Genomic DNA, 57,671 nt, shown 5'->3' with positions numbered 1-57,671 from the left:
TCCATATTCTGATCCTGCAGTGCTGAAGCAATTTCTGCAATGAGGCTATCCATACTGGTGAAAATAGTATTCACACTTTTATTCATTGCATCCTGGATAGTGTTTGGGAAAAGAAAAAAAGCAGCGATCGCCGATACTAGTACTCCCAACCCAATTTCGGCCGGACGCCAGATGGCCACCTGAAACGCTTCTCCCGGAGAAAAGGCCAGTTCGGAAATAACTATAAAAGCACTGATCGCCAGCAACAGAAAAGCATAGGCATAGCGGCTCAGGTTATAATAATAAACGGCAATGGCGATGAGAAAAAATCCAGCCAGCAAATAGAGAAAAAAACTGTTCGCAATAAAACCTGACATGAAATATCCAAGCCATGCCCCAATTATAGTCCCAGCGATCCGCATAATCGCTTTATCAATAATATTTCCAGTGTACACATTGGCCAGAATTACAACAGTCATGCCTGCCCAGTAAGGCTTATCCAGATGCAGGGCAAAAGCAATTAAAATAGCAATCAGAGTCGATATTGCAGTCCTTATTGCCGCACGGTTTTCCAGGGTTTTCGGAAGGAAGGGAGAGATCACTTCTTCTCCGGATAGGTGATCGTTGTCGCACTGGCGCCAATACGTAAAGGATATTCTTTGCTCACGTCATCGATAACGATACGTACTGGAAAACGTTGGGCAATTTTAATCCAGTCTTCGGTCGCTTCCAGATATGCGAGTGTGGATGGAGCCACTTGTCCTGACTGTACGCGATTAATTCCCCAGCCGATACTCTCCACATGACCGTGAAAGGTCTTTCCAGGATACATATCAAGATAAATTTTTGCCTTGTCACCTGGTTTAATCAGGCGGATTGCTGTTTCGCGGTAACGGGTTACAATCCACCAGTAACTGGTGTCAACCAGCGCAAATAAGCCCTCACCGGTATGAATGTATTGCCCTCGGCGCAGATTGAAATTGGTAATATAACCATCAGCAGGCGCAACGATCGTGGTGTGATCATAAAGGTATTGCGCTTTGTGCACTTCAGCCAGTGCGGCTTTGATTTCACTATTATCAAAATTTTGCTGGGCAATTCTGAGTTTCTGCATGGCAGCCAGCACAATAGCCTGCTGCTCGCTTATCTTGGCCTCCGTATTAATCAGCTGTATTTCAGCCAAATCGCCCTGCTTTTGCAGTTTTTGATAACGACTTAAATGATCCTGACTGAGAGCAAGCATGGATTTGCTTTGCCGTAATTCTTCTTCTGCAACCTGAATGCCCAGTTTTTCATTCGCGTATCTGATTTTGGCCATATTATATTGGGCTTTGGCTTTATTTAATGCATACAGATAGGGCCTGGGGTCGATAGTAATCAGCTTGTCTCCTTTTTTTACCTGCTGATTTTCTACAACATAAATTTCGCTGATTGGGCCTGAAACCAAAGCAGCCATATTGATAACATTAGCTGAGACATAAGCATCGTTTGAGCGTGTATCATAGTAGGCAAAATAACGATAACCCGCGACAGCCAGTACGATTAGGCTGATGGTGATCACATGAGGCCAGTATTGAAATGCCGACAATCGCTCGCGGAAGGTCAAAGCTATTTTCCCTAATAACAAAACATATAATATACTGAAATTCCGAGACTTTGTTAACAAGCTCAGGGCTTGCGAACCACAATATCGGGTGCATCTTCTGCTTTTTGAGGAACCGATTTAGTCAGCGGAGAATCCGAATACACCTGCGGGAATAAATTATAAATACTTTCCATTGAGGCTCGATCAAGACTCGCGGTGTTATTGGGATTCAGACAGGAATAGCAAAGCCAGTTCTTTTCAATTTTAAAGTAAGTACTGGGATCATGAAACATCCCCCAATCGGCTTTGTGATCCCTGGAAATCAGGGTGGGTAAGTCACTGGCCAGATAGCAGGCATCGAGGGCTGGATCGCAGATCACCTCATTATTAATTTTTACGATAAAATGCTTGAGTAATGAAAGTAATTCCAGAGGCATAGTCTTGTTAATATCGGCTACGCGGCTACTGATTAATCGGTTTAGAATATACTGAAAAGCGCAAAGCGCCTGATGCTTGCTGTTGCAAGCGCCTGTTTGCTTCATTGCAATATAAGAGGCCTTAATTTTATCCAGAGTCGATCCGCTGCCATTTAGAATAGTCTCTATCTGCTCCTCGCTTAATTTCGCTTCATCACTCTCTTGAGCATGGGTTGGCAGTGATTTAACGTATTGAAGCGCTTCCATTGCTAATGTTTTAGGAAAAGAACTGGGGACAGGATTTATTTCTGGAGATTTTATGAACTCAGAGATCGGCGATAAAGGAGGCATGGCATCTCAATACAGTCCTTGATAATTTTAATATAGCTCAGATTCGGGAATAAAATTCTGAAGAAAAAAAATTTTTATATCGCTGCTTAATAACTGGATTAATGAGCTGGATAGACTAAAATGACAAATTCGCTGCCATTAAATTGAAAATCACCGATCACTTCCATTCCCAGTTTTTTATGTGCATTCACTGAGCGAGGATTACTTTTAGAAACCAGAACAGTCAGCATGTCTATCTCGGGATGCGCTTGTTTTAAATACTGGCTCATGTGTTCAAATAATCCGGACATGACATTTTTGCCTCGATGCGTTTTGGCAATACAAACAGGTCCGTACACACAAGTCTGGTAATCTGCAAGAGATTTTCCCTGATATTTCAAGCGGTTGAATTGATCGATCATTGCCTGCACCAAAGGAACATTTTTATTGTAGTTCAGAGTGCTTGCACACTGATAAGCACAAACCGCTGTATCCTCAACCCCCACAATAATGCCTAAATCAGCATCCATTTCCTTAAACTGTTCAGCTGTAAATCCTGCTGACAGGAATCCATCCTGCAAATCAGAAGCCAGATTAACAGCCAGATTCTCATTTTGCAGTTCGACCATTTTTTCGAAATCAGCAGTTTCAGGATTGCGATATTCCATAAGCATTATCCGCTGGACTAGTTTTTTTTAGCTTAGCAGAAAAATATTCAGGCGTTGTCAAATACAGGTTAAAATTCTATTGTTTATGCAAATTGGCTTGCAGAAGATCTCTAATTTCGACTAATAGTTTTTCTTCGTTACTGATTTTCTCAGGCTCCGCATCTTTTTTTACCTGCAGTAAATTAATGAATTTAACCGCTACAAAAATTGCAAAAGCAATGATTGTGAAGTCTAAAATGGTTTGCAGAAAAGCCCCCCACTTCACAACGGCTGCGCCGATTTTCAAGGATTTTGCGGTGATATTAACACCCCCAAGAAGCAAGCCGATTAAAGGCATAACAATCCCATCGACCAAGGAGGAAACAATCTTGCCAAACGCAGCACCAATGATCACTGCCACTGCCAGATCGACCACATTACCGCGCATGGCAAACTGTTTAAATTCACTTAAAAAGCTCATCATCAAATCCTTATGATTATTTCCAGCCGCAATAAATCTTTTAAGGCAAATTGCATCGCGAAGCTTAATCTGATGCAATTTGCTACCATTTATATTTTATGTATTTGGATCACTTACTCTGGATTTTCCCCAATCCTCCAGCAAAACGGCTATCTCTGCGAGACGGCTATCCAAATCGTCAGGAGCAGGGCCTCCGCCCTGTGCCATATCTTCGCGGCCGCCGCCTTTACCACAGAGCATTTTCACCAGAACGGCTGCAGAAGGCGCCTGACCGACTAATGATTTTGTAATCCCGGCAATGACATTTATTTTCGCATTATCAACGGTGTACAATACAATAATCGCTCGTTCATTTGATGATTTCAGTTGATCGAGTGTTGTCCGCATTGATTGATTATCTGCTCCATTCAATTGCTTGATCAGCACCGCAGTGTCCGCGATAGTCTGCATTTCTTTCTGCAAATCGCCTCCTGACTTGGCTGCCAGTTTAGTCTGCATTCGACTCAGCTCTTTTTCCTGCAGTTTAAAATCGTTCAGGAATTGACTTAATTTTTCAGCCGCAGTGCCGGCACTTGTCTTTAATTTCGCAGCCATTTCATCCAGCAGAGCAAGCTGTTGGTTTATCCAATCCAGTGCGTAAGCGCCAGTTACCATTTCAATCCGCCGGACACCACTGGCAATCCCATATTCAGCCACTATTTTAAATACACCAATATCACCTGTACGCTCTGCGTGCGTGCCACCGCAAAGCTCCATAGAGAAATCCCCTACAGATAATACTCTTACTTCATCGCTGTATTTTTCACCAAACAGGGCGACAGCCCCGCTTTTTTTAGCCTCTTCCAGATTCATTATCCGAGTCAGTACTTCTTCATTCGCACGGATACGATCATTTACCAGTTCTTCCAGTGAACGCAGTTGCTGAGAACTTAATGCCTCAAAATGAGAGAAGTCAAAGCGCGCGCGCTCTGCATCAACCAGGGAGCCTTTCTGTTGTACATGAGGCCCGATTAATTGTTTTAATGCGGCATGCAACAAGTGAGTCGCTGTATGATTAAGCCGAATGGCTGCGCGGCGTCTGGCATCAATCTGGGCGGCAGCTGTTTGTCCCAGTTTAATTTCACCTTCCAGCACTTCGCCATAGTGGACTATGGCCTGGCCAGTGCGCTGGGTATCCTCAACCTGAAAAACGCCATGACTGGTAACTAACTGCCCTTTATCACCCACCTGTCCGCCGCTTTCAGCATAGAACGGGGTATGCTCAAGAATAATGGCTCCCTTCTCGCCCTGTGCCAGCTGATTGACTCGTTTATTATCCATTAATAAAACGGTAATGGCACTCGACATGCTATCCGTCTCATAACCATGAAAATGGCTTGTTTCCTCAACCTGGCAGGCTGAAGAATAATCAGCGGAAAATTGACTGGCTGATTGCGATAATTCACGCTGTTGCTGCATGCACTGGTTAAACCCATCAAGATCAACCGTTAAATTTTGCTCGCGAGCGATATCCTGAGTTAAATCGAGGGGAAACCCATAGGTATCATAGAGTTTAAACACGATTTCGCCTGGAATTATTGCAGAATCCAAAGTCTGAATTTGTTCCTGTAAAAGCCTTAAACCTTGTTCCAGAGTACGAATAAACTGATTTTCTTCCTGTGTCAGAATCCGCTCAATCTGCAGCCTTGCCTCCAACAGTTCCGGATAGGCATCGCCCATTACGTGACCTAAGGGCTCAACCAGACGGCTGAAGAAAGGCGATGGCAAACCTAATTTATTGCCATGCCGAATAGCTCGCCGGATAATGCGCCTTAGCACATAGCCTCGTCCTTCATTACTGGGAGAGACGCCATCGGCTATTAAAAAAGCACAGGCGCGGATATGATCTGCAATCACTCGCAAAGACGGATGCTTCGGATCAATTCCGGGAGACATTTCCAATATAGAGCGAATCAGGAGTTGAAAACTGTCGATATCATAATTGTTATGAACGCCTTGCACCACAGCGGCAATTCGCTCCAGTCCCATTCCCGTATCTACTGAAGGCTGAGGTAAGGGATGCAACTTGCCTTCCTTATCCCGATTGTACTGCATGAATACCAGGTTCCAGATCTCAATATAGCGATCGCCATCCGCATCAGGACTTCCTGGAGGCCCCCCGGCTATCTCCGGACCATGATCATAAAAAATTTCGGTGCAGGGACCACAGGGTCCTGTATCCCCCATTGACCAGAAGTTATCTTTGTCGCCGCAGCGAGAAAAGCGCTCGGCAGAAACCTTCATTTCCTTTAGCCAGATATCAGCCGCTTCATCATCCTGCTCGTAGACAGTGACCCATAATTTTTCGGGCGGTAAGCGCAGAACGTCTGTTAGAAATCCCCAGGCAAAGCGAATCGCCTCACGCTTGAAATAATCGCCGAAACTAAAATTACCCAGCATTTCAAAAAAAGTATGATGTCTGGCAGTATATCCTACATTTTCCAAATCATTATGCTTCCCGCCGGCGCGCACACAACGTTGGGCGCTTACTGCACGGCTGTAGGCTCGCGGCTCAATTCCTAAAAAGGTTTCTTTAAACTGAACCATCCCGGCATTGGTAAATAATAAGGTAGGGTCATTTCCAGGAATCAGCGGGCTTGATTCCACAAATTGATGGCCATTGTCGATAAAATAATCAAAAAATGCTTGTCTAATTTCTGAACTTTTCATAATTCACAACTTCTTGTTAAGATTATCAGAATAGATTGAGTCTCCCAGCGAAACGAAGTAACTCAATCTCATAGTCTCCGATCTATTGTTTAAATAGTTTATTAATTATCTCAAAAGAAAAACCACGATTTTGCAAAAAACGCTGTTGTTTCTGCCGAGCAACAAAATCCTGCTCCTCTATTTGCCTGAATTTCTTTTGTATCACTTCCCTGGCGAGAGTTTCCCAGGACAGATTCTGCTCATTGATTATTTCCAGTATAAGATCTTTTGCCAGACCTTTGAGCTGCAGTTCCTGTATAATTCGCTGCGGACCATATCCTTGCCCGATGCGCTGACGACAAAATGAAGCAATGAACCTTTCATCACTTTGATAATTAAGCTGCTGGCATTTGTCCACAGCATTTTCAATATCAAGCCTTTCAAATCCCTTGTGAGCCAATTTTTGAGCCAATTCATTTGCCCCGTGCTCTCGCCTGGCCAGCAAGCGAAGAGCACTGTCAAAGGCTTTACTCATCCATCATCTCTATATCTTCTTCCATCACCGCCGCCGGCATTTTTTTCTCCAGCAACTCGGCTCGAATTAACCGCTCCAGCTCTATGGCTACTTCAGGATGTTCTTTAAGATAAACGCGGACATTATCTTTCCCTTGTCCAATTTTTTCCTGCTTGTAACTATACCAGGCGCCTGCTTTTTCAATCAGTCCCAGCTGGGTTCCCAGATTAATAATTTCACTCTCGCGGGAAATCCCTTCATTGTAAAGAATATCAAAATCAGTGGTTCTAAATGGTGGCGCGACCTTGTTTTTAACCACTTTAACACGGGTTTCGCTACCCATTACTTCTTCGCCTTTTTTAATGGAGCCAGTACGGCGAATATCCAAACGAACTGAAGCATAAAACTTGAGTGCATTACCGCCTGTGGTCGTTTCAGGATTACCAAACATCACCCCAATTTTCATACGGATCTGATTAATGAAGATCACCAGTGTATTGGATCGCTTGATATTGGCCGTTAATTTACGTAATGCCTGCGACATGAGTCGAGCCTGCAAACCTACATGAGTATCACCCATTTCCCCTTCAATTTCCGCTTTGGGAGTCAAAGCAGCGACAGAATCCACCACAATAACATCCACTGCAGCAGAACGAACCAGCATATCCGTAATTTCAAGTGCCTGCTCACCAGTATCCGGTTGCGAAACCAGCAGGTCATCTACATTGACGCCGAGCTTAGCCGCATAACCAGGATCCAGCGCATGTTCCGCGTCCACAAATGCTGCAGTTCCCCCCGCTTTCTGGCATTCGGCGATAACCTGCAGAGTTAATGTGGTTTTACCAGAGGATTCAGGTCCGTAGATTTCTACAATTCGCCCCTTGGGCAAACCGCCAATACCTAAGGCAATGTCCAATCCCAGAGAGCCGGTTGAGATCGCCTCGATATCGCGCTCGGCAGGGTTATCTCCCATGCGCATGACTGAACCTTTCCCAAATTGTCTTTCTATTTGTGCCAGAGCAGCACTTAGTGCTTTTTGCTTGTTGTTATCCATCGTATTATCCAAAGTATGCAAAGCGCAAATTATCACATAGATATGGATAGGCAGCAAAATTTTTATGAGCTTGAGCGTAATTATCAGGCTGATAAAGACACTTTATTGAGTAGAAAGCAATGTCAGAATTCCTGCCAGGGCTTTTCTGCAGGCGCGCGTCCGTATCTGACGCCGGGAACAGTTGCTGAAATGACAATGTTCGGTACGCACAATATTCCGGGTTCGGGATGCATATCCAAACCAGACTGTACCAACAGGTTTTTCAATACTTCCTCCCTCGGGTCCGGCAATACCGGTAATTGAAAGCGAAATGCTTGCCTTGCTATGCTGCAAAGCGCCCAGCGCCATGGCTTCGGCAACCTGTTGACTAACAGCCCCATATTGCTCAATAAGCAGGGCATCAACACCCAGCATCTCTTGCTTGGAAAGATTACTGTAGCAAACAAAACCGCGCTCAAACCACTGCGAACTGCCTGGAATTTCCGTGAGCTCGCTAGCGACCAGGCCTCCAGTGCAGGACTCTGCAGTGGCAATACAATGGCCTTTTGCTAAAAATAATTCTTTTAATTGATAGAGTAGTGCTTCCATAGGTCACAAATAAAAAAAGCCCCTTTTCAGGGGCTTTGAAATTATTAATTGTCGTTAGTTTTAGTTGTTTCAGTAGTCGTTGTAGTGGTTGCAGAACCTTGATCTGCTTTACCATCATTGTTTTGATCAGTGCCTTGTTGCTCAACAGTAGTAGTAGACTCTACCTTTTTCTCAGCGTTGTCACCGCAAGCAGATAACACTAACGCAGTACAAGCTGCTAAAACTAACAGAACCATTCTTCTCATTTTATTCTCCCTGGTTTAAATTCAAAGTCAATCCCACCTCTAGGCTCTGTGAACCAATTTTAGTTGTGGCTGCAAATGCTGCTAACTGGTGCCAATATGTCTTTGAATTCGTTAAATAGGACTCGCTATTCGCCTCATTCAAAAACATATTAGCACTCAATTATCCGCATTTTCGCTCACAATAAAATTTGTCCACAGAACCTAGTTTAACAAAAATTTATCTTAAGTGAAGGAGTTAACTCAATTCCCTGTTAACTTTAGACCAAAAACCTGAAATCATCAATCTATTGATTAATTGGAATTATTAACTGGATATTTTCTATCCATCCCCTGGAGATCGATTTCAAGAAAATTGGTGATGCGAATGGTTGTCGGACTTGCCGCAGGAGTAAATTTAACTTCAATATTACGCTCACTTCCACTCACCAGCTCGGATGTACGAGTCACTGTCATTACTTCCGTCAACTCAAGAGGATTTTTTTCTGCATCCGTCTTTTCGGAGGTTAGAAAATAAATCATGGCCTGTAAGCTTCGCTGAGCATTTAAGCTTTCAAACATTCTTAAATAAAGATAAATTCCCTGCAAAAATCCATCCGCATGATGTCCAATATGCCCGTGGGAAAAAATCGCCGGATTTGTCAGGTTAATTGGAAAATTCATGGTAATTTTTTTTATTGTTTTTCCGGCGACAACAGAAGTTGTAGTGGCCTCGGAAAACATGCGCTGATAAAAATAAAACAGCTTGCCATTCGCGGCATGAATGGATTTCCATATCCCCAAATCTTCAGGCAAAGCGTCTTTAATCAGGCTGTTATCACTCAGTAAAATAATTAAATGCCGCAGATTTTCAAATTTAACAGGCTTGCAATATTTAATTGACGCCATACCATCATTAACAGTAAGAATGTTTCGTCCATTAATCTGATGCGTTTGCAAAGCGCTTTTATTAATTAAACTGGCCTCAGGAATTTTTAACTCGAAAAATTCACTGGCCGTTGAATCTGAAAACTCAAGCGGAATGAATTGCACATTCTTACTAATCACCGGATCACGAATAGGGATTTTATTACTCTCAACGTAGATGCCTTTTACACTGTCCTTCAGACCAAAATTGGAACGCGTTCTTGGCAACTCGTCTCTTGCCTGTCCGGTAACGGGGTCTTTCACTTGCTTCCAGATATCAAACGGCGCATTCACAAACTCAATTCCAATGGCTCGGCTATTGGTGATTTCCCCATGCGGTACATTGGCGGCAATATCCGCCATCTGATAAATCGTTCCTTTATTGTCCTTGACATTGGCCACGCAAAAATGAGCGGGCACATTGAAGACCGCAGTACTGTCCATTTCCATGCCGGCTGTTTCATGAAGAAGAATCTGCGAGGGCCTGCCCACACTTCGAGAAGAAATGGATTGCAAAGTCGCTGCCTTCCAGTTTTTGAAAAGAATATCATTATTGGAAATTGCATATTCTTCTGTAAAAGCGACCAGCCGATTTTCGTTTCCGGGAATATGGGATGCGTATTTTCTCTGAGTTACACCATTGGTACGACTGTCCCAAACCAGAGCGGACTCACTTTGAATTGAGATAACAGAGTCGGCATCGGTTTTCATGCGCCGGTCATTATCAATGGGAAAATTACTGATATTGGGAAGATTTCGGTGCCACTCAATATAACTGCGGGCAATCGTTCCATGACACTCAAACACTTCTGCTTTTCCGGTTGCCTCATAATTTTTCTTGTTAAAAAAGAACACCACATAATGAATATCCACAGGCGTATATTCATAAATATCCACTTTAAAGTACCCGGTATTGGAAATCAGATTAATCACCTCATCCTTCCGGTAAGGCTTTCCAGAAGCAAAAAACTGATCTTCAGCTTTTTTGAATGCGTCCTGTACATCAGAGCCATAATTATCCATTTGCCGGGTTGCCGGCCTGGTAACTCCATTCATTGCTTTATCCTCAAACCGGCGGCTCCTGTCTTCCAGTTAAAGGATTATAGGTTACCTTTACTGGAACGACCTGATCGGTGGGTAAAATTTCCACCCATTGATCGAAAACCTGGAAATTTTTATCCGGATTATTAGGATCAGGATCAGCTGGATCATAGCGAAAACTACCCTGGAGGGGATAAAACCCATACTCATACACCTTGTCAATTGGGGTAGCGGATACCTTGTCATCATCATGAATTTCAGCGCCTTTAGGATAATGATCAGTCTTATTGGATTCAGCATGCTTTTGCGAAACCTGAGTACATAGAAAACGAATGGCGTCATTGATGCTTACCTGGGCGTGACCAGCGACCTCATCAGTGGGATCGAGGGCTAAGAGCTTCGTTTTTATCTCATCCAGTTCCGACTGTGGAGCCATATAGGAGGCATCCAGCCCCTCCGAGCCCTCAACATTTACATTTTTTAACCAATTAATTGCTGCCCTCTCCTTTCCAGGCCGAATCGGGATAACAGCCTTAACCCAGGGCGCATTCAGAAAAGCATTGCGCATATTGTCGCCATCGAGCTGCAAAAGCCAGCCCAATGAACTGCCCATAGGTGCCGGCTGGCTTTTATCGGTGATTAAGTAATTATCCTCCCGAGGTACATTATCTGACCAGTTCACCGCATCGGCATTAATGCTCTGAAAATCTCCTACGCCTAAAAACTGGCTGGATTTCTTCCGTGGTTTCCACCATTCCGGTGCTACAAAATACAGCATTTTATTGACATCAAAAATAGAGTTAATTAACTCCGACAACACATGCAAGGTGCGCGGCTCAGTATCCACTTTATAATGCATATTCGTCATCAGCGAACGAATCAATCGGCGATACACAATAATGCGTTCCTCTTCTCTTAATTCCTCATATTTTCGCTTTTGGATATTGCTGGCCATCTCAATACGTTCTTTGGCGGCATTCAAAAACGCCTGGCGGGTCGCCTCAGCATTTTGTTGTTCGATTTGGGTAACTGCTGCCTTCTTAGCATCGTTTCCTGCCTTAATTTCAGCAAGCTTTGCGGCAGCCACGGTATAGTGCAGGGTACCTCCTACAACAAAATCAATGCGCTCATCCCACTCTAATCCCCCCGGAGCGGTAATCACACCAATTTCGATTTGTGAAAAATCAGGCGTAAATTTCCCATGAAAGGCATAAATTTGATTTTCCGAATCCTCACCGCTATGGGAAATGTATTTGATATTAATATAACCATCCGGATAGTTTGCTTTTAACAACTCAAAGCCATCTGGAGGTGGAGGCACCTGAAAAGTGGTTAAGGGAACAAACCCCAATCCCGGCACATTCCACTTCCGGTTGTCGCCAAAATCCCAGACCGCTGGTACCGTAAAATTAACCGAGCTATCCGGTGGCGGCATGGTTTCTGAAATCACTGGTTTTGGAATTAAATCAGCAGGCTTGGCAATATGAACCAGATTAGCTAATCCCAAGGCTTCTCCTGGCTCATCCACGAAAGTTTCCCAGCACAGAAAACTGCCTATATCCTGCACCTGAACCCCCACCTGGCGCATTTTACGGCGCAGTTCATAGTTAATTAAATCAGGAGTATTATTGGCTAATACATAGCGTTTACTGGATGTGCTGGATTCTTCAGTAATAGTTTTGAACGTTGACTTAAAGTTTTCGCGGATCTCTGACGATAGTTTCTGCGTTTGTTCACGCATTTTTTTATGAGTATTTTCTCGTGCAGTCTGCTGTGTTCTGTCCATATTTAAACTGGCAGTAGCCGATGCATTTCCTGTGCCCCAGGATTGATTCACTGTAGTGGTGAATCCTAGTTTCAAGTCACTCTTATTATCTTCTTTTACGGCGGTGCTGATTTCATCTTGTTCAGTTGTTGATTTTTCTGTTTTGGTAATGGATTCATAACCAGTTTCATAGTATTTTTCGGTGATGGTTTTTCGCGTACTGATTTCAATCAGTTCAACAGTTGATCCTGGTGCAAGCCAGACGTGACCTGTTGGACTTCCGAGAAAGGTATCAAATTCAAAAAAATACTGTCTGAATAAGTGGACAATCCCCAGTGGCGAAAGGCTAACATTATCGACATCTTTTTTTGGATCGAATGTCAAATAAGGGTCCTTATAATCATCCGTAAAATTTTTAACCAAATTCCAGAAAGCAGTCTTACTGTTATAATGAATGTCTGTGTAAAAGATCTGGTTAAGCGGCTTAATGGCCCGGTTACTTGCCAGCTCGGTAATCACCCGGGCAATTGCCGATTCATTTTGCATGGTATTGAGTAAATTATTGTATAAATCCTGTTTGAGCAAGTTAACCCGTTCGAACATTGATTCAGTATTCTCACCGCGAAGCGATCTGCTTTCGCTATATTGCTGGCATTGCTGCCTGAATACTTCTTTATAAGCAGGATAAACTGTATCATGCAGGATTTTTTTCAAATCATAATTATTAATAAAATCCTGCCACTCATCTTCGGTTTTCGCCGGTTTTTTTTGAAGTATTTTTTTAATTTCCTGCAGAATTCCAGATGATTGCACAGCGAGTTGACCGGACGTTGAAAAATCGCCTAAATCAATAGCTATGTCACTGAGTTCACAACTTCTCAAGCTGTAATCTCTAATCATTGTCTGGTTAGAAAAATGCTTAATTAACTGCTGAACAAGAAAAGAATTTTGCTTTTGAATATCCTGTTCAATTCGTTTTAACTGTCGTTTGGATTTCCACCCCAGCAACGGCTGATACACGCCAAACATTTCACTGGAATAAGGCAGAATATTTTTAAATTGATCATAGTCCTTAATGGTTTTCATGCTATTTTTTCCTCCGTGAATAGCATTCTTAATAGTATATCAGTTTATTTAATTTTTGGATAATTTGACTAATTTTTGCAATGATTTACCGGTGCTGTTCACAGCAGCGGTGATGCATATTTCTGGCCTCCTGCTTAAGCTTGGTGAAAAGATAACGGGCTTAACTTTTGTTTATGCACTTAAATTACTGACTTGGCTCTGCCAGTTTGCTAAAATCGGGAGTTTTATTTCTGTTGAATTTTGCTCATGTCTGTAACACACACTCCAATGATGCAGCAGTATTTACGCATTAAAGCTGATTATCCTGACATGCTGTTGTTCTACCGCATGGGTGATTTTTACGAATTATTTTTTGATGACGCCAGACGAGCGGCCCAGTTGCTCGATCTTACTCTGACCCATCGCGGGCAATCGGCGGATAAGCCAATTCCAATGGCCGGCGTACCCTATCATGCTGTAGAAAATTATCTGGCACGTCTGGTGAAGAAAGGCGAATCGGTTGCCATTTGCGAACAGACTGGCGATCCGGCAACAAGCAAAGGTCCAGTTGAACGTCAGGTAACGCGGATCATTACGCCAGGCACTCTAACCGATGAAGCACTGCTGGATGCCAAATCCGACAATCTGCTCCTGGCTATTTATGAAAAGGCAAAACGCTATGGGCTTGCCTGGGTTGACCTAAGCGGCGGACGCTTTCATTTGCTGGAAGCAGAGGATGAAGAGCAGCTGTATGCTGCGGTTAGCCGCCTGCAAGCCGCTGAACATTTGCTACAGGAATCTACTTCGCTTTCATTGCCCGCTCATTGCTGCGTTAAACCACGACCGCACTGGGACTTTGATTTAAATAAAGCTAAAGAGCTCTTTGCTGAACAGTTTGAAGTCGCCAGTCTTCATGCTTTTGGCGAAAAAAATTACCAATTGGCTTTGGTTGCAGCCGGTTGCCTCTTGAGTTATCTCAAAACAACTCAACGTCAGGCACTGCCTCATTTAAAACAAATCACTCTGGAAAATAATGAAGATTATTTACATGTGGATGCTGCGACCCAAAAACATCTGGAGCTTTTTGAAAATTATCAGGGAGGCCGGGAGAACAGTTTATTGGCCGTGCTGGATCACACAGTTAATCCGATGGGAAGCCGTCTTCTGAAAAGATGGCTGGGTCGACCTTTAAGAAATCTCTCTACAATTACCCAAAGACAGGACAGTATCCGTGAATTAAGCGAAAAACAGCAGATTACCTCGCTTCAGTCACTACTTAAGCAAATTTGCGATGTAGAGCGTATTGTATCTCGAATAGCCCTGGGCTCGGCCAGACCTCGCGATTTAGTCCACCTGAGACAAAGCCTGAGCCTTCTACCTGAATTTGTCCGCAATTTACAAAATAATACCTCTACCCTGCTTCAGCAGATTACCCAGGGATTGGCGCCGCAAGCTGAACTGTTGAACCTGTTAATGCAGGCCATTATTGATAATCCCCCCATGCTGATTCGAGACGGCGGGGTGATTGCCCCTGGATTTGATGATGAGCTTGATGAATTAAGGGCTTTGAGCGAGAACGCAAATGGAAAGTTAAACGAGTTTGAGTTGGCGGAAAAACAGCGAACCGGCTTATCCACATTGAAATTCGGCTATAATCGAGTCCAGGGATATTATATTGAATTGTCCAGAAATCAATCGGATAAAGCCCCGGATTACTATCAAAGAAAGCAAACTCTAAAAGGAGTAGAGCGCTATATCACCCCTGAGTTGAAAACCTTTGAAGAAAAAGTACTCTCCGCGCAGGTTAAAGCCTTGGCCAGGGAAAAATGGCTGTATGAGAATCTTCTGGCACTCCTGCTCGATCACATTAAACCCTTAAGCCAGTTCGCAGATGCGATTAGTCAGTTGGATGTTCTGGTTAATCTCGCAGATAGAGCCAGCCTCTATAACTGGACTTGCCCTGGGTTTATCGATCAACAAGGCATTCACATTGTTGCCGGACGTCATCCAGTGATTGAACTCATCCGCCAGGAGCAATTTATCGCCAATGATCTGACCCTTGAGCCGCAAAAGAATATGCTGCTGATTACCGGCCCGAACATGGGAGGCAAATCCACTTATATGAGGCAAACTGCCTTAATTGTACTACTCGCCCATATTGGGAGCTATGTACCGGCAGCTCGAGTTCATTTAAGCCTGATTGATAAAATTTTTACTCGAATTGGTGCCAGTGATGACTTGGCTTCAGGACGCTCAACTTTCATGGTCGAGATGACGGAGACTGCCCATATTCTGAGACAGGCAACAGCGAACAGCCTGGTTCTGATTGATGAAATTGGCCGCGGCACCAGTACTTATGACGGAATGGCGCTTGCTTATGCCGTTTGTGTTCATTTGGCCCATACTATTAAGGCTTTTACCCTTTTCTCGACTCACTATTTTGAATTAACCAGCCTGCCTGATCAATACCCCTGTATTATTAATAAGCATTTGCAGGTAAAACTAATCGAAGGAAAAATTGTGTTCCTCTATCACATTGAGGATGGTTGTACCGATCGAAGTTATGGATTGGAGGTTGCTCAGTTGGCGGGACTACCTGTTGAAGTGCTGGAACTCGCTAAAATGCATTTGCATGAAATTCAGCAGGCAACACCTCCATCGGTGTTCACAGAAATCAGTAAACCAGCGCCAATGCCTGAATATGTGCATTCCATTTTAAACAGGCTATCGCGAATTGAACCGGATAATCTGACCGCGAAACAGGCTTTGGAGCTGATTTATCAATTAAAAGATGATCATACTCTCTCCTCAGAGGAAAGGGTTAATCCATGAAACAGTTCCATTATGAATAAAAGGCTTCTACTACTTTTCCTGTCGCTGCCGCTTTTGATGGCAGCAGAAAATGCCGGGCACTTTGTGATTTCAGGTGTTAAAGGTAAAGTATTGGCCAATATTCAATCACGACTGCAGGAAATTTCGGAAAATAAGTCACTTGAATTTCTAACTGATGAGGAATTAACTACTCAAATTGCTCAGGCGGTTTCTCCTTACGGCTATTTCAGTCCTCAGATTTCGATTACGCGCAGAAAAAATAATTTGCAAATCAAAGTAAACCCTGGGCCGCGCTTGTTAATTTCCAGGGTTTCCATTAGTGTCATCGGTGAAGGAAATAATAATTACCTGATAAATCGCAGTCTGAAAAAACTGGGGCTTGAAACGGGCAAACCATTTATCAGTGAAAACTATGAAAAAGCCAAACAAGCTCTGATGAACGCCGCCGAGAATCAGGGTTATTTGCATGCCTCCTTTGATAAAGCAGAAGTGCTGGTAGACAATGAACAGAATACTGCGGATATTCAATTGATTTTTAATACCGGGCCGCAATACTATTTTGGCCAGGTCCAATTCAGTCCAAGCTATATTTCTCCAGAAGTATTGCGTCGATATATTCCTTTCAGCCAAGGACAATCTTATTCAACAGAGCAAATACTCGCTTTAAATAACGCACTGTCCGGAAGCGGCTACTTTAGCAATGTGATCGTCAAACCCGTTTTAAATGAAAATGGACAAGTGATTCCTGTCAATGTTCATCTTCAGCCAGCTCCGCGAGTCAATTATTCAGTGGGGCTTGGCTTTGGTACCGATACGGGTGTTCGCGGACGCCTGGGCTATCATGTCACTCCAGTCAATTCATCCGGCCATAAATTCAATGCGATTGCAATGGGTTCAGTCAATGAGAACCGCCTGCAGGCGCAGTACATTATTCCCGGTCAGAAACCGCTCATTGATGAATACGACATTTTTGGCAGTGTCGCCAATCTCAATTACAGTGCAGGCTATAGTAATTCCGCTCAGGTATCTTTAGCCCAAAGGCATACACTTAGCCATTTCCAGAGAGTTTTGTCTCTTAATGGTCTTTATGAGCGCTACAGCTATGATGACACCCCCAAGTTTGAAAAATTGATTCTCTATCCTAAGGCAAGCCTGAGCTGGATGAATAAAAAAGATCAGCTGTTTTCGCCAACAGGTTATAATGTGACAGTTAATGTTCTGGGAGCCAGTCAACTGGCTTTGTCAGAAATTAGTTTTGCACAGACCTCTCTGGATGCCAAAGCCGCTGTAACCATTGAAAAAATGCGTACGCGCTTTTATTTTCATACTATTCAGGGAGTCACTTTGATTGATGATATCAACGAATTACCCTTGTCTCTCTCCATGCTGCTCGGGGGGGCGGATAATTTAAAAGCCTATACCTATAATTCCATCGGTCCCGGTAAAATTATGTCTTACGGTGGCCTGGAAATTCAGAAAGAAACGTTTGAACATTGGTATTTAACCGGATTTTTTGATACGGGGGATGTGTATAAACCCAGCTCTAAAGACTGGCAAAACGATGTGGGGATTGGTTTGATGTGGGTTTCCCCGGTTGGCCCGATTAAGATTGGAGTGGCTCAGGCTATTGACGGACATTTTAATCGCAAGGATAAAAAGCCTCGTCTGGTAATCAATATGGGGCCGGATTTATGATGTTCAGACTAATTTTCAGAAAACTGTTTTATAGCACTCTCTGGATCCTGGTGATATTGAGCAGCCTTCTGCTTTTCCTGCTTACCACAACTCCTGGATTATATCTTCTTGTAAAAACGGCAAGCCATTTTGCTCCTGGAACCTTGGAGTTTGAAGGTTTAAAAGGCGAAGCCGCAGGACGTATTCATATTGACAAGCTTCATTATACCGATAAGAGCCAGGAGATTAATCTGACAGGATTTCAATTGCACTGGCGGCTTAAGGATGTGCTGCATCGGCGTATTAATATTCGCTCTATGCAAGTTGAAGGGCTGGATTATAAGCAAGTACCTTGCAGCCAGCCAGTGAACTGCCAAAATCCGCCGTCTGAACACGCGGACTTTAGCTTACCCTCGCTCCCTGTGGAGCTGCTCATCAATAAACTCACAGTTCAACGCTTAATGGTTTCACTAAACAATGAAATCCATCAAGTAGATGGATTGAAACTGCGTGTGCAGCTTAAAAAAGACTTGTGGCTACTCGATGAGCTGCATTTAGGTTTTCAACAGCAGCAGCTTGGATTGCAAGCCTGGATGCAAACCAAGCCTCCCTATCAGGCAGCGGCTCGTTTGAGTCTGAATTCTATTTCACCAGAAGCTGTCAAGGGTGAGCTTCTGTTTGCAGGTGATCAATCTCTGTATAGCTGGAGAGGAAATCTTAATCAGCCAGGTTCATTGAGCGGACAGGGAACCATAGAGCATTTTTCAGAGGTCAATGCCCTGTTTCAATGGGCTGAGTTAAAATGGCCTCTTGAAAAACCTGAACTGGAAATTTCTAAAGGCCAGTTACATATAACAGGCAAGCTTTCCAATCTGCTCCTGCAAATGCAGGCGCAGTTTACGCAGCCGCTTAAGGGACAATTGACGCTTAATGCCATTGCAAATCAGGACAACATTAGCGGTACAACGGACTTTAATTCTCGAGAGGGCAAACTGCATTTGCAAACCCTCTATTCTCTGAATGGAAAACCAGGATTACAGGGATCACTGAATGCCAGTTTTTCCGAGCATTTTTTACCCGATTCCCCTCTTAAAGAATTACAGACTAATCTGAAATTTTCTGGCGAAAATTTAGAGAATTTATTATTAAACGGCCAAATCAATGCCCTCTACTATCAGCAGGCGTTAAAAGCTGTCATTAAATCACAGGAACAAACCCAATCAGCACAAATTAATCTGGGAAATAATCAGATTCTCATAAAACATCTTCCCAATAAACCCTGGCAACTGAATGCGTCGTTAAGTGAACCGGTGCTATTACATCCCTCACTGGCTGGCTTAAAAACCCGGATCACTGCAAAGGGAAACTTTGAGACAGAACATAAAGGCAAACTGCTAGTCGAGATTGCCCAGGGCAGTTACCAAATCCCCGAGAAGGAGTTGCTTGTCTTTAAAGGCGGGAAATTTGAAGCTAATCTGGCGAAAAGCGGGCTAAGAACAAGCGGAAACTTTAATATTGATTCGGACAAATCGATTCGCCTTGCTATCGATTTGCCAGAATTTAATTTCCTCCAAACGGATATCAACCAGCAAGCGATCAAAGGTTCCGTTCGTCTGGTTATTAACTCTCTGGATTTCCTTGCCAATATGAGCCCTGAAATTTCCAGAACCAGCGGCCAGCTTTTGGCTAATCTGGATATCAAAGGAAGCATTGGCAAACCGGACTTAAGTGGACTCATTGATCTGAAAAATGGAAGCCTGGTTGCTAAACGAAATGGTTTAACCCTAAGCCCTGTTGATATCAAACTAAAGAGCCAGGATAACCACTGGCTGGTAACCGGTAACCTCTATGCCGGTGAAAAGCCGCTTAAGATCGCAGGTAACGGCGATTTTTTCCCCGAGGTTAAAGGTCAGTTGTCTTTAGATGGCGAGAATCTGCTGGTGATGAACACAGCGGAATATGTCATTTATTTATCCCCCCATTTAAAATTTGTATTTACCCCCTCCTCACTGGCCTTAAATGGGCGGCTCGTCATTCCCAAAGCCTCACTGAAGCCGCAGTCTTTTAATAATACCGTCACCTTAAGCAGCGATGTGGTTTTCAAAGACAAAAAACCGGCTGATAATCCCCTGCATATTGATGCGAATGTCAATGTCGAAATGGGGGACGAAGTCGAGTTAGCCGTCAAAGGCTTAAATGGATTTTTACGGGGTTCAATCAACCTCAGGCAATTGCCGGATGGACCTTTAAATGCCGGTGGAGAGTTAACCATTACTAATGGTAAATATCAGGCTTATGGACAGGATTTAACTATTGAACAGGGCGAACTTCTATTTACCGGTGGCTTAATAGATAGCCCGGGCTTAAATATCAGAGCGGTTAGAAAATTTTCCAACACTACCGCAACGTTTGCGGGTTCTGATCAATTATTTGATTTTAATCCCAGCAATATACAAACCCTCGATTTTGGCAATAAACTTACGGTGGGCATTGAAGTGAGCGGGCGGCTGCTCTCGCCGCAGGTCAAATTATTTTCAAATCCTGCAACACTTTCGCAAGCGGACATTTTGTCGATGCTATTGCTTGGCCGCCCTGCCAATCAGGCTAATAAATCGGGCGGGCAATTGCTTTTGGCTGCAATCACCTCTATGAATCTGGATTCAGGAAGCAATGGCCTGCAACTGGTGAATCAGTTAAAACAGAAACTGGGTGTCGATTTTAATTTAGCCAATAACAGTACTTATAATAAACAAACCAATCAGGTCAATGACACAACCTCGCTCGTGGTAGGTAAAGCGATTTCCAAGCGGCTGTATCTTAGTTATAACGTTGGTCTTTCCCAGGCAGACAGCAATGTGCTGACCCTGAAATATCTGCTGAACAAATTTTTCAGTATACAGGTTGATGCAAGCACTACAGGAAGCGGTATCGATCTTTTATACACTCATCAAAAGGAGTAATGACTATGGCTTATAATCTGCCGTTGCGATTGAGACGTATGCGACAAACCCCGGCAAGCCGCGCACTTTTAAGGGAAACTCGACTGAACATTGAACAGTTTATTTATCCCTTATTTATCAGTGAAACACTAAATGCGGTGCGTGAAATTCCCAGCATGCCCGGTCAATACCAACTGCCGCTTAATGCGCTGGCCAAAGAAATTGAAGAGATCACATCTTTGGGTATTCCGGCGGTATTGCTATTTGGTTTGCCTGCTCATAAGGATGAGCGAGGCAGTTCATCATGGCAGCCTGAGGGAATTATTCAAAAAGCCATACAGATTATCCGCCAGACTAATCCCGAAATGCTCATTATTACTGACCTGTGTTTCTGCGAATACACTGATCATGGCCATTGCGGTGTGCTGAGAGATAGCATTGTCGATAATGACCGGACGCTTGAGCTTCTGGCGCAACAGGCCGTTAGTCATGCGCAGGCGGGAGCTGACTGGATAGCACCGAGCGGGATGATGGATGGTATGGTGATGGCAATCAGAAACGCACTCGACGCCGCCGGGTTTCAGGATAAAGCGATATTGAGCTATGCGGTAAAATATTGCTCCAGCTTTTATGGCCCATTTCGGGAAGCCGCTCAAGGTGCTCCGCAATTCGGCGATCGTAAATCCTATCAAATGGATCCAGCCAACAGCAAAGAGTCGCTGCGAGAAGCTGAGCTTGATTTGGCAGAAGGTGCAGACATGCTGATGGTTAAACCGGCAATGAATTATCTGGATATTATCTATAAGATAAAACAGGCCATTCCCGCGGTACCCCTGTGTGCCTATCAGGTAAGCGGAGAATATTCCATGCTTAAATTCGCAGCAAGCCAGGGATTGATCAATGAAGAACAGGCAATGCTGGAAAGCCTGATTGCGATTAAAAGAGCTGGCGCCGATATGATCATTTCTTATTTTGCCAAAGATTTAGCGAAAAGGATGAGATGAGTGAGACTGTCGTCTTTGCGAGCGAAGTGAAGTAATTCCTGGAAAGCCAGGGCTGAAAATGCTTCGCAACGCTCGCAAAGCCGTTTTTTGTGTACCTGGTTTCATTTATGCAACAACGCCCTTTCAATTAGCCTGAAATTTTTTTTGACGCCCCCTCGCCCGCGGAAGAAGTTTGAGCAAAATCCAGTTGGTAAGCGCGGGCGCTTAATCTGGAGTAGAGGAATACTTAATGCTAATTGGAAGACAAGACCTGCGCGGAAATGACAGAGGCTTTTTTCTGTCCCCTACCTGCTCAGCTTATGTAACTTCCTGCAACAAAAAAGCCACCTGTGAGGTGGCTTTTTTAGAGTGTAACTCAATTATTTTGTAGGTACAGGAGCTACTTGGTCCATTGTCCAGGTTGCTTGCAGCCCAACCAGATCCGCTCTTACTTTCGCAGTGGCATTCACATTGGTAGTAAAGCTTGAAGTGGTCTGATTCTTGTTAAGTGTTGGATCGCCAGCAGCAAACAAGTGAGTCCAGCCTGCATCAAACCCAATGTCAGAACGCCATTGGTAGTGACCGCCCACTGAAAGCGCCCAGCGATCAGCATCAGGCAGACGAACAGTACGATTTGCATCAGTAGTTGGAGTTTGGTCGTATCCACCGCCTACACGCAGCATCCATTGGTCAGTGAACTTGTAGTTCGCGCCAATAGCAGCACGCCATGCATTATCATAGTACTCATTGGATATTGAATTCGCTTTTACCTGACCGATGCCCTGAGAAAACGCAGCAACGTTTCTTAGTTCAATCGTTCTGATTGAATGCCATCCGGTATAAACAACCGAGCCTAATAACGCCAGTTTGTCATTCACATCATGGTATCCACTCAGGGTTACAATTTCAGGGAAGTCCAGGTTGTTACTTGACAAGTTATGGCTTGTAAATGTGCAAGTGTTGCAAGCGAAGATAACACTGCGTGGGTTTGTCAAATTAAGTCCTGGAGTAGCCAGTGGTCCGCTTAAACGGCTGTAGCCATGAAATGTGTGATTCATTTTGGACTGATAGTTCAAACCAATTCGCGAATGATTGTCATTAAACATATACATCGCACCAGCATGGAATCCAACACCGGTCGAATTGCCTTTATTATAGGAAGGAGAATCCAGTGCGAACGAATTTCGAGTAATTGCGAAGGCTACTGTAGGAACCCCCAGAACGCTGTTAAACTTAACTCGGGCATATTGCAGGTCGATACCGGCCCCCAGAGAGAAGTTATCAGTAATCATACCCCCAATTTCAGGAGAAATAGTGGTGGTAATCAATTCACTGAATGTTCCCTGGTAGCGCATTGGCTCATTTCGAGCCCATTCGGTAGACAGACCAAAAGGAGATACAATGCTCAAACCAAAAGTAGCACGATCAGTAAGCGGCAGCGCATAATGGAAAGAAGGTACGAATGCATCATTCGCGCCCTGTACATCATTAAATGTCTGAATGTTGAGATTTGAGGGGAATGGAAGACCTGAAAACGATCTGAAAGTAGACGTACCAGATAATTTACTGCTTGGGAAAACGCCAACTCCACCAGTTACAATTTGTTGATTATGTAACAAGGCCAATCCGGCAGGGTTATACCAGCCTGTTGATGCATCCGCAGCTTCAGCAGCAGCTCCTGCAGCATAGTTACCAATTACATATCCCGCACTTTCAGTATACAGAGAAAACGCCCCTGCATTAGCAGCACTTACAGCCATCATTGACACAACAGCAGCACTGACCATCGTTCTTATGGGTTTTTGCATGCTCTTCACTCCACGCTCCTTAACTATTAATGCGTCCCAAAAATTTAAACAACATTGTCAAACAATATTATCAATCGTTCAGCCAAAGCAAAGATAATAAATGAATTACAATAGTTTTCAATTAAATCAATTAAAATAATCATAAAAAAACCATTGATAAGTAAATAAAAAATCAAAGTGGAATATATAAAATCACATTGGTTTTTTATTTCCGCCTCAGCTTCTTCTCCACTTGTCTTTTCTCACAACTCCGTGGTAATGTGGTCTTTTTTTGTGCGAGTATATTATGCAGCAAATAGTAACCAAATTTGGAGGCACCAGCGTCTCCTCTTTACAAACCTGGGAAAATATTAGCCTTATCACTCAGAAGCACATAAAAAATGGCTTGCAGCCTGTCATAGTCTGCTCGGCAATGACCCAGATTTCCAATAAGCTTGAGCAAGCGATTGAAGCCGCTCTAGTTGATCAGCACAAAAGTATTTATGATGATATCGAGCAGAGCCATTACCAGTTGATAGAAGAACTGGGCTTATCCCCTTCGCTGATTCAGACAGAACTGGAACAGCTTGAAAAATGGCTGACAGGGATTGCTCTTTTGCGAGAGGCCCCCGCAAAAACACGCGCGCAGGTCCTGTCTCTCGGGGAAATTATGATGACCCGGCTTGGCCACGCCTTTCTTGAAGCCAGGGGTATTCATTGTCTCTGGTATGATGTTCGAAAAGCATTGGTCTCAACCCCGATTCCAGGAGGCGACTCCGTTAATTATCTGTCCGCACGTTGTCACAGTGACCCGCAACCCGAACTTGCCAGCGAACTGCTGAATTCCGGTCATCAGGCAATTATTACCCAGGGCTTTTTTGCAGCAAATCCTCAAGGTGACACTGTATTACTGGGACGGGGCGGCTCTGACACTTCAGCGGCTTTACTGGCGGCCAAACTACAGGCGAGTCTCTGTGAAATCTGGACGGATGTACCAGGAATTTATACTGCCAATCCGCATCAAATGCCGCATGCCAGGCTTTTAAAACAGCTCAACTACGACGAAGCCCAGGAAATCGCATCGATGGGTGCCAAGGTATTGCATCCCAATTGTTTGCCGCCTGTGCGCAATGCCGGTATTCCGATGGTCGTCAAATTCACACGCATGCCTGAGCATTCAGGAACCATGATTTCCAAGGATAGCGATGAACTGGCGCCGCCTATTAAATCCATTCAGGTAAAACACAGCATTATCCTTATATCAATTGACACCTTGAATATGTGGCAGCAGGTAGGATTTCTCGCAGATGTTTTCACCGCCTTTAAGCACCACGGCTTTTCAGTTGATCTGCTTTCATCCTCTGAGTTTAACGTGACCCTCTCATTAGACAGCAGCGTCAAGCTAAGAGATCGTGAAGTATTAAACGCACTGATAATTGACCTCAACCGTTTCGGCCGTGCCAAGATAATTGAACCTTGCAGTGCCGTTAGTCTGGTGGGCCATCACATTCGCACCGTATTGCCGCAATTGGGCCCGACACTTGAAGTATTTGAAGCCAAGCAAATCTATCTGATGTCGCTCGCATCAAACGATCTTAATATGACCTTTGTTGTGGATGAATCGCATGCAGAAAAACTTTGCCAGAAACTTCATCAATTATTGATCGAAAATAATCCGCAAAGTTTCTATTATTCAAAAAGCTGGCATGAGGAATTCGGCAAGCCCGAAATTCAAAAAGCCCCCTGGTGGGAAAGCAAGCGTGAGCAACTACTTGATCTGGCGCAGCAATACTCGCCCTGCTATGCGTATGATCGCGAAACTCAGCAGCAAAAGGCCGATGAGCTAATCAATCTCGAATCCATTGATGAATTGTTTTATTCGGTTAAAGCCAATCCCCACCCTGAAATTCTCAAGACTTTACATGACAAGGGCATCGGATTTGAGTGCGTTTCCATCAATGAACTAAAACATGTTCTCACTCTCTTTCCTGCTATTTCTCGCGAAAGAATATTATTCACTCCCAATTTTGCACCACGGGTCGAATATGAATTTGCACTGGATCTGGAGTGTCATCTGACTATCGATAATCTCTATCCTTTACAGACATGGCCAGAAATTTTTAAAAACCGAAAACTTTTTTTAAGAGTAGATCCCGGCACTGGCGCAGGCCATCACAAGTTTGTAAGCACAGCAGGCAACGAGTCGAAATTCGGCATTCCGCAAAATGACTTAAGCCTTGCAGCAGAGTTGATTTCCGAGCTGAAAATTCAGGTTGTCGGCTTACACTCTCACTCCGGCAGCGGCATTCTGACTCCTGAATTATGGCAGGACACTGCCAGAATGCTGGCCAATTTTACCAAACTGTTTCCCGAAATCACTATCATTAATCTGGGAGGCGGCTTGGGAATTGCAGAAAAACCTGGCCAACGCGCCCTGGACCTGGCTGCATTCGACAGCTCGCTGATGGCGATTAAATCCCAGTTCCCGCAATTGTCTTTCTGGTTGGAACCAGGCCGATATTTTGTAGCCAACAGTGGTGTGATCCTTGCCAGAGTAACGCAATGTAAGGATAAAGGCAGAGTGCGCTTTATTGGTATAGAAACGGGCATGAACTCTCTGGTTCGCCCCTCGCTCTACGGCGCTTATCATGAGATAGTTAATCTTAGCCGGCTGCACGAGGAAAAAGTTGGATTTGCCCATATTGTAGGGCCAATATGTGAATCCGGAGATACTCTGGGTTACAACCGTCTGATGCCAGACACCAGTGAAAATGACATTATGCTGATTGCCAATACCGGTGCTTATGGTCATTGCATGGGCTCCAACTACAATTTACGCCCCCCTGCGCAGGAAATCGTTGTTGACTAATATGCTTAAGGACGCATTCGAGCGCAGAGAGGCCACTGATCCCCGGCGCTCCTTCATTGTGCAGGCACCTGCCGGTTCAGGAAAAACGGAATTACTTACTCAGCGTTTTTTGCGGCTGCTGAGCCAGGTCAGTGCGCCAGAACAAATCATCGCGTTAACCTTTACCCGTAAGGCTGCGAGTGAGATGAAGGAGCGGATTTTGCTGGCCTTGGAAAAGGCAGAACAAAATCAGACTCCTGCCAACACCCACCAGCAACTTACCTTTAGTTATGCGCAGTCTGCACTGGAGCATAGCAGGCGAATGGGCTGGCAATTATTGCAGCAGCCCGGCCGATTAAAAGTAATGACGATTGACTCCTTATGCCAATATCTGGCGCAGTCAATCCCTTTGCTGGAACAGGAAAGCAATTTTGCTGCAATCACGGAAAATCAGGCTGAGCTGTATCGACTCGCAGCTCGTCAATGCCTGCATAACTGCCTTGAGACCCAGGAACTACAGCCTCCAATTCAGGCCCTGCTTGAACACCTTGATAATCGCCAGGATAAATTACTGGACCTGTTTTCCAGTTTACTGGCAACCAGGGAACAATGGTTAGGACTTATCTATTCCGTGCGTGCCCAAACAAAGAGTTCATTTGAACAGGCTTTACGCTGGATAGAGAACCATGAAATCAAGCGCTTTCAGGAAAGTGTTCCGGTATCCCTGCGTGAAACCCTGCGCAAGTTATGCCAGCATGCGGCTTCAATCGAAAATGACCCAGGCTCTTTACGCTATCCGCTGAAATCCTGGAATAAGTTTGAGGAATTAACTAAGGAATTGGGTCTTGGTCTGGCTTCACTGCTACTAACGAAAGCGGACAAACTGCGCAACGGCTTTGATCATCATGTCGGTCTGAAGGCTAATAGTTGTCCGAAAGCGGAATACCAGGCTTTAAAAAACGACAGTAAACAATTGCTGGCAGCACTTGAATTATTCCCTGACTTTACCAACAGGCTAATTAAAATTAAACAATTGCCTGAACCGGTCTACGATGGATACCAATGGCATATTCTGCAATCCTTACTGACCCTGCTGCCTATGCTGGCAGCCCATTTACAGATGGTATTTACTGAGAAAAATCAGGTGGATTTTGCAGCCGTTTCTCAACAGGCACTGCATGCTTTAGGCGATGAAGACAATCCCACCGACTTAAGCCTTTATCTTGATTACAGTATCCATCACCTGCTTATCGATGAATTTCAGGATACCTCCATTCAGCAATATCAGTTGCTGGAAAAACTGGTTCAGGGGTGGCTGCCCTCTGAAAATAAAACCTTGTTTGTTGTAGGGGATCCGATGCAATCCATTTATCGCTTCCGACAGGCGGAAGTGGGATTGTTTTTAAAAGCGAAAGAGGAAGGCATTGGCCCTGTTCCTCTGCACTCGCTGGAATTATGCAGTAATTTTCGTTCAACAGCACCAGTAATTGAATGGATTAATCAGGAGTTTAAAAGCATTTTTCCTGCGCGAGATGATATCGAATCAGGAGCCATATCTTTTTCTCCCTCAGTTAATGTAATACAAACTCGGGAGAATAGTCATATCGTTGCCCGACAATTCTCTAGCAAGGAATCGGAAGCGCAGGCAGTTGCAAGCCTTATTAAAGCCCAGCAAGCTCAACATCCTGACGATAGTGTGGCCATTCTTGTGCGCTCACGATCCCAATTGCAGGCTATTACAGCCGTTTTACGCAGTGAAGGCATTGCGTTTCAGGGAGTCGACATTGAGCGATTAGCTAACCTGCCCCATTTGCAGGACATCTGGTCTTTAACAAAGGCGCTGTTAATGCCGGCTGACCGTAGCTCCTGGATGGCATTTCTCAGAAGTCCTTCAGTCGGCTTATCCTTAACTGACTTATACCACCTCGCCGACGCAGATAAAAAAGCGACGTTGCTTGAGTTGATGAGCACAGAATCTCTTGTTCAATCGCTAAGCCCGGACAGCCAGATTCGCGTGCAATTTGCCAGCTCCCTCTTCAGGCAGGCTTTTAAAGAGCGGAATAGGCAATCACTGGCCAGTTGGGTAAAAATCACTGCGGAACGCTTTCACTTCAACTCTATTTTAGAAGCTGCGCAAGAGCAGGATATTGAGCAATTCCTGAGTCTTTTGGAAAAATACGATGACAATGGCTTATTAAATGATTTGCCGCAATTTGAGCGCCAGTTTAATGAGCTTTATGCTCGGGAAGCCGCTTTTTCCCGTTTACAGATTATGACTATCCATAAATCAAAGGGCCTTGAATTTGACACAGTGATCCTTCCCGGCCTGGGCAGCAAATCAGCACAATCAGACAAGCCGCTTTTCCGATGGCTAAAAATGCCCCGTCAGGCACAAAACGCGCTTTTCCTCATGTCGCCAGTAAGAGCAGCACATGAGCATAACTGTCAGTTGTACGATTACATCGGCGAAATACATTCTGAAAAAGAAAGCTACGAACAACAGCGTTTATTATATGTTGCTATTACCCGGGCTAAAAAACGCCTCTATCTTTTTGACCATCAGGAAAAAGCCCGTGAGGGGAGCTTTAGAAGCTTAATCCGGGAAGAGTTTATTGCTGAGAATGAAGCTGCCCGGGAATCGGAGCAGGCTCTTCCTGTTCTTTACCGTTTGCCGATTGAATTGTATTCCAGAGTGAATGCCTATGAGTCCGCTAATCCCTTTTCCCTTCCTATTCAATGGATAGACGATAATATCGCACGTCATCTGGGTAATGCCATCCATCTTTTATTGCAATGGATTGGCGAGCATCATCCGCTTTCTGTATCAGAAATTCCCTGGCATCTAGCCTCTGACTATTTAAAAAGTCAGGGTTGTTCTTTGCAAGAGCAAATTAATGGTATGTCGACTATAAAAGACTATCTTTGCAATTTTTGCTCTAATCCGGTCGGACAATGGATTTGTCAGCAGCATGAAGAGGAGTTCTCTGAGTACCCTATCCTGGTAGAGGAAAATAATCAGATTGTCACACGAATTATCGACAGGATGTTTGTTGAGAATGGTATTCTCTGGATCATTGATTTTAAAACAGGCGATGAAAATAGCCAGGCCAGAGAGGAACATCGTCTGCAGGTTGAGAGTTATGCCCGCTATATCTCACAAAGAGATCAGCGGCCTGTGCATTGCGGTGTATATTATCTGGCCACTGGTCTTTGGATTCATTGGGCCTATGCCGAAACTTCACATGTGGTGGACACATCTCAAATAGTGTAAGCTACCCCGTTTCCTGTCAGCCTGTGACCACATTATGAATCAAGTCGATCAACTTCTTTACCAGATTGCCTCAATGCAGGTTCCTTTTCTTAATAAAACCATTGAAGAGTTAGGACTGAAATATAGCATCGAAGCTGATGAGATACTAAAGATTCGGTTTACGGCCGGCTTTCCTATCCTCGGGATAAAAGAAGCTTTGCTCGATTTATTAAATAAAAAGGCCCGCGCTGCAAGCCCGGGAATGGCAGTTGAAATTGATTTACAAAGCAAAATCCAGACTCATCGCACACAAATGAGCGGTAAGGGCTTACGCGGTGTTAAAAACATTATTGCAGTTGCCTCCGGCAAAGGAGGGGTCGGCAAATCAACTGTGACCATCAATTTAGCGACAGCCCTTGCCCGAGCAGGTGCGCGGGTTGGGATTCTGGATGCCGACATTTATGGTCCAAGTATTCCCCTCATGCTGGGAAGCTCTTCGCCGGTAAAAGTTGAAAATGATCATTATTTACCCGTTGAAGTGCATGGGATTCAAGCGATGTCAATTGCCTATCTGACGGAAGATAGCGATCAGGCATTGGTCTGGAGAGGCCCGATGCTGGCAAAAGCCCTGCTTCAAATGCTTGATATAACCCTCTGGCATGAACTGGATTATTTGTTTATTGATTTGCCCCCGGGAACAGGCGATATTCAATTAAGTCTGGTACAAAAAATTCCTCTGACTGGAGCCGTTATCGTCACCACACCGCAGCCAGTTGCGACTCTCGACGCTCAAAAAGCCATTATGATGTTTGAAAAAACTCATATTGATGTGCTGGGTATTATCGAAAATATGGCTTGGCACAACTGCAGTGCCTGCGGTCACCAGGATGCAATTTTTGGTACAGGCGGGGCTAAAAATTTAAGCGAAAAATATAATGTGCCTCTCCTGGGACAATGGCCATTAGAAACTGCTATCCGTAATCATTGCGATGAAGGCCAGCCTGCCGCTCTTGCAAAAGATGCGGCATTAGCAGATATTTTTCATAAAACCGCTTTGGAATTCGCTATTCGATTAGCGCAAAAGCCTCTGAATTATGCGGATCGCTTCCCGGATATTGTGGTGGAGTAAAACTCCCACGTCATCCCGAGCGATCTCCCTGCTGTGCTCGGGATGACGTGGGGAGTTACAACAAGGAAGATGTCAATTTATTACCATATTGTGCTAATATTTACTCAATAATAAACTATTGGATAAACCTGTATGCCCAATCATGACAGAAAGTTTAATGGTAAAGGCTTTCCCTTTAAGTATAGCCCTTCCAATCGCGCCTATATTCCTATGAATGTTACCAACGCGCCCAATGGCGCTTCCGTGTATCAGAATCGGGCAATGGCGGAAAATAGTGCCCATCACTATTATAAATTTATCGACAAGAACCTGCCTGAATTAGAAGATCGCTTTATTTTCTTGAAAGCCATTCTTTCCAGTGATGCGTATAGAAGACATGATGAGGACTTCCCCATTCTATTTTTAGATACACTTCCGCCACAGCCATTTCCAGGTTACGGGTTTAAGATCAGCTCAAATCAAAGGGTTACTCTGCCGGAAACGATGTCGATTAATCCTGTGGCCCTGGCACGGGATTTTCTTCGCCAATTCCCGGAACTAAATCAGAAATACGGAGAAATTTTAAGGGCCAGCACAACGGATCCGACCATACAAAAATTTTTCTCAGACGACTATGTGAAAGACCTGCTTCTCTCCAGGGACGCCAGGGAATTAATTACTGCGTTCCACAGCCTGCCTCAGCCAAACGACTTGTTTTATGATCTGCGGTTAAAAGAGGTAGGTTCGAAAATTCTCTATATGGTGCAGAATCAAGACATTAACTCATTCTGGTTGATAGAGCAGTATTTAAAGGAAAAACCAGAAATTATGGATAAGATTTTCCAGGGCCATTATACAAGTACAATAGAAGGGGCCTTAAACACTCTATCCGCGCTTGGTCCTCAGGGAAAGCCACTGTTCGATTTATTTTATGAAGATATATGGCGAGTCTTATCAGCAGTCGACTTCACTGATTATGAGCGCCTGCAGGAAGACAAAGACCTGATTCTATCTAAAATTAGTGCAGATGGTCTATCAGAGGCACTCAGGCGGGGACGCGTGAACGACAACACTTTGATAGCACTTAAAGAATTAGGTATTGCACCGGATGAAGCATTCGTAAACCAGTGGCTGCACGAGACAGAGTATTCAAAAAACTGGGTTGCAGTGGGCATCGCCCTGCAAGAGCACTTTCCTCAGCTATTGCAAAATATCAGTTCTCAGGGATTAACGGGCGAGAAAATGATTTTTGTGGAGAAAGTGTTAACCTCTCCTCCCTCTAAGGAAAGAAGTGCGGAATATATTCATGCAAACTTGCCGAGACAAGAACAGCTAACTCAGTCACTTGAATCCATTCGACAGGAACTGGAACAAACGGGAGTGGGTTATGATGGCTTTGCACTTTACCGGGAGAATATAGATAAATTCACCGGCGGCGGTCTGTTGGATCCTGAGAAAATAGAAGAACTGCAAGCGCTGAAAAATACCCTGCCCCAACTGAATACTCTGGTCCTGGAAGTGGACAGCTTACTTCAGCAGAACGGCCCGGGCGATCGCCAGGCCGCGCTAAACGAATTAAAAACAGAGCTGGTTAATGAAAAGTCGCTGGATACATTCTCTTTTTCCCTGGCATCCAAGGCAACTCAAATAATTGAAGACATTAGAACAGTTGATAATTTAATTCAACGCCTTAATGACCTGAAAGCCGGACTGAGTCCACAAAACCAAAAGATTACTGAACAGGTTATTCAGGATATCACTGGCAAATACTATGCACCTGAACAGGTCAGCGCCTATTGTCAACGGCTGGAAGAAGCGGAGCTGTTCACAAGGCTTCAGGAATTTTACCGTATTTCTGACTTAATACTATCGGAAGAATTTAAACAAAATATACAGAATACGGCGGAGTACAATGTACTGCAGGAATTGGCACTTGATCCATTTGAAAGTCTTGCTGCATTTGACACCGAAGAATTATTAAATAAGCTTCCAAAGCTAACGAAATTCATTGCCATTCATCAGTTAGCCGCCAACGGTTGCAATCAGGCGCTTTTAGACTCGATTAAAAAAAGCGCATTGAATTTACTGGGTAAGGATTCTCCTGATAGTTTTGCTGCAATGGAAAAGCTGTTAACGCAGGCAGAGCAGATTACCCGGGACTTTAAATTAACTGAACCTTCGCATTTGACCGAGGGGCAGAAAAAAATCTATTCAGAAATAGTTTCAGGCCTGGCGTCTGCCTTTTCAGATGCGGACAGCTGTCTGGATTTTATCACCCGAAATGACAACGGTCTTCAGCAATTTCAGGCGGAACTAACGGAGCGGATCACTAATATTCAATCTATTGATGCAGAGCTTGATAAGCCCGATGTGAAAAATGAATGGGAGAATGGTTATCTTGAGCTGAGAAGCAAATTGCTGACCTCGACGCATTCTCCCAGTGAAACATTCAAGCAGGACTTTGACAATTTAAAGAATATGCGGGAATTAAAAAAGGAAATGACCACATTTTCAGGCCGTAATAATGTTTTAAAACAAGAGGTTGATACTTTGTTTTCGACAGACCTTGTATCTTCTGATAAATCACGTGTCACTGAGGCCTCTATAAAAATTCTTGATGACTTCCTGAATGCCGAGCTGCGTACTTACAACGAAGCGAAGCATAGTGGTGTTTTCTTTAAGCAAAGCCAGAAGCGTGTAAACACCATTGAGAAGTTACATGAGCAAATTAAAACTATCATTAATACTCCCAGCGATGAATCTTATGCCTTTCGCATAGCAAAGGCATTGCGTCAGGCTGAGCGAGAAACCGTTCAGGATCATTACAAAAATACAATTAAAATTTTTGGTATAGCCCTTACCAAAAGCCGTCTGGCGGATACCTTGCATAAGGCAATTGACCACATGGCTTCCAGTGGGCAGATTAATAAAGAAGAACTGGAATCGCTAGAGCAGGAGGACAGTTCTGAGAAAATGAAATCTCCCTAAATGATGTATTTACTGGTAGCCCGGTTGCTGCAACCGGCGCTGTTGCATAGATAGAACCAAGCAAGTTACCTGTCGTCTTTGCGAACGAAGTGAAGCAATCCAGATCGAATTCTGAATAAAGTCCGGAGCTATGGATTGCTTCGCTACCGCTCGCAAAGACAGTTTTTTAGGCACTTATTTTCATTTAGGCAACAAAGCCCGCTGTCGCATGAACCTTTAGCACCAACAGTTTTCTTAATTAATGGCAATATCCATCGGTGTCCCCCGGTGTTATTTGTGGTAGACTAAATTCAATTAAATAATGAAGTGATATAAGCAATGTCTGATAACTATACCGCCGAAGCCATTGAGGTACTCAATGGCCTTGAACCGGTACAACGCCGGCCGGGAATGTATACCGATACCACCCGCCCTAACCATCTGGCCCAGGAAGTCATTGACAATAGCGTCGATGAAGTGATTGCCGGCCATGCCAGCAAAATCATCGTAACCCTGCATGAAGACGGCTCTATTGAAGTCGAAGATAATGGCCGGGGGATGCCAGTCGATTTACACCCGCAGCTCGGCCTCAGCGGCGTGGAGGTCATTATGACTCGTCTGCATGCCGGGGGGAAATTTTCAGATAAAAATTACAGTTTTTCAGGCGGTTTACATGGCGTAGGCGTTTCCGTAGTTAATGCCTTATCTGAACGGGTGGATGTACAGATAAAACGCAACGGCATCATTTATCAAATGGCCTTTGCTAACGGCGATAAAGTACAGGAATTAAACGAAGTGGGCGTGACTCGTAAACGCGATACCGGAACCTGTATTCGTTTTTGGCCTAATGAAAAATATTTTGACTCCATTCGCTTTTCCATCAAGCCGCTCATCCATGTATTGCGGGCTAAAGCGGTGCTTTGTCCTGGCTTATCCATGACATTCATTAATAAGGTCAGTGGCGAGCAGACACACTGGTGTTATGAAAGAGGCCTGACCGATTATCTGCGTCAATCGCTCCCTGAAGATTTTTTACCGGAAGAGCCTTTTAGCGGTGAGTACAGCAGTGAAGAAGGAACGGTTGATTGGGCTCTGGCCTGGTCTTTAGGTACTCAGGCCAGCGGTTCAAGCGAAAGTTACGTTAATTTAATCCCGACTCCGCAAGGGGGAACACATGTCAATGGGCTGAGAGCAGGTTTGTATGATGCACTCTCTACCTTTTGCGAATTACGCAATCTTTTGCCGCGTGCGGTTAAACTGACCGCAGATGACCTGTGGGAACCATGCCAGTATATTTTGTCTGTAAAAATGAAAGAGCCGCAGTTTGCAGGGCAGACCAAGGAACGGTTAAGTTCAAGACAGACCGCCGCCTTTGTCAGCAATGTGATAAAAGATGCATTCGCATTGTGGTTAAATCAGCATCGCAGCCAGGGAGAGATTATCGCAGCCCTCGCTATCGAACGTGCGCAAAAGCGCTTGCGTCAGGCGAAACAGGTTGCCCGTAAACGCATTCATCAGGGTCCAGCACTTCCCGGCAAGCTGGCTGACTGCCTGCAGCAGGATTTATCGATGGCTGAACTTTTCCTGGTGGAAGGAGACTCGGCAGGCGGTTCAGCCAAGCAGGCACGTAACAAAGACTTCCAGGCAATCTTGCCTTTACGCGGCAAGATTCTGAATTCATGGGAAGTCGAATCAAGCCAGGTTCTGGCCTCACAGGAAATTCATGATATTTCAGTGGCAATAGGAGTTGATCCGGGTTCGGATGATCTCTCAGGCCTTCGCTATGGCAAATTATGTATTCTTGCGGATGCTGATTCAGATGGCGCTCACATCGCCACCCTGATCTGTGCGCTTTTTCTAAAACATTTTCGTCCTCTGGTATCTGCCGGCCATGTATTTGTGGCGATGCCTCCCTTATATCGCATTGATATGGGAAAAACCGTTCAATATGCGCTGGATGATGCTGAAAAGATTAAAATTGTGGAGCAGTTCCTTAAAGCCAATAAGGGAAAAGTCAATGTGCAGCGGTTTAAAGGACTAGGTGAAATGAATCCCATTCAGCTGCGTGAAACGACAATGGATCCCAATACCAGACGGCTGGTCCAGTTAACGCTGGACAATGAACAGGAAACAATGGCACTGATGGACATGTTACTGGCGAAAAAGCGAGCAGCTGATCGTAAAACCTGGCTGGAAACCAAAGGAAATCTGGCAGAAGTTTAATTTTTACGATTTGGAAAAAACTGATTTCCAAATCTATCTATATTCATTTCTGTCCAACATTGTTACAATTGCTTCATAAATTATCCTTTCTGGAGTTAGAATGAAGCAAAGTGTTGAAGTAAGCAGGCTCATACAGAAACAAAAAGACAATGATAAAGTACGATTAGCTCAGAATTTGTGGAAAAAAAGCGAACCTATTGAGGGCACCGCGGCCGAGCTGTATTTAACTGTTACCAGAAAAATTCCGGCTGAAACTGTAAAGCACTTAGAATTCAGATACTTGAAAGGCCCTCTCAATATTGCGAGTTTTGATAATAATCAACATGATGACTACCTGATTGCTCCTGTTTATAATCTGGACGATCAGTTGGTCGGACTGCAGATTATTCAACTTGACCCTCACGGCAATAAAGCCCAGGCCATTCATGTTGATGAAAAAGACTATTATTGCAAGAGGTATCTCGGAGCGGGCCATCCTTCGCGTCCTGGAAAAGCTGCCCTGGTCAATAAGGGAAGAAATCCTGATTTTGTTTTTATCGCGGAAGGAGTAGAAACGGCTGCCAGTATCGCTGCAATTCCTGCAATCAGAGATAATTTCAGCATCTTGGCTTCAATGGGGGTCAACGAACTGCCTGCAACCCTGAGCTATGTCAAAACGCATTTCCCGCCAAATACCCAAGTGGTTCTCTTAAAAGATCATGATAAACCCGAAGGAGATGCAGATATAGCCTTCCGGAAGGCACATGAATTATTTGAATCAGCTGGCTACCAGGTGATTATCAAAGAGCCTGTACCAAAGACTCCTGACACAGACGGTTATGACTGGAATGACCTCTTAATCGATGGCGGCGTGGACGCATTGGAATCGCAGTTCGACTGGGCAGTAAGCTCTTATGATGAAAAAGAAGAGCGCAGCGTCAACGATTCCTTTAGAAAACTGTATACACAATTGCTGGTCAGTGAGAATATCAGCGAAGAACAGCAGTTAGTGCAATTGCTGACTGTGGTGATTAATCAACAGATAAGTATTATTAAAGGCCGGCCATTCGGCGAGTACTTTTCCTCTGATCCCGCTTTAAACAGAAACCTGCTCTCAGAAATGGACAAAAAAATTGATGAGATCATGCTGGCTTTGAAATATGTACAAAAGCTTTCTTCACCCAACACTTTACCGAGACTTCCTGACGTCGTGACTCGTTTTGTAAATGCATTAACACAATTAAAACATGAACGAGCCCAAATCCAGTCTGAAACAAAAGAAGATAATCCTAAAGCTGAACGTTCCCGACAGCAAACGCTGGATGACGCTTATAACTTTGTCCTCGTACAATACAATCATTATCTGACAGATAAATCAGATTTTCCCGCTGCGATAGTCCCTGAGGAAAGCGAAGACTTTAACTATTATTATGCAAATTTTCTTCGCATTCTCCCGCCTTCCAGTGAGAAAAAACCTTCGTTTGAAGCGAGCAGGCAATTGCTTAGACTGGAGTGCGCCCGATTGGAAAAAGAAATTAAATCGCGCTGCCTTGAACAGACTCAGCGCCATTTGGAAGTCTGCTTTCAATTGAAAAACGATGCAGTCATCGGTTTGATTATCTATTTAAAATCAATCAGTTCCATGCTAAATCTGAAAAAACAGGAACTGGATGGCGAGATGGATTCAGAAACCTATCGTGCCTATCAGAAAGAATATCTTGCCTTATACGAAAAAGCAGAATCCATTAATGATCTGGAAGTCATACAACAGTGGTTGAATAATCTGGAACATTTCAACACCCTCCCCCCCCTGAAATACCAACCGCCTCATGCAGAGGACGCTCACGAAGTTGAGTTTCTATATGAAGAAGAGAATCAGAAAGAGAGTCTGGAAGCTCTGATTCAGGAATTATTCGATAATATTCCCCTGGAAGAGGTGGAGGATAAGGAAAAAGGTAAAGAAATAGAAAAAGAAGCTGATCCCTTTGAGCAGGCAGTGAATGATTATGTGATGGAGTTAGCCGCTAATCTCTATAAATCTTTTGAAGTATACTCTCCTTGCAAACAGTTTCAGCAAGAATTCGATGGTCTGGCACTCAGAGATGGCCGCTTGACAATCATTGAACGAAAAACCAATGATGGTACAGGACCTGGCGTCTTACAGCGAAACTTTTGCCAGCAAAAAATCCTTTCCAAAGAGCAATTTGTTGGAAAAAACTGGCTTCCTGAAATTTTCAGCAACGCACATCCAGAGTCCTTCATTGATATCGAAATCCCCGCCAGGAAAGATTGGTATTGTCCTGAATTTACCAAAGAAATTCAGGACATGCTGATACTGTCGGCCAAACTAACTGCCATAAAAGCATTAAAGGATATGCGCCTGGAGTTTAATTTAAATCGACCCCAGCATTACACAGAGAAAGGATATCAGGGAGTATTCTTCAACAGCAGACTTTTAGGCGATGTCAAAGTCCGCTTCTCGGAACATGGTCTTGGCAATGAAGAAAGAGCTCATCGCCAGCTGGATGAGCTGAAAAGCTCAATGTCTCAACACATCGGCCGTAGTCAATAAGCTGCAATATCCCTATTGGGCTGGTTATCTAGCCCAATAACCCTTTCCCTTTTCTCAAATATTTGCAATTGGCGTACACTATTTAAATAAGCCTCATTTAAAAGAGACGATATGAATCTCATAGAATGCCTGAAAAGTTTTACTACCGTTGTTGAAAATAACAGCTTTTCGGCAGCTTCAAGATTATTGAATGTTTCCCCCTCCAAAGTCAGTAAGCAAATTAACTGGCTTGAGGACGAATTAAAAATGAAGCTTTTTATTCGCTCAACGAAGCAATTGATTTTAACTGACGCTGGGAAAACTTTATATGAAAAAGCGGGAAATCTATTTGAGGAAATAGGCGATATTCAATCTATTTCTCAGAACAAAAAAAGTCATTTACAAGGAAAAATCAGCCTTTACCTCACCGTTTCACCCGCCATTACTTTTTTTACGTCTTTAGGCATAGAATTTATAAAACTCCACCCGGGTGTCTCATTGGAAATAATAGCCGGTTCAGATCATGCCAGTTTTTTTCAGCATTCATTCGATTTAAGCATAAGTTTCGAGCCCATTCGCTACCCCAATCTTGTTTGTAAGAAATTGTTTTCTGTGCAGCGTAATGTCTACGGTTCAGAGGCTTACCTCAACCGCAATGGCAACCCGGAAACCGCTGAAGATCTTAATCAGCATAATTGTCTGATTAACACCTTGTATGGACTACAGAATAAATGGATTTTGAATAATAAAATTATCCATGTACAAGGTAATTTTCAGAGTAATAATGCCTGTATTCTAAAACAGGCTGCCGCAGCGGGTATTGGCTTAATCTGGGCCCCTCATTTCACTGTAATGGAAGAGGTTGAGAAGGGATTGCTAGTGCCAGTTCTTGGCAATGAAACCTCACCAGAAATAATGCTTTATGCAATTTATAAAAACCATAAACATAAATTGAATTTAATTAACGAGCTGCTCGCTTTCTTCTGTAATAAAGTCAGCGAGCTTGGCATCATTGACTTGTAAGTTTGCTTAACAGGACCAATACTTAATAAGTAGGGTACAATCCAAGTTACCTGAGTACCCCTGATGAACTCAACGTTAACGAGGAGAATAGAATGAAAAGGAATTTACCAATTATTATTAGCGGATTATTGTTATCCTTCGCATCTGTTTCAATGGCAGATAACACGACCCCCACTTCGCTGGATAAAAACTGGACTTGCTCAACGAATGCCAGCAGTAGTGATGTGGCTGCCGATCAGGATGCGGATAAACAAATGGACAATACTCCAAAATCAGCTGCTGATGCTTTTGCATTCGCTGCTAAAAATTGCAGAGATTGTACAAAAATCACCTGCGAATCTGATAACGACTAAGGCAACAGAAAGTCCGTGGCTGCTGCCACGGACTTTCTATTGAACAGGAGTCCATATTATGAATGCCATTGATTTTCTCATCAGAGAACATGAGAGGGTAAAACAACGCTTCATTGATATTAGTGATGAAAGTCACCGCGAAGAAACTCGTAAAAAGATGTTTAACGAATTGTGTATGGAATTAATACGCCATGAAAAAATGGAACATAAAGTCTGGTATCCACACTTTAAAAATGATGATCGACTTGATGATACAGTAAGACATTTATTAACTGAAGAAAAGCATGCAGAACAAGCTATTCGTCAATTCGATGACATTAAAACTGAGGCCGCCTGGGAAAGAAAATTTAACAAACTTATGGATGATGTCATCCACCATGCTGAAGAAGAGGAACAAAAACTTTTTCCCAAAGTGCGAAAACTTCTAAGTGAAGAAGAATTAGAGCAGATTGGTAAAGACATGAGTCAATTCAAAAGACAGTACTCTAAAGATCTTCATTAAAAGCCCTGACAGAAAATTGCCCTGCTAACTCCCGCCTGCGCGGGAGTTAAGGGAAACTGCTTTATAAGCCACCACGCGTCAGCAGCAATATTATCAATATAATCAAGATCAATCCTACCGCACCACTGGGATAATAACCCCATCCACTACTATACGGCCAGGTGGGCAAAACTGCCAATAAAATAACAATTAGTAAAATTAGTCCAAGTAAGCTCATGATTCAATTCCTTTTAACATGACCCCATATACGCAATAAGCTGGACAGCAGCTCATTGCCCCGATTACTATCTCAACTACGTATGCCTACTCAGGCATTTACAATAACACCTCCATTGGGATGAAGCACCTGCCCCGTCATATAGGAAGAATCCGAAGAGGCAAGGTACACATAGGCAGGAGCCATTTCGGCTGGCTGCCCTACTCTTTTCATCGGAACCTGCTGACCAAATTCAGCAACTTGCTCAGCGGAAAAACTTGCAGGAATCAATGGGGTCCATATCGGGCCCGGTGCTACGGCGTTAACGCGGATTCCTTTTTTCACAAGATTTTGCGACAGGGAACGCGTTAAGCCGACTATAGCTCCTTTTGTAGAGGAATAATCAATCAAGTGATCATTGCCTTTATAAGCAGTGACGGAGGTAGTGTTAATAATAACCGCGTCCTTTTTCAAATAAGGCAACAGCGCTTTAATCATATAAAAATAGGAAAAAAAATTGGTTTTGAAAGTAGCTTCAAGTTGTTCACAACTGATATCTTCAATGCTTTCCTGGGGGTGCTGCTCCGCGATATTATTAACCAGGATATCTATCTGTGAAACTTCCTGTATCGCCTTCTGCACCAGCTCTTCACAAGCATTGTAGGACTGTAGGTTTTTCGCAAACAACCAGCACTTTCTTCCACAGTTTTTTATAAAGTCGGCGGTTTCCCGGGCATCCGATTCTTCATCCAGATAATGCACAATGACGTCAGCCCCTTCCAGAGCAAATGCACAGGCCACTGCTCGACCTATACCACTATCTCCACCGGTAATCAAAGCAACCTTACCTGTCAATTTCTGACCTGGTTTATAATCAGGAGAAACATAGACAGGGGCAGGTTGCATGACACTTTCTATCCCAGGTTGCCTTGATTGCTTTTGTGGAGGTAACTGATTTGGATAATCCATCACTTATCTCCTTATATACTATTATACCTCTGAATGCAGACAATGCTTTCTGTGGCAATGAATACCCCCACAGGCTCCAAGACAACTGGATAAAGCACCTATTGCAAACAGAACGAATACTATCCATCCACTCCATGCCAATGTTTCAGGTGAGGCCGCTTTGGTCGCTTCAGTAGCCGGACTTTGGACGGTGACCTGATTTCCCTGAGCCGTCGTATTTCCTGTGTCAACCTTCACTGTGGGTGCCAGGGCAGCAGTGTAAGTGCTGACATAACTACTAAGAGGCATTGCCAGAATAGCAGTTAATAATAACGCCAGACTCCAGGTGGCAAAGCCATATAAAATCCCAACTCCAGGGCTAACCACATGCGCCAGAAACCCGGCAGTAAATCCGGCCAGTCCCATCGCCACAATAGTACCAATTAATAAGCCAATCAGCCCGCCTATGGTAACGGTCGTGGCTTCGTTATCAGACACAAAAGCGGTCAATCCAATAGCAATACTATAAAGGTGCAATAAAAAACCCAGACCAAGACCTACCAGTGCCCCAATGATAATAGCCGACCAGCAAAACCAATGATGGTGCGGAGCGCATAGTTTTTGATCAACTACAACCGTTTCGTGATTCATGATGACTCCTTATTGTATATTTATTGTTATTTTTATAAATGTGAAACAAGCCAAATCAGTAGCAAAATACTGATAGGAATTCCTAACAACCAGCCAATAACATACATCATGATCGCTTCCTCCATCCTTAGTGGTTTACAAAATCTCTCCCCTATGGGGGAGAGAAATTAATTATAAAGATTGATGCGGATTTTCTTTATTATCCATATCCAGTCCTTCATCTTGCTCGGACATGTTCCGCATGCCTTTTTTCTCTTTCAGTGGATCAAAATTTTGCTTTTCCTGTTTTTGATTCTGCGGCATGTTCTGCTTGCCTGAATTCTGATTTTGACCCTGATTGGGTATATTTCTATCCATGATAATATCCTCCAATGATAATAATTCTACGCGACATGAAATCTACGCTATTTACTTTTGTGACTACTACTGGAAGCATTCTTTTTTGTTTGTGAGGATCTTTGATTTCGTTTTCGAGTTTCGGCAGCTTTTTTACCGCCAATTGAGGTACCAGTCATGATTTTTCTCCTTAAAAAATAATCTCCTTATTAAGAACATCGTTTATTGTTAACATCAATTTTTATATGTCCTATTTTAAACTTAGACCCATACAGTCATATGTCAAATAGACCGACTTCCGACGTGATTGGGTTTATACTGTAAGTATCAACTTATCAGCATACTTCAAAATATGAAATCAGGGCAGATGGCTATTGACTTTTTAAAAGAAAGGGATTTAGTTCTGGTCACAGCGGAATCATGTACGGCTGGACAAATTTTAGCTATTCTTGGAAAAATTGAAGGCTGCGGAGAATGCCTTGAGTTGGGGTATGTCGTATATTCTGAAGATGCAAAGAAAAATGTACTTCATGTACGCGATGAAACCATTAAAACTTATACGTTAACGAGTGAACAGGTTGCTCGTGAAATGGCCTTAGGCGCTTTGCAAAAAAGCAAGGCCAATGTTGTAATTGCCACCACCGGATTAACTGGCTCGGAACCGATGGACGGTGTAGAACCAGGTACTATTTGTTTTGCCTGGGGATTAAAGAACAATCAGGGATGGCAGCTCTATTCGGAAACAAAAAAATTTAAGGGAACACGATCTGAAGTTCAAGTGGATGCAGCAAATTATGCACTGGAATCCCTTCCACAGATTTATAATCGCTTAAATTCTGTCTCTGGCTAATCACATCCGAAAATATTAGCTATAATTGGGAGAACAGTCTTGATGAGGGTTACATCTTCTAAATTTTTTCCCACCACGAATTCTTTATGGATCAATAGAATGGATTCTATTTTTCAATTAACCCGTATGGGTGCGAGTTGATTTTGCATTATTTTTTGACATACTGACCATCGTTTACTATATTTAAAGTGTAGGATGATTCAACTGCGAAGATGCAGAGGAACCATTCACTGCAAAAGCCACCGCGTGTGGCTTTTGTCATTAATGAAGTTTATGAATTGATTTACTTAACTGCCCTTTAATCTTGCCATAAACATAATTTAGGAGAAGTCATCATGGAACGACCTCATGAAGTGGTTAAAGCCAGTGAAGTGACTGGAGTCAAAGTTAAAAATCTGAATAATGATAATCTCGGTGAAATCAATGAAATAGTTTTGGATAAAATTTCAGGTTCTGTCAACTACCTGGTATTGGATTCCGGCGGAATGCTTGGGTTTGGAAATAAATTCTTTGCCATGCCCTGGAAATTATTTTCATATGATGAAGAGGATGATTGTTTCGTACTTAATCTCGATAAAGAAATCCTCGAAAATGCGCCCGGTTTTGACAAAGATCACTGGCCAAATTTCGCAACTCCAGAATTTTCTTCAACTGTAGAAAATTATTATAAACCGCATGTTTCAAAGGCAGCATCAGCTCCTATGACCACAGAGCTCTTTCATGATAGGGATTCCGCGGAAAAAGCTTATTTGCGTGCAATTGATCAAGGATACAAACCCGAAGAAATCAGTGTGTTAATGTCAGATGACACCCGTGAAAAATATTATGATTCATTTCTCACGACTGAAGAAACCGGTTCCAAGGCAGTTGAAGGAATGGGAGTCGGAGGCCTTATCGGAGGCACAGTAGGTGCTACCCTGGGTGCAATTGCAGCAATTGGAACCAATCTGATTTTCCCTGGCCTTGGAATCATTGTTGCAGGTCCAATAGCAGCAGGATTAGCCGGTGCTGGTGCAGGCAGTATCTCCGGTGGATTAATTGGTGCCTTAATTGGATGGGGCATCCCTGAAGAACGAGCCAAGGTGTATGAAAAAGGATTGGAATCCGGAGGCATCGTATTGGGAGTGGAAAATCGTAAGGATACAACTTTGGAAAATGATTGGCGCAATTATTCAAGTAACAAAATTCACTAGAATAATTCCCAGCCCTGTCTGAAATGCCGCTTTAAAAGCGGCATTTTTTTATCTTATTCTTTGGAAGCATTCAACATCCAGTGCGCTTTTTCATGCGCTGCGATTCGATCGCTCAGAAGATTGGCCGTTCCTTCATCATGACTTTCCTGAGCGAGTGTGAGCGCCTGATTCAGATCTTTTACCAGGGTCGCATTATCCTCTGCTAACTCAATCACCATCTGATTGGCGGAAAGACCTGAATTGCCGTCCTTGATGCGCTTCAAACGCTCAAACTCCTTAAAAGTAGCAGGCGCTTTATGCCCGGTGATTAAGATGCGTTCTGCCACCTGATCTACTGCTTCAGCCAGTTCCTGATATTGCATTTCAAACAGCTCGTGCAAGGTTTTGAACTGTGGCCCCTTGACATGCCAGTGATAGTTTTGTGTTTTAAGGTATAAGGCATAGGTATCTGCCAGAATGACTGATAATTTCCCTATTACTTGTGACATTTCCCTCTCCTTTTTAATTGGTTTTGAAATAAATATCCGTAAAATTTGGGGAATCAGGATAAGTATTGATAGAATTGCTCCATTAAATCGATTGTTTGAGGCGATAATGGACGAACCACTCTATATATTAAACTCTAATAGTTTAGACAAGATTAATGAAGTACAAAAGGATTTAGCGCTGAATTTACTTGAATCAGGGCAAGTTCTTTATTTCCCGGAATATTTTTACGCCCACAATGCCCAACAAGAACATTATTTGCTCACGGACAAGATCCTGGATGGTCAGCACAAAAATATCAGTTATGACTATTTAAAAGATCGTCTGGGCGGCTATAACACCCATAACCAGGCCCTTCCCTCCATTTTGAAATGTTTTATGCGTCAATTTGCCGAATTTGCAAAACATTTGCTAGATACCGTATGTCCTCTATACGCTGAGCATTTGATCTGGGGCCGTACCAGCTACCGCCCTGCAGAAATCCGCGGCAGGGCAAGTTCAAAGCGAAAGGATGATACCCGTGTTCATGTCGACTCATTTCCTGCATCGCCTGTCAATGGTCGTCGTATTCTGCGGGTTTTTTGTAACATTAATCCCTATGGTGAACCACGAGTGTGGCAACTGGGCGAAGCGTTTAATCAAGTACTGGAACGCTTTTCTCCATCCATCCCCAAATACAATTCCTCTGTTGCCAAACTGTTAAAATGGTTAAAGGTGACTAAAACCATGCGTTCCGCTTATGATCATTATCAGCTGCAACTGCACGATCGCATGAAGCTTGATGACCATTATCAACAGACAGTTTCCAAAAACACCATTAATTTTCAGGCGCAAAGTACCTGGATCGTCTTTACAGATCATGTTTCTCACGCCGCTTTAAGCGGGCAGTTTCTGCTCGAACAAACATTCTATCTGCCAGTTGCTGCGATGAGAAACCCCGAGCACTCTCCTTTACGCTGTTGGGAGAAGAATAAAATGAAAGAATTAGTTCAGGCTTGAAACTAAACCCTAATGCTAAACAGATAATTTTTTGTCAGTTAATATTAAAAAACCAAGGACTGAAAAATGCAAGGAAGAACACGGTATCAACAATTGCTGAAATGGCTCTGCTGTCTACTGACAGCACCCAGCTTGTATGCGGCTACTCCTTTATGGGTATTTGTTCCTCAAACTCCAGTGACATTAACCGTCGCGCCCGGAGAGACAGCTCAGGTGCAATATGCTGTGTATAATCAGTCCGCACGTGCAAAAGTGCTGATAATGCAGCCGATTCAAGGAATCACACAAACCAGTCTTTGCCAATTGCCCGCTAAAGGCTATTGCATCCTGACGTTACAGATCAACGGATCAGCGCTGTCCGGGAACGTCATGGGCGGGCCTGTTTTATGCCAACAAGGCAACCCGAACCAATGTTATCAACCCTCACCTCTTAACAGTCTGGCAATTACCAAAGGCCAGCCCGCCACTGCCTCGATTAGCGCCTCTCCAGCAAACCTCGTTTTAATTATCAATCAAAACGCAAAAGTGGTCACGATTACCAATCACTCCACCCAAATCACCGCGTATAATATTCGGGCGATTCTTCCCTCAAGCTGGACCGATGTCATTCAGGATGCCAGCAGTTGTACCGTATTAGCGCCTGGCGCTTCCTGTCAGATCTCCTTTACCCCAGGCTCCGTTATCCATTCTTTGCAGCTAATTCCTATTCAGGGGGACAATACCTCCAGAGTCTCTATTAGTATTGAAGTGAAGCCAGTCCCGATAGCTATTGCCGCAGGACAATATACAAGTGTTGGCGCTATTCGCCCGCTTATTGCGCTAAGCTCGGATATGGGCACAAGCTGGACTTTTCCTTCAGCTGTAAATTCACCGGTTTTTGTACCTGATAATACTAATTCCTACAATAATAGCGCCGGCTTCTTTGAGTCAAGTTGCGATGCGCAAACCTGTATTGCTGTAGGCCAATACCGCGATGCAGGATTGGTGCAACGCCCCTTGTTGGCAGTTAGTCAGGACTCAGGCTTAAATTGGATCTTTCCGTCTTCTATCAATGCAGCCGTTTTCTCACCAGTTAATACAAACCCCTTTAGTAGCGCAGGTGAATTAGTCGGTGCAACTTGCCAGGGAAGCACTTGTATCGCTGTCGGCAACTACTTTAGTGCAGGAACGCGACGTCCCATCTTGGCAATTAGCCATGATTCAGGTACGAGCTGGAACTTTCCTGCAGTTATCAATGCCCCTGTTTTTACTCCAGATAATACAAATGCTTTTGTCGGTAACGGCAGATTTTTTGCTGTAAACTGCCATGGCGCTATTTGTATAGCCGGTGGTTTATACAGCAGTGTTGGAATTGACAGACCACTTCTGGCGGTTAGCCAGGATCTGGGCCAAAACTGGACTTATCCTTCCGCTATCAATGCCCCCGTTTTTACCCCTGATAATACCAATGCCTTCTCGAATAATGGTTCGTTCAACGGAGTCGTCTGCCAGGATAGTGCGTGTATTGCCGCCGGCAGTTACCGCAGCGGTGGTATTGAAAGGCCATTGCTGGCATTAAGCCAAAACGCCACAGTAACCTGGACTTATCCTTCAGTTGTCAACTCCCCCGTGTTCACACCGGACAATAGCAACGCATTTACAGCTAATGGCAGTTTTGCTGACGTCAACTGTCAGGGAACAACTTGCATAGCAGTAGGACGTTATTTTGGAGGTGGAACTCAACGCCCGCTCGTGGCAGTCAGCCATGACGCAGGCTCTAGCTGGACTTTCCCATCCTCTGTCACTGCACCTGTTTTTACCCCTGACAATACCAATGCCTTCACGGGCAGCGCTAACCTTTTGAGCATCAGTTGCCAGGGTTCTGATTGCGTCACGGGAGGGTTTTATTTTGGGGGGGGCGGATTTAGGCCGCTCCTGGCAGTTAGTCATGACGCAGGGTCTAGCTGGACTTTCCCCTCCTCGGTCACAGCACCAGTCTTTACACCGGATAATACCAATGTCTTTACCAACGATGGCCAGTTTAATGATGTCCATTGTGCAGGAGGGCTTTGTATCGCAGCAGGATTTTATATTACTGGTGGAGTCCAACGCCCCCTTCTCGCTGTTAGTCAGGATTTGGGCCAGACCTGGACCTTTCCATCTGCTGCCAATTCCCCGATTTTTACACCGGATAATAGCAATACATTCTTTGGAGGCCGGCTCGATGCTGCAAGTTCTAATGGCTTATGGCTACCCAGATCACTGTCTTTGCTAGAGACGGAATAAGACTGTTAAATTCCTAGTCTTCGCCTTGAGATGCACCGCATCGCAAGGCGAAAACCTTCTTACTGAGCTGGAGAAGGACTGACTGGCAAAGGCGTATGACAGAGTTTCTCTTCCTGTCTTGTATAAACCGGACTTCCACCAGCCTTTGCAATGAAAGCAGCGGTTGACTCCTTCACCAGCTTATCGATTCGCCCCTCAACCTGCTTTTTTAAAGTGGGCAGCCAAAGAGGCTGTATGCCCGTTCTTTTGCTGATTTCTTCTCTCAGCTGATAGAGGGTTGGTAAATTAAAGCGTTCAACCCAATGCTGCAAGGTGCTTCGATCACGTATATAGCGTGCATTCAATAGTTTATCGAGGTTGGTTATTTCGACCTCTTCCAGCAATAAGCGATGCTGCACTATGTGATATGAAAGTGTGTCCTCGTTCAAACTCAATTGCTTCCTTATATCAGCAATCTTATCCACATCCAAAGTATTTTGATGCTCATTGAGCTGCTCTGTTAAAGCCTCTCTTTTCTTTTTTAAACCATCGATTTTCTCCTGGTGGAATGCCATATCGTTTTGCCATTTTTTTTCTTTGACAAAATTTTCCACACGCTTCACATAACCAGCGATAGTGTTTACACCTGGAGTTTCATAATAATACTTCTGATCCGGAGTGGGTGCCCAATCATTCAAACCTGAGTCGTATAGGGTTTCATAGGTACAAAGTCCATTTGAAAATTTAGCCTTCAATGCATCCGGTAAGGAATAATAAAACTGTCTGAATAACAAAATATACATCTGATCTTCTGTTTTGAATCCAATTTCTTCCATCGAATAAGGAAGTTTCAGCAAGCTGAGAAAATTTCCTTCCCTTGCATTTTCCAAAATGAAAATCATTTGATCCGCTTTTTTCTTAAATTCATCCGAGAATACAGGCATAGAATTATCCTTAATTTTATTGATTCAATTTAATCCACTAAGACGGTTTATTTGTAATCTCTAGCCGACCTGACTATCTCATCTGGGTTCAATGCAAGAGGATCTGGTCTTCTTGAGAATATAGGGCTCTTGCCGGCTTGGTTTAGAAGGGAACTCATCGACCACTCTGCTTTTAACTCGCTTCTGCGAATTTCTATCAATTCATTGCGTTTTGCCTGCCATTCATTTTGCTCGGCAGATCGCTTGCTGATTCTGGACTGAGCCACGGAAAGTGTTCCTAAATTGCATTTATTGATTAATGACAGTAAAGCTCTGTGGCTAGATGAGTACATGGGATCCAGCAATGCATTGACCTGCTTTTTCTCAACTTGCAATTGTTTTATTTGCGAATGATGGTATTTTAGTGTTTCTTCAGTAAGTTCTAACTGTTTAGTCAGATCCTCTTTAATCTCTTTCTGTAGATTCTTGTCCTTTAACTGTTCACTGACTATTCCTCGCCGCTCAGTCAAAGTGTCTATTTTTTTCACATGATAAGCCAGCCAGTTTTCACATATTTGTTCCTCATTATATTTATCTATTCTTTGCACGCAGGCTGTCATAATTGGTATTCCAGGATTAAAAAAATAGGCCCTGGCCCAATCTGTCGGTTCCCAATTTTCCAGACCCAGATAATATAATTTTTCCGCTGTATCAAACTGCTCTGTTTTTCTTGCTGTTAAATGAGCGCGAAGGTTTTCAGGCAATGAATCAAAAAATTTTTTAAACGACTTCATATACAAGATTTCCTCTCTGTTGAATTGCAAGCCAGGGGCTGGATTAGAGGACAATAAGAGCATGTAATTTTCTTTTGCCGCTGCCTTTAAAATAAAAAGCAGCTGCTCTGCTTTTGCTTTGAATTCCTGAGTTAATCTGGTCATAGTAAACTTCCTGTTTTGGATATCAATTTATACAACAAGAGAGTTAAAGAAAAAAGAAATAGTTTTTCCAAAAAAAAACCCGCCATAAGGCGGGTTTTTTCAGGAAGCCAAGGCTTACATCATGCCCATGCCGCCCATACCGCCCATGCCGCCCATATCGCCAGCACCAGCAGCTTCATCTTTCTTTGGCAGTTCAGCAACCATACACTCAGTAGTTAACATGAGGCTGGCAACTGAAGCAGCGTTTTGCAGCGCTGTACGGGTAACTTTAGTTGGATCCAGGATACCCATTTCAACCATATCACCAAATTCACCGCTTGCAGCGTTAAAGCCAAAGTTGTCTTTTTGCTCAGCAACACGGTTAACGATAACAGATGCTTCATAACCTGCGTTGGCAACGATTTGACGCAATGGAGACTCAATAGCACGACGCAGGATGTTGATACCCATATCCTGATCAGCATTGTCGCCTTTCAAACCATTCAGAGCGGATTGAGCACGGATTAAAGCAACACCACCACCCGCTACAATACCTTCTTCAACAGCGGCACGAGTAGCATGCAGAGCGTCTTCAACGCGAGCTTTCTTCTCTTTCATCTCAACTTCAGTAGCAGCACCCACTTTGATAACCGCAACACCGCCGGCCAGTTTGGCAACACGCTCTTGCAGTTTCTCACGATCGTAATCAGAAGTAGTTTCTTCCATTTGAGCGCGGATTTGGCTGATGCGAGCATTGATTTCAGTTGCTTTACCTTCGCCGTCAATAATAGTTGTAGTTTCTTTAGTCACAACCACTCGTTTGGCAGTACCCAGGTCTTCCATAGAAGCACCTTCAAGGCTTTTGCCCACTTCTTCAGAAATCACCTGACCGTTAGTCAGAATAGCAATATCCTGCAACATTGCTTTACGGCGATCGCCAAAGCCAGGCGCTTTAACTGCGCAAACTTTAACAATACCACGCATGTTGTTAACAACCAGAGTAGCCAAGGCTTCGCCTTCAACGTCTTCAGCAACGATCAGTAAAGGACGGCCAGATTTGGCAACCGCTTCCAGAACAGACAACATGTCACGGATGCTGGAAATTTTCTTGTCAACTAACAGAATAAATGGATGCTCAAGTTCAGAGCTCATGTTTTGCTGGTTGTTGATGAAGTATGGAGAAATGTAACCACGATCAAACTGCATTCCTTCAACAACAGACAGCTCATTCTCAAGACCATTACCATCTTCAACAGTGATAACGCCTTCTTTTCCAACTTTTTCCATCGCTTCAGCAATGATTGCGCCGATAGCTTCGTCAGAGTTAGCAGAAATAGTACCTACTTGCGCAATCGCTTTGCCATCTTTACAAGGCTTGGACATGCTTTGCAGGTGTTTGGTAACAGCGATAACTGCCTTGTCAATTCCGCGTTTTAAATCCATTGGATTCATGCCGGCAGCAACTGCTTTGTGGCCTTCAACCAGGATTGAACGAGCCAATACAGTAGCAGTAGTAGTACCATCACCAGCTGCATCAGAAGTTTTGGAAGCCACTTCTTTAACCATTTGAGCGCCCATGTTCATGAAGCGTTGCTCAAACTCGATTTCTTTAGCAACAGACACACCGTCTTTAGTTACAGTGGGAGCGCCGAAGGATTTCTCCAGGACCACATTACGACCACGTGGGCCCATTGTTACTTGTACAGCGTCAGCCAAGCCATTTACACCGGCCAACATTTCCTGGCGCGCATTGTTACCAAAACGTAATTCTTTAGCCATTCTTAAAGTCTCCTAATAATCTGTTGTATGATTAGCCTTCAATAACACCCATGATGTCATCTTCACGCATGACAACCATCTCCTGACCGTCAATTTTGACTTCTGTGCCAGAGTATTTGCCAAATAAAACGACATCGCCTATTTTAACGGCCAATGCACGCACATCACCATTGTCAAGGTTTTTGCCTGGGCCAACAGCCAGTACTTTACCACGAATGGGTTTTTCAGTAGCACTGTCTGGAATTACAATTCCGCCAGCAGTAGTTCGTTCTTCTTCCATGCGCTGAACAACAACACGATCGTGTAAAGGACGAATTTTCATACTTGTTTTCTCCTGGTTTAATTAATCACCTTGTTTTTTCAGAGTGAACTCTGAGCTGAAAGTACTGACTGATACTTCAGTCACTACCGATGACAACCATATGGGGGCATTCATTTCAGATTCAAGGGCAGCAATGCAAATTTTTTAAATTTTTTGATACTAACCGCTATGGAGTTCGATAACTGCTTAATTTTTACTTAATATTGCCAAACTATAATATAGAGCATAGAAAATTATACGATCACTATGGCTAAAAATGACTCCACTATTCCCAAGAGACGGCCAACCCCTCACCCTAAGTCAAGGCAAAACAGGAGACTGCTATTTAATCGCATCCATCGACTGTATTTATAATGCGAGTAAAGAAGGCAGAGAACGTTTAAAGTCAATGTTTAAAGAGCTTGACAATGGTGATGTGGAACTTCGCGTTAAACGTACAAAGCAAAGTGAAAATCTTGATCCCGACAAGATCGGGATTAATTATCGACATCGTATCGATCCAGATACTAATGAGGATGTCATTACCATTCCTCATGCCTACCTTGCTGAAATTGATGCCTCCAGAGAAGGGGTTCGAAGCAATTCACTGGCGGTCAAAATTTTAGAACGTATAAGCTCCTACTATTATAAAAATGCCTGGAAATATCAGCAGAATGTCCTTACCAGCATAAGTGCTCATGATTTAAATAACCGACACGAAGGGACATCTACTGCCTTTGTCGGGCATCTCCTCGAAGTTCATAGTCATGATACAGAGGATATTCAGAAGATCATTAGTTTAAAAAACCGCTGGCCAGAAGCTCCTGTTTACATCAGCCTAGCCTATGGAAAAAAAGATATCCACGGTAAATATCATGGACGACACGGTCTGAGACTGAAGGAAATCATACGGGATAAGAATACTCCTGGAGGATACAAATTTGTTCTGGTGAACCCCTGGAATAACACAAAAGAGGAAACCATTAACCTTGCTGATATCAGAACACGGAATACTCGTTTTTGTTATTTCAGCGAAAATAATGCCAGCGATAGATTAACCTGGGATATTGTCAATTGTACAAATGAACGGACTGGTCGTGCCATTTTTGAAAATTATCAATTATTTCAAGGCCTATTAAGCCTGCAAAAGCAGAATGTCCAACTCAATGGGAATATAGCAAATAACGCAGTTAAATTATATGAACTTGCCCCTGCTATTTTCGATGAACCGGAATTATTAGGCAAATCTCCTATTCGAGAAGCCTTCCTGGCGTGTCTTGAAAGTGCGCCCTATGCTTTTGACAGAAACTTCCACACTCTGAGAACAAGATTTCCCGATTTATTTGAAAAAAAGGATGTCATATCAGCAAGACCCACTCTCCCATCTGCTCCAGAAAAGCCTGAGAATCTGTTTGAAAATGCATTGGAACATGCGATAAGCGAGAAAGCAAAACAAGCCGGTTTTGCCCATAACGCGCGAGAAACGGTGGAAGAAGGTCTGCTCAATTTTTATTTTCAGGGTCAACCCTACAATTTAACCCAAGCCGGCGGTCTTCGTTTTCAATTTACTCGCAAGGAGTTCGATGCGCAAACAATTGCCGACAGCCGGGTAAAGGAACAATTACTTCCCCACGGCTTATCTTTAGCGATGGCAGGTGCTAACTCCGAGCTCACTTCCCATGGTAAAAAGCTGCTGCAAAGTGACTATCCTTTAACAAGAGAGCTATATCAGCAAGTTATTTCCCGGCAAAAAAACAAGAATACAGCACATCTTTTCAACGCTTTATATAATCTGAGTTTGGTGAATCCTCGCGCAGCTGAACAGTTTTTGAAGTTTGCTAAAGAGGATTTATCGGCAAGAGTGAATCTAAACGATATCATTGCGCAGGAGAATGACGCTCCTGTTAGAGACTGGCTTGCCAGACACTTGGCTGATTCTCCACAACCCACTGAACGCCTGCGTCGATTCGAAGAATTCAAAGAGCAACTTGGAAAATTTTCAAGTAAATTCAGCGCCTTGAATTATCAGAAATACGAGGAGCGCCTTGCTGAACTGGACAAATTCCTGGCCGATTTTAAGAATAATCATTCGCAGGAATTATATACCGTTCACCTCGACCAACTCGATGCCCTGGTAGATGAGAAAAAGAATGCATTGAGAAGATCAGTGCAACCCTATTTGCTTGCTGAGGACGCCCTCAATAGAGTGGCAGAGCAAATAAGATCGCTTCCCGTAGCATTTACAAATTGCCATAAAGTAGTGGCTGTCATTTTGCAAAAAGAACAACGGGAAGAGCAGGTTTATCGTTTAGTCAAACAGGACATAGTGGCCCAGGCAGAACGTCTTCTTGGTTATTCGTCCGGATATCCTGCCATTCTGAAAGCGAAAGGCGACTATGAACGAAACCTAAATCAGCAGGCTAGCGGACAAATACAAAATTTAAGAAAGCAGGCGAATGATCTAGTAGCACCTATGGTTACCAGGATTAATGACTTTAATTTTCATTTCAATCATTGCAATGATCTTGTGCAAGTGCGACTGCATCAAAAGGCACTACAAGAGCAGCTGAAAGGCTTAACTGAAACGACTGACGCATCCAGAAAGGCAGCCTCTATTGAAGGCAGTTCAGGATTACCAGGTCTTGTTAAATCAGCCTATCAGGCAAAACTTAATAGTATAATCTCTACTGCTCAGGCTGCTGAGAACAGAATAATAAATCATAGCCAACAGCAACTTGCTAAAATCGCATCTGATATCAATCGTTTTCGCATTCAGTTTCCACAGTGTAATTCTGAGGTAAAGGCTAATGAGCGTCGGGAAGAGCTGAAGCAGCAACTGCTGGCACAACTGGATGTATCCGGTTATGAAAAGGCGCTGGCTAACAGCGGAATCAGTCGCGCGGGATTTGTCGATGGCTATCCCCCTCAGATTGCACAGGCTATAAAGCGAAAACGACAAGACATTGATCGGCAGGCCGATGCGCTTATTGTCAGTATTAGAAAAGCCGCCGCGCCTGAAATTCTTGCCAGTATCAACCTGCAAAAGCATTTGGGCAACCTCGAAAGCAAAGTGAAGGAATTGGAGAAAGAAGCTCGAACCAAACCCGACTATGTAGACCCCGCAAAAAAAGCAAGAACAATGTATACCCGATTGACCAAGAATCAGGAGCGCTTTTTAAATGGTGAATTATCAGTTCCCGACTTTCAAGCAGCCTGTAAAGGCGCTATCGATACCGCTCTACCGGATTTAGCAAATCACAGGGGTTATAAAGTCAAAAAAATCGCACTCCATGTGTTGAGCGCTGTGCTTTCTCTCGGCACAGCCGGCATTGCATTTGGTATCAACTATGCATGGACAGGTCGGTATAGTCTGTTTCAACCCAAAACAGAATCCGAAAGTGTCACTCTTAAGGTGGATGAAGCGATTAAAGGAATCAAACCAAGATAAGATAGCTTTTTGTCTGGCTGAACACTCAAATAATGCCCCATACTTTTTAATATCGGACAATAATTGTATTATAAGCTGCTACGCTATATAGATTAAGTTCAATTTATTGAACCATAACCTGGATTAAGCATGTATAAGTGGTTATTCTTGCTGTCTCTCGCGATTTTTAATGGTTTCGGTTACGCAGCGCCTCTTTCCGCTGAAGAAGTCTTTACAGTCAAGGTAAAACCGGTTGATCCCAATACTTTTTCTATTGATTGGCAAATCAAGCCAGGCTATTTTCTTTATCGCGATCGCATCTCATTGAGTGCGCCTGCTGATCCTGTTCTTCAATTTGGCTCCATTATTTTTCCGCAGGCAAGCGAAAAGAAGGATCGCCAGGGTCATAGTTATCTGGTGTACCGTGATGCATTATCACTATTAATCCCGGTGCTCGGTGAGCAATCAGGAGAAACCTCTGTAAGCCTTCATTATCAGGGATGCTCGGATGATGGTTTCTGTTATCCGCCTGAAACCAAACAGATTAAATTAGCCATTAATGAGCAGTTAGCTTTAGTTTCGGCGTCCACTGGTACCGCAGTTAAGGCACCACCGGTGGTGCAGACCAGTGATCAGGAAAGTGATGCGATAGCTGATATTTATGAAAACTCACACTGGTTTATGGTTATTCTCAGCTTCTTCGGCTTTGGCCTGCTTTTAGCGTTTACACCCTGTGTCTTGCCGATGGTTCCGGTCTTGTCAGGTATTATTGTCGGACATGGACACGATATTTCAACACGCAAGGCGTTTTTGCTGTCTTTCAGTTATGTGCTTAGCATGTCACTGACTTATGCGATTGCGGGCGCCATTGTTGCCACGCTTGGCAGCAATCTGCAAATTATAATGCAGGCGCCCTGGGCTATTGGATTGTTTAGCCTGATATTTATATTACTCGCGCTCTCCATGTTTGGTTTTTTTGAGTTAAAACTGCCTGTTTCCTGGCAGGCTAAATTAGCTAAAGCCAGCCGCAGTCAGCATGGCGGTCATTATCTTGGGGCGGCCATTATGGGCTGCTTGTCAACACTTATTCTTTCTCCCTGCGTAACCGCTCCTTTAATCGGTGCACTGGGATACATTGCGCATTCAGGCAATGTACTGTTTGGCAGCCTGACTCTGTTTTTCCTGGGGCTGGGTATGGGAACCCCCCTTCTGCTGATTGGCACCTCCGCTGGTAAATGGCTGCCCCGGGCTGGAACCTGGATGAATTCGGTAAAAAACTTTTTTGGCTTCCTGTTGCTGGCGGTTGCCATTTATTTGATGGGTCGTCTGTTGCCCCCTCCGGTCACAATGATTTTATGGGCAGCACTTCTCGTTTTCTCCGGTATTTTTGCCGGTGCTCTAAACCCTGCACAAAACAATTCTGAAAAAATGCATCAGAGCACTGGTATTTTACTTCTTGTTTATGGCTTACTGATTCTGGCAGGCGCCAGCATGGGCAGTAAAGATCCCCTGCTGCCTTTAGCAGGTATATTCAGTAAAGCCACTGCAGCCAGTATGGAACGCGAAGAGCTGATTATTAAAACCCCTGCAGAATTAAAAGAGGCGCTGCAAACAGCAGAAGGCCGACCGGTAATGCTTGATTTTTATGCCGACTGGTGTGCATCTTGTAAAGTCATCGCTTCATCCACATTAAACAATACTGAAATTAAAAGAACATTGGGTAATTTTCTGGTTTTGAAAATTGATGTCACTGCCAATGACGCAGCAGCACAGGCACTCATGAAACAGTATCAGGTAGTAGCCCCTCCCACCTTCCTTTTCTTTAATTCAGCAGGAAAAGAGTTAAGCGGACTGCGTTTAGTGGGTGACGTATCTACTCGTGAGTTTTTAGATCGTTTGCAAAAAGTGGAAACGCTGGCAAGAAATTGACTATTTCTCACCCTTTATATCAAATCGTAGGTCGGGCGCTTCGCCCATAGCCGTCAGGCTAAGGAAAATATTTTTGTTTAACAGATTGAATAAATTGAAAAAAGAGCTAGAGTACCCTTTAAATTTTTTCCGGGCAGGAATAAACAAAGGGACTCTATGCTGTTGGATACCA

At 43.7% G+C, this 57,671-nt stretch carries 41 protein-coding genes (1 of these 41 running past the window's edge); 19 read left to right on the top strand and 22 right to left on the bottom strand.

Translation table 11 applies throughout. The features are described from left to right. The 12 genes from B1207_RS09995 to B1207_RS09940 all read right to left on the bottom strand — a co-directional run. Positions 1 to 581, bottom strand: the start of a protein-coding gene (locus B1207_RS09995; RefSeq protein WP_172458268.1) for an FUSC family protein. The gene continues 1,561 nt to the left of window position 1, outside the view; the window shows 581 of its 2,142 coding nt (coding positions 1–581); its start codon is at positions 579 to 581; its stop codon lies off the left edge, out of view. Next, positions 578 to 1,585, bottom strand: a complete 1,008-nt coding sequence (locus B1207_RS09990) for an HlyD family secretion protein (protein ID WP_253255835.1) — start codon at positions 1,583 to 1,585, stop codon at positions 578 to 580. The genes B1207_RS09995 and B1207_RS09990 overlap by 4 nt, the downstream gene beginning before the upstream one ends. A gap of 62 nt (positions 1,586 to 1,647) precedes the next feature. Continuing rightward, positions 1,648 to 2,331 carry a hypothetical protein gene (locus tag B1207_RS09985; RefSeq protein WP_112219842.1) on the bottom strand — a complete coding sequence of 228 codons (684 nt, stop codon included), beginning with the start codon at positions 2,329 to 2,331 and terminating at the stop codon, positions 1,648 to 1,650. Between the two features lie 98 nt (positions 2,332 to 2,429). Continuing rightward, positions 2,430 to 2,978, bottom strand: a complete 549-nt coding sequence (locus B1207_RS09980) for a GNAT family N-acetyltransferase (protein ID WP_172458266.1) — start codon at positions 2,976 to 2,978, stop codon at positions 2,430 to 2,432. A gap of 76 nt (positions 2,979 to 3,054) precedes the next feature. Then, entirely contained in the window at positions 3,055 to 3,438 is a 384-nt protein-coding gene (mscL, locus tag B1207_RS09975; protein WP_112220000.1) for a large-conductance mechanosensitive channel protein MscL, read from the bottom strand. Between the two features lie 96 nt (positions 3,439 to 3,534). Then, a complete protein-coding gene (alaS, locus tag B1207_RS09970; RefSeq protein ID WP_112219840.1) occupies positions 3,535 to 6,147 on the bottom strand; it encodes an alanine--tRNA ligase in 2,613 nt (870 codons plus the stop codon). Positions 6,148 to 6,229: 82 nt separating this feature from the next. Then, positions 6,230 to 6,661 carry a recombination regulator RecX gene (gene recX, locus B1207_RS09965; RefSeq protein WP_112219839.1) on the bottom strand — a complete coding sequence of 144 codons (432 nt, stop codon included), beginning with the start codon at positions 6,659 to 6,661 and terminating at the stop codon, positions 6,230 to 6,232. Then, positions 6,654 to 7,694: a recombinase RecA gene (recA, locus tag B1207_RS09960; protein WP_112219838.1), complete on the bottom strand. Its 1,041-nt coding sequence runs from the start codon at positions 7,692 to 7,694 to the stop codon at positions 6,654 to 6,656. Before recA ends, recX begins: the two co-directional genes overlap by 8 nt. Before the next feature lie 102 nt (positions 7,695 to 7,796). After that, positions 7,797 to 8,282 (bottom strand): CinA family protein, encoded by a 486-nt coding sequence (locus B1207_RS09955; RefSeq protein ID WP_112219837.1) that lies wholly within the window; start codon positions 8,280 to 8,282, stop codon positions 7,797 to 7,799. Positions 8,283 to 8,326: 44 nt separating this feature from the next. Then, entirely contained in the window at positions 8,327 to 8,527 is a 201-nt protein-coding gene (locus B1207_RS09950; protein WP_112219836.1) for a hypothetical protein, read from the bottom strand. Between the two features lie 291 nt (positions 8,528 to 8,818). Continuing rightward, positions 8,819 to 10,486, bottom strand: coding sequence for an N-acetylmuramoyl-L-alanine amidase (locus B1207_RS09945; RefSeq protein WP_112219835.1), 1,668 nt, complete (start codon positions 10,484 to 10,486; stop codon positions 8,819 to 8,821). Positions 10,487 to 10,496: 10 nt separating this feature from the next. Next, a complete protein-coding gene (locus tag B1207_RS09940; protein ID WP_112219834.1) occupies positions 10,497 to 13,322 on the bottom strand; it encodes a peptidoglycan-binding protein in 2,826 nt (941 codons plus the stop codon). A gap of 246 nt (positions 13,323 to 13,568) precedes the next feature. On the opposite strand from B1207_RS09940, the gene mutS reads away from it, so the two are divergent. The 4 genes from mutS to hemB are packed head-to-tail and all read left to right on the top strand — an operon-like array spanning position 13,569 to position 21,750. Further along, on the top strand, positions 13,569 to 16,133 hold the full coding sequence (gene mutS / locus B1207_RS09935; protein ID WP_112219833.1) for a DNA mismatch repair protein MutS: 2,565 nt from the start codon (positions 13,569 to 13,571) through the stop codon (positions 16,131 to 16,133). Positions 16,134 to 16,145: 12 nt separating this feature from the next. Further along, positions 16,146 to 17,828 (top strand): autotransporter assembly complex protein TamA, encoded by a 1,683-nt coding sequence (locus tag B1207_RS09930; protein WP_112219832.1) that lies wholly within the window; start codon positions 16,146 to 16,148, stop codon positions 17,826 to 17,828. Beyond that, positions 17,825 to 20,767 carry a translocation/assembly module TamB domain-containing protein gene (locus tag B1207_RS09925; protein WP_112219831.1) on the top strand — a complete coding sequence of 981 codons (2,943 nt, stop codon included), beginning with the start codon at positions 17,825 to 17,827 and terminating at the stop codon, positions 20,765 to 20,767. Before B1207_RS09930 ends, B1207_RS09925 begins: the two co-directional genes overlap by 4 nt. Positions 20,768 to 20,772: 5 nt before the next feature. Next, positions 20,773 to 21,750 carry a porphobilinogen synthase gene (hemB, locus tag B1207_RS09920; protein WP_437178501.1) on the top strand — a complete coding sequence of 326 codons (978 nt, stop codon included), beginning with the start codon at positions 20,773 to 20,775 and terminating at the stop codon, positions 21,748 to 21,750. Positions 21,751 to 22,109: 359 nt separating this feature from the next. Here the strand turns inward: hemB and B1207_RS09915 are convergent, their stop codons facing one another. Further along, positions 22,110 to 23,546, bottom strand: a complete 1,437-nt coding sequence (locus B1207_RS09915; RefSeq protein WP_172458264.1) for an OmpP1/FadL family transporter — start codon at positions 23,544 to 23,546, stop codon at positions 22,110 to 22,112. 277 nt (positions 23,547 to 23,823) lie between these two features. On the opposite strand from B1207_RS09915, the gene B1207_RS09910 reads away from it, so the two are divergent. The 9 genes from B1207_RS09910 (at position 23,824) to B1207_RS09870 (ending at position 40,320) form a co-directional block, all read left to right on the top strand. Beyond that, positions 23,824 to 26,385 carry a bifunctional aspartate kinase/diaminopimelate decarboxylase gene (locus tag B1207_RS09910; protein ID WP_112219828.1) on the top strand — a complete coding sequence of 854 codons (2,562 nt, stop codon included), beginning with the start codon at positions 23,824 to 23,826 and terminating at the stop codon, positions 26,383 to 26,385. Next, positions 26,375 to 29,635, top strand: coding sequence for a UvrD-helicase domain-containing protein (locus B1207_RS09905; protein ID WP_253255833.1), 3,261 nt, complete (start codon positions 26,375 to 26,377; stop codon positions 29,633 to 29,635). Before B1207_RS09910 ends, B1207_RS09905 begins: the two co-directional genes overlap by 11 nt. A gap of 34 nt (positions 29,636 to 29,669) precedes the next feature. Beyond that, a complete protein-coding gene (gene apbC, locus B1207_RS09900; protein ID WP_112219826.1) occupies positions 29,670 to 30,743 on the top strand; it encodes an iron-sulfur cluster carrier protein ApbC in 1,074 nt (357 codons plus the stop codon). A 132-nt stretch (positions 30,744 to 30,875) separates the two neighbouring features. Continuing rightward, a complete protein-coding gene (locus B1207_RS09895) occupies positions 30,876 to 33,710 on the top strand; it encodes a hypothetical protein (protein WP_112219825.1) in 2,835 nt (944 codons plus the stop codon). 318 nt (positions 33,711 to 34,028) lie between these two features. Further along, the gene (gene parE / locus B1207_RS09890; RefSeq protein WP_112219824.1) at positions 34,029 to 35,912 is read left to right on the top strand and encodes a DNA topoisomerase IV subunit B; all 1,884 of its coding nucleotides are present in this window, start codon (positions 34,029 to 34,031) and stop codon (positions 35,910 to 35,912) included. A gap of 100 nt (positions 35,913 to 36,012) precedes the next feature. Further along, positions 36,013 to 38,463, top strand: coding sequence for a toprim domain-containing protein (locus B1207_RS09885; protein ID WP_112219823.1), 2,451 nt, complete (start codon positions 36,013 to 36,015; stop codon positions 38,461 to 38,463). Positions 38,464 to 38,574: 111 nt separating this feature from the next. Next, on the top strand, positions 38,575 to 39,465 hold the full coding sequence (locus tag B1207_RS09880; RefSeq protein WP_112219822.1) for a LysR family transcriptional regulator: 891 nt from the start codon (positions 38,575 to 38,577) through the stop codon (positions 39,463 to 39,465). 92 nt (positions 39,466 to 39,557) lie between these two features. Then, on the top strand, positions 39,558 to 39,818 hold the full coding sequence (locus B1207_RS09875; RefSeq protein WP_172458262.1) for a hypothetical protein: 261 nt from the start codon (positions 39,558 to 39,560) through the stop codon (positions 39,816 to 39,818). A gap of 58 nt (positions 39,819 to 39,876) precedes the next feature. Then, a complete protein-coding gene (locus B1207_RS09870; RefSeq protein ID WP_112219821.1) occupies positions 39,877 to 40,320 on the top strand; it encodes a hemerythrin domain-containing protein in 444 nt (147 codons plus the stop codon). Positions 40,321 to 40,381: 61 nt separating this feature from the next. Here the strand turns inward: B1207_RS09870 and B1207_RS09865 are convergent, their stop codons facing one another. The 4 genes from B1207_RS09865 to B1207_RS09850 all read right to left on the bottom strand — a co-directional run bounded on the left by B1207_RS09865 (position 40,382) and on the right by B1207_RS09850 (position 42,472). After that, a complete protein-coding gene (locus B1207_RS09865; protein WP_112219820.1) occupies positions 40,382 to 40,537 on the bottom strand; it encodes a DUF3309 family protein in 156 nt (51 codons plus the stop codon). Between the two features lie 90 nt (positions 40,538 to 40,627). Continuing rightward, positions 40,628 to 41,485, bottom strand: a complete 858-nt coding sequence (locus B1207_RS09860) for an SDR family oxidoreductase (protein ID WP_112219819.1) — start codon at positions 41,483 to 41,485, stop codon at positions 40,628 to 40,630. Between the two features lie 21 nt (positions 41,486 to 41,506). Continuing rightward, a complete protein-coding gene (locus tag B1207_RS09855) occupies positions 41,507 to 42,115 on the bottom strand; it encodes a hypothetical protein (RefSeq protein ID WP_253255832.1) in 609 nt (202 codons plus the stop codon). Between the two features lie 171 nt (positions 42,116 to 42,286). Further along, positions 42,287 to 42,472: a hypothetical protein gene (locus B1207_RS09850; RefSeq protein ID WP_112219818.1), complete on the bottom strand. Its 186-nt coding sequence runs from the start codon at positions 42,470 to 42,472 to the stop codon at positions 42,287 to 42,289. A 331-nt stretch (positions 42,473 to 42,803) separates the two neighbouring features. Here B1207_RS09850 and B1207_RS09845 point away from each other — a divergent pair, with 331 nt between their 5' ends. Then, positions 42,804 to 43,301: a CinA family protein gene (locus B1207_RS09845; RefSeq protein WP_112219817.1), complete on the top strand. Its 498-nt coding sequence runs from the start codon at positions 42,804 to 42,806 to the stop codon at positions 43,299 to 43,301. Positions 43,302 to 43,636: 335 nt separating this feature from the next. Then, complete coding sequence (locus tag B1207_RS16095) at positions 43,637 to 44,494, top strand: PRC-barrel domain-containing protein (RefSeq protein ID WP_253255831.1); 858 nt, start codon at positions 43,637 to 43,639, stop codon at positions 44,492 to 44,494. Positions 44,495 to 44,547: 53 nt separating this feature from the next. On the opposite strand, the gene B1207_RS09830 is transcribed toward B1207_RS16095, so the two are convergent. Further along, positions 44,548 to 44,982 carry a Dps family protein gene (locus tag B1207_RS09830; protein WP_112219816.1) on the bottom strand — a complete coding sequence of 145 codons (435 nt, stop codon included), beginning with the start codon at positions 44,980 to 44,982 and terminating at the stop codon, positions 44,548 to 44,550. Between the two features lie 106 nt (positions 44,983 to 45,088). Between B1207_RS09830 and B1207_RS09825 the strand changes: the two genes are divergently transcribed. After that, entirely contained in the window at positions 45,089 to 45,979 is an 891-nt protein-coding gene (locus B1207_RS09825) for a Kdo hydroxylase family protein (protein WP_112219996.1), read from the top strand. Positions 45,980 to 46,045: 66 nt separating this feature from the next. After that, positions 46,046 to 48,244, top strand: a complete 2,199-nt coding sequence (locus B1207_RS09820; protein ID WP_112219815.1) for a sialidase family protein — start codon at positions 46,046 to 46,048, stop codon at positions 48,242 to 48,244. Positions 48,245 to 48,303: 59 nt separating this feature from the next. On the opposite strand, the gene B1207_RS09815 is transcribed toward B1207_RS09820, so the two are convergent. The 4 genes from B1207_RS09815 to groES all read right to left on the bottom strand — a co-directional run bounded on the left by B1207_RS09815 (position 48,304) and on the right by groES (position 52,164). Beyond that, positions 48,304 to 49,167, bottom strand: coding sequence for a hypothetical protein (locus B1207_RS09815; protein WP_112219814.1), 864 nt, complete (start codon positions 49,165 to 49,167; stop codon positions 48,304 to 48,306). Positions 49,168 to 49,214: 47 nt separating this feature from the next. Continuing rightward, positions 49,215 to 50,084, bottom strand: a complete 870-nt coding sequence (locus B1207_RS09810) for a hypothetical protein (protein WP_112219813.1) — start codon at positions 50,082 to 50,084, stop codon at positions 49,215 to 49,217. Positions 50,085 to 50,198: 114 nt separating this feature from the next. Next, positions 50,199 to 51,842 carry a chaperonin GroEL gene (gene groL, locus B1207_RS09805; RefSeq protein WP_058506165.1) on the bottom strand — a complete coding sequence of 548 codons (1,644 nt, stop codon included), beginning with the start codon at positions 51,840 to 51,842 and terminating at the stop codon, positions 50,199 to 50,201. Between the two features lie 31 nt (positions 51,843 to 51,873). Next, a complete protein-coding gene (gene groES / locus B1207_RS09800) occupies positions 51,874 to 52,164 on the bottom strand; it encodes a co-chaperone GroES (protein WP_112219812.1) in 291 nt (96 codons plus the stop codon). 256 nt (positions 52,165 to 52,420) lie between these two features. Between groES and B1207_RS09795 the strand changes: the two genes are divergently transcribed. Next, positions 52,421 to 55,591, top strand: a complete 3,171-nt coding sequence (locus B1207_RS09795) for a hypothetical protein (RefSeq protein ID WP_112219811.1) — start codon at positions 52,421 to 52,423, stop codon at positions 55,589 to 55,591. 129 nt (positions 55,592 to 55,720) lie between these two features. Beyond that, positions 55,721 to 57,499, top strand: coding sequence for a protein-disulfide reductase DsbD (dsbD, locus tag B1207_RS09790; protein ID WP_112219810.1), 1,779 nt, complete (start codon positions 55,721 to 55,723; stop codon positions 57,497 to 57,499). Positions 57,500 to 57,671 lie beyond the last annotated feature (172 nt).

This window comes from Legionella quinlivanii, from assembly GCF_003265995.1.
Taxonomy (GTDB): domain Bacteria; phylum Pseudomonadota; class Gammaproteobacteria; order Legionellales; family Legionellaceae; genus Legionella_C; species Legionella_C quinlivanii_A.
Note: the sequence above shows the minus strand (reverse complement) of the source record. Positions and strands in the feature narration are given on the sequence as shown.

What these genes read in the sequence shown, in the direction of transcription:
- B1207_RS09985 (WP_112219842.1), bottom strand. Translation starts at nt 2,331, where the DNA reads ATGCCTCCTTTATCGCCGATCTCTGAGTTCATAAAATCTCCAGAAATA.
- B1207_RS09980 (WP_172458266.1), bottom strand. Translation starts at nt 2,978, where the DNA reads ATGGAATATCGCAATCCTGAAACTGCTGATTTCGAAAAAATGGTCGAA.
- mscL (WP_112220000.1), bottom strand. Translation starts at nt 3,438, where the DNA reads ATGAGCTTTTTAAGTGAATTTAAACAGTTTGCCATGCGCGGTAATGTG.
- alaS (WP_112219840.1), bottom strand. Translation starts at nt 6,147, where the DNA reads ATGAAAAGTTCAGAAATTAGACAAGCATTTTTTGATTATTTTATCGAC.
- recX (WP_112219839.1), bottom strand. Translation starts at nt 6,661, where the DNA reads ATGAGTAAAGCCTTTGACAGTGCTCTTCGCTTGCTGGCCAGGCGAGAG.
- recA (WP_112219838.1), bottom strand. Translation starts at nt 7,694, where the DNA reads ATGGATAACAACAAGCAAAAAGCACTAAGTGCTGCTCTGGCACAAATA.
- B1207_RS09955 (WP_112219837.1), bottom strand. Translation starts at nt 8,282, where the DNA reads ATGGAAGCACTACTCTATCAATTAAAAGAATTATTTTTAGCAAAAGGC.
- B1207_RS09950 (WP_112219836.1), bottom strand. Translation starts at nt 8,527, where the DNA reads ATGAGAAGAATGGTTCTGTTAGTTTTAGCAGCTTGTACTGCGTTAGTG.
- B1207_RS09945 (WP_112219835.1), bottom strand. Translation starts at nt 10,486, where the DNA reads ATGAATGGAGTTACCAGGCCGGCAACCCGGCAAATGGATAATTATGGC.
- B1207_RS09940 (WP_112219834.1), bottom strand. Translation starts at nt 13,322, where the DNA reads ATGAAAACCATTAAGGACTATGATCAATTTAAAAATATTCTGCCTTAT.
- mutS (WP_112219833.1), top strand. Translation starts at nt 13,569, where the DNA reads ATGTCTGTAACACACACTCCAATGATGCAGCAGTATTTACGCATTAAA.
- B1207_RS09930 (WP_112219832.1), top strand. Translation starts at nt 16,146, where the DNA reads ATGAATAAAAGGCTTCTACTACTTTTCCTGTCGCTGCCGCTTTTGATG.
- B1207_RS09925 (WP_112219831.1), top strand. Translation starts at nt 17,825, where the DNA reads ATGATGTTCAGACTAATTTTCAGAAAACTGTTTTATAGCACTCTCTGG.
- hemB (WP_437178501.1), top strand. Translation starts at nt 20,773, where the DNA reads ATGGCTTATAATCTGCCGTTGCGATTGAGACGTATGCGACAAACCCCG.
- B1207_RS09910 (WP_112219828.1), top strand. Translation starts at nt 23,824, where the DNA reads ATGCAGCAAATAGTAACCAAATTTGGAGGCACCAGCGTCTCCTCTTTA.
- apbC (WP_112219826.1), top strand. Translation starts at nt 29,670, where the DNA reads ATGAATCAAGTCGATCAACTTCTTTACCAGATTGCCTCAATGCAGGTT.
- B1207_RS09895 (WP_112219825.1), top strand. Translation starts at nt 30,876, where the DNA reads ATGCCCAATCATGACAGAAAGTTTAATGGTAAAGGCTTTCCCTTTAAG.
- parE (WP_112219824.1), top strand. Translation starts at nt 34,029, where the DNA reads ATGTCTGATAACTATACCGCCGAAGCCATTGAGGTACTCAATGGCCTT.
- B1207_RS09885 (WP_112219823.1), top strand. Translation starts at nt 36,013, where the DNA reads ATGAAGCAAAGTGTTGAAGTAAGCAGGCTCATACAGAAACAAAAAGAC.
- B1207_RS09880 (WP_112219822.1), top strand. Translation starts at nt 38,575, where the DNA reads ATGAATCTCATAGAATGCCTGAAAAGTTTTACTACCGTTGTTGAAAAT.
- B1207_RS09875 (WP_172458262.1), top strand. Translation starts at nt 39,558, where the DNA reads ATGAAAAGGAATTTACCAATTATTATTAGCGGATTATTGTTATCCTTC.
- B1207_RS09870 (WP_112219821.1), top strand. Translation starts at nt 39,877, where the DNA reads ATGAATGCCATTGATTTTCTCATCAGAGAACATGAGAGGGTAAAACAA.
- B1207_RS09865 (WP_112219820.1), bottom strand. Translation starts at nt 40,537, where the DNA reads ATGAGCTTACTTGGACTAATTTTACTAATTGTTATTTTATTGGCAGTT.
- B1207_RS09860 (WP_112219819.1), bottom strand. Translation starts at nt 41,485, where the DNA reads ATGGATTATCCAAATCAGTTACCTCCACAAAAGCAATCAAGGCAACCT.
- B1207_RS09855 (WP_253255832.1), bottom strand. Translation starts at nt 42,115, where the DNA reads ATGAATCACGAAACGGTTGTAGTTGATCAAAAACTATGCGCTCCGCAC.
- B1207_RS09850 (WP_112219818.1), bottom strand. Translation starts at nt 42,472, where the DNA reads ATGGATAGAAATATACCCAATCAGGGTCAAAATCAGAATTCAGGCAAG.
- B1207_RS09845 (WP_112219817.1), top strand. Translation starts at nt 42,804, where the DNA reads ATGAAATCAGGGCAGATGGCTATTGACTTTTTAAAAGAAAGGGATTTA.
- B1207_RS16095 (WP_253255831.1), top strand. Translation starts at nt 43,637, where the DNA reads ATGGAACGACCTCATGAAGTGGTTAAAGCCAGTGAAGTGACTGGAGTC.
- B1207_RS09830 (WP_112219816.1), bottom strand. Translation starts at nt 44,982, where the DNA reads ATGTCACAAGTAATAGGGAAATTATCAGTCATTCTGGCAGATACCTAT.
- B1207_RS09825 (WP_112219996.1), top strand. Translation starts at nt 45,089, where the DNA reads ATGGACGAACCACTCTATATATTAAACTCTAATAGTTTAGACAAGATT.
- B1207_RS09820 (WP_112219815.1), top strand. Translation starts at nt 46,046, where the DNA reads ATGCAAGGAAGAACACGGTATCAACAATTGCTGAAATGGCTCTGCTGT.
- B1207_RS09815 (WP_112219814.1), bottom strand. Translation starts at nt 49,167, where the DNA reads ATGCCTGTATTCTCGGATGAATTTAAGAAAAAAGCGGATCAAATGATT.
- B1207_RS09810 (WP_112219813.1), bottom strand. Translation starts at nt 50,084, where the DNA reads ATGACCAGATTAACTCAGGAATTCAAAGCAAAAGCAGAGCAGCTGCTT.
- groL (WP_058506165.1), bottom strand. Translation starts at nt 51,842, where the DNA reads ATGGCTAAAGAATTACGTTTTGGTAACAATGCGCGCCAGGAAATGTTG.
- groES (WP_112219812.1), bottom strand. Translation starts at nt 52,164, where the DNA reads ATGAAAATTCGTCCTTTACACGATCGTGTTGTTGTTCAGCGCATGGAA.
- B1207_RS09795 (WP_112219811.1), top strand. Translation starts at nt 52,421, where the DNA reads ATGACTCCACTATTCCCAAGAGACGGCCAACCCCTCACCCTAAGTCAA.
- dsbD (WP_112219810.1), top strand. Translation starts at nt 55,721, where the DNA reads ATGTATAAGTGGTTATTCTTGCTGTCTCTCGCGATTTTTAATGGTTTC.